General features: G+C 74.1%; 54 protein-coding genes and 1 riboswitch (2 of these 55 cut by a window edge). Of the genes, 42 read left to right on the top strand and 12 right to left on the bottom strand.

The window, feature by feature from the left end:
• Positions 1-968 carry the 3' portion of a WS/DGAT/MGAT family O-acyltransferase gene (locus tag ABD899_RS03590; RefSeq protein WP_345202367.1) on the top strand. 523 nt of this gene lie to the left of the window's left edge, so the window shows 968 of its 1,491 coding nt (coding positions 524-1,491); the start codon falls outside the window, past its left edge; its stop codon occupies positions 966-968.
• Entirely contained in the window at positions 931-2,085 is a 1,155-nt protein-coding gene (locus ABD899_RS03595) for an NAD-dependent epimerase/dehydratase family protein (RefSeq protein ID WP_345202369.1), read from the top strand. The genes ABD899_RS03590 and ABD899_RS03595 overlap by 38 nt, the downstream gene beginning before the upstream one ends.
• Here the strand turns inward: ABD899_RS03595 and ABD899_RS03600 are convergent.
• The gene (locus ABD899_RS03600) at positions 2,066-2,341 is read right to left on the bottom strand and encodes a DUF4235 domain-containing protein (RefSeq protein WP_345202371.1); all 276 of its coding nucleotides are present in this window, start codon (positions 2,339-2,341) and stop codon (positions 2,066-2,068) included. The genes ABD899_RS03595 and ABD899_RS03600 overlap by 20 nt on opposite strands.
• A gap of 84 nt (positions 2,342-2,425) precedes the next feature.
• Positions 2,426-2,528, top strand: a riboswitch (TPP riboswitch).
• 89 nt (positions 2,529-2,617) lie between these two features.
• On the opposite strand from ABD899_RS03600, the gene ABD899_RS03605 reads away from it, so the two are divergent.
• From ABD899_RS03605 to ABD899_RS03620, 4 genes are all read left to right on the top strand, one after another.
• A complete protein-coding gene (locus ABD899_RS03605) occupies positions 2,618-3,331 on the top strand; it encodes an ECF transporter S component (RefSeq protein WP_345202373.1) in 714 nt (237 codons plus the stop codon).
• A gap of 10 nt (positions 3,332-3,341) precedes the next feature.
• Complete coding sequence (locus ABD899_RS03610; RefSeq protein ID WP_345202375.1) at positions 3,342-6,044, top strand: ATP-binding cassette domain-containing protein; 2,703 nt, start codon at positions 3,342-3,344, stop codon at positions 6,042-6,044.
• A 126-nt stretch (positions 6,045-6,170) separates the two neighbouring features.
• Positions 6,171-7,460, top strand: coding sequence for an MFS transporter (locus ABD899_RS03615; protein WP_345202377.1), 1,290 nt, complete (start codon positions 6,171-6,173; stop codon positions 7,458-7,460).
• Positions 7,461-7,518: 58 nt separating this feature from the next.
• On the top strand, positions 7,519-8,301 hold the full coding sequence (locus ABD899_RS03620) for a DUF5701 family protein (RefSeq protein WP_345202379.1): 783 nt from the start codon (positions 7,519-7,521) through the stop codon (positions 8,299-8,301).
• Between the two features lie 27 nt (positions 8,302-8,328).
• On the opposite strand, the gene ABD899_RS03625 is transcribed toward ABD899_RS03620, so the two are convergent.
• The gene (locus tag ABD899_RS03625) at positions 8,329-9,264 is read right to left on the bottom strand and encodes a hypothetical protein (RefSeq protein WP_345202382.1); all 936 of its coding nucleotides are present in this window, start codon (positions 9,262-9,264) and stop codon (positions 8,329-8,331) included.
• 130 nt (positions 9,265-9,394) lie between these two features.
• The gene (locus ABD899_RS03630) at positions 9,395-10,867 is read right to left on the bottom strand and encodes an MFS transporter (RefSeq protein WP_345202385.1); all 1,473 of its coding nucleotides are present in this window, start codon (positions 10,865-10,867) and stop codon (positions 9,395-9,397) included.
• Positions 10,868-11,002: 135 nt separating this feature from the next.
• On the opposite strand from ABD899_RS03630, the gene ABD899_RS03635 reads away from it, so the two are divergent.
• Entirely contained in the window at positions 11,003-12,277 is a 1,275-nt protein-coding gene (locus ABD899_RS03635; RefSeq protein WP_345202387.1) for an ArgE/DapE family deacylase, read from the top strand.
• Between the two features lie 115 nt (positions 12,278-12,392).
• On the top strand, positions 12,393-12,944 hold the full coding sequence (locus ABD899_RS03640; protein WP_345202390.1) for a dihydrofolate reductase family protein: 552 nt from the start codon (positions 12,393-12,395) through the stop codon (positions 12,942-12,944).
• Between the two features lie 67 nt (positions 12,945-13,011).
• Here ABD899_RS03640 and ABD899_RS03645 read toward each other — a convergent pair whose 3' ends face one another.
• Positions 13,012-13,524 carry a DUF6328 family protein gene (locus tag ABD899_RS03645; protein WP_345202392.1) on the bottom strand — a complete coding sequence of 171 codons (513 nt, stop codon included), beginning with the start codon at positions 13,522-13,524 and terminating at the stop codon, positions 13,012-13,014.
• A 57-nt stretch (positions 13,525-13,581) separates the two neighbouring features.
• On the opposite strand from ABD899_RS03645, the gene ABD899_RS03650 reads away from it, so the two are divergent.
• Positions 13,582-14,628, top strand: a complete 1,047-nt coding sequence (locus ABD899_RS03650) for a GNAT family N-acetyltransferase (protein WP_345202395.1) — start codon at positions 13,582-13,584, stop codon at positions 14,626-14,628.
• A gap of 3 nt (positions 14,629-14,631) precedes the next feature.
• Here ABD899_RS03650 and ABD899_RS03655 read toward each other — a convergent pair whose 3' ends face one another.
• Positions 14,632-15,267, bottom strand: coding sequence for an AMIN-like domain-containing (lipo)protein (locus ABD899_RS03655; RefSeq protein WP_345202398.1), 636 nt, complete (start codon positions 15,265-15,267; stop codon positions 14,632-14,634).
• A gap of 123 nt (positions 15,268-15,390) precedes the next feature.
• On the opposite strand from ABD899_RS03655, the gene ABD899_RS03660 reads away from it, so the two are divergent.
• The 5 genes from ABD899_RS03660 (at position 15,391) to ABD899_RS03680 (ending at position 21,441) form a co-directional block, all read left to right on the top strand.
• Positions 15,391-16,404 carry a DUF389 domain-containing protein gene (locus tag ABD899_RS03660; RefSeq protein ID WP_345202400.1) on the top strand — a complete coding sequence of 338 codons (1,014 nt, stop codon included), beginning with the start codon at positions 15,391-15,393 and terminating at the stop codon, positions 16,402-16,404.
• A 172-nt stretch (positions 16,405-16,576) separates the two neighbouring features.
• Positions 16,577-17,356, top strand: a complete 780-nt coding sequence (locus ABD899_RS03665; protein ID WP_345202403.1) for a hypothetical protein — start codon at positions 16,577-16,579, stop codon at positions 17,354-17,356.
• A gap of 65 nt (positions 17,357-17,421) precedes the next feature.
• Positions 17,422-19,374: a sensor histidine kinase gene (locus tag ABD899_RS03670; RefSeq protein WP_345202406.1), complete on the top strand. Its 1,953-nt coding sequence runs from the start codon at positions 17,422-17,424 to the stop codon at positions 19,372-19,374.
• A complete protein-coding gene (locus tag ABD899_RS03675; RefSeq protein WP_345202408.1) occupies positions 19,367-20,014 on the top strand; it encodes a response regulator in 648 nt (215 codons plus the stop codon). Before ABD899_RS03670 ends, ABD899_RS03675 begins: the two co-directional genes overlap by 8 nt.
• A gap of 182 nt (positions 20,015-20,196) precedes the next feature.
• Positions 20,197-21,441 carry a type III PLP-dependent enzyme gene (locus ABD899_RS03680; RefSeq protein WP_345202411.1) on the top strand — a complete coding sequence of 415 codons (1,245 nt, stop codon included), beginning with the start codon at positions 20,197-20,199 and terminating at the stop codon, positions 21,439-21,441.
• 97 nt (positions 21,442-21,538) lie between these two features.
• Here the strand turns inward: ABD899_RS03680 and ABD899_RS03685 are convergent, their stop codons facing one another.
• Positions 21,539-22,843, bottom strand: a complete 1,305-nt coding sequence (locus ABD899_RS03685) for a hemolysin family protein (RefSeq protein ID WP_345202413.1) — start codon at positions 22,841-22,843, stop codon at positions 21,539-21,541.
• 343 nt (positions 22,844-23,186) lie between these two features.
• On the opposite strand from ABD899_RS03685, the gene dnaK reads away from it, so the two are divergent.
• The 4 genes from dnaK to ABD899_RS03705 all read left to right on the top strand — a co-directional run bounded on the left by dnaK (position 23,187) and on the right by ABD899_RS03705 (position 27,378).
• Positions 23,187-25,079 carry a molecular chaperone DnaK gene (gene dnaK / locus ABD899_RS03690; RefSeq protein ID WP_345202415.1) on the top strand — a complete coding sequence of 631 codons (1,893 nt, stop codon included), beginning with the start codon at positions 23,187-23,189 and terminating at the stop codon, positions 25,077-25,079.
• Positions 25,076-25,780 (top strand): nucleotide exchange factor GrpE, encoded by a 705-nt coding sequence (gene grpE, locus ABD899_RS03695; RefSeq protein WP_345202417.1) that lies wholly within the window; start codon positions 25,076-25,078, stop codon positions 25,778-25,780. Before dnaK ends, grpE begins: the two co-directional genes overlap by 4 nt.
• Positions 25,781-25,870: 90 nt before the next feature.
• Positions 25,871-26,908 (top strand): DnaJ C-terminal domain-containing protein, encoded by a 1,038-nt coding sequence (locus ABD899_RS03700; RefSeq protein ID WP_345202419.1) that lies wholly within the window; start codon positions 25,871-25,873, stop codon positions 26,906-26,908.
• An 11-nt stretch (positions 26,909-26,919) separates the two neighbouring features.
• A complete protein-coding gene (locus tag ABD899_RS03705; RefSeq protein ID WP_345202422.1) occupies positions 26,920-27,378 on the top strand; it encodes a heat shock protein transcriptional repressor HspR in 459 nt (152 codons plus the stop codon).
• 195 nt (positions 27,379-27,573) lie between these two features.
• On the opposite strand, the gene ABD899_RS03710 is transcribed toward ABD899_RS03705, so the two are convergent.
• On the bottom strand, positions 27,574-28,371 hold the full coding sequence (locus ABD899_RS03710) for a TspO/MBR family protein (RefSeq protein WP_345202424.1): 798 nt from the start codon (positions 28,369-28,371) through the stop codon (positions 27,574-27,576).
• Between the two features lie 178 nt (positions 28,372-28,549).
• Between ABD899_RS03710 and ABD899_RS03715 the strand changes: the two genes are divergently transcribed.
• From ABD899_RS03715 to ABD899_RS03750, 8 genes are all read left to right on the top strand, one after another.
• Entirely contained in the window at positions 28,550-30,100 is a 1,551-nt protein-coding gene (locus ABD899_RS03715) for an LCP family protein (protein ID WP_345202426.1), read from the top strand.
• Positions 30,101-30,117: 17 nt separating this feature from the next.
• Entirely contained in the window at positions 30,118-30,414 is a 297-nt protein-coding gene (locus ABD899_RS03720; protein WP_345202428.1) for a ribonuclease E inhibitor RraB, read from the top strand.
• A 157-nt stretch (positions 30,415-30,571) separates the two neighbouring features.
• Positions 30,572-31,990 (top strand): GntP family permease, encoded by a 1,419-nt coding sequence (locus ABD899_RS03725; protein ID WP_345202431.1) that lies wholly within the window; start codon positions 30,572-30,574, stop codon positions 31,988-31,990.
• A complete protein-coding gene (locus tag ABD899_RS03730; protein WP_345202433.1) occupies positions 31,987-32,529 on the top strand; it encodes a gluconokinase in 543 nt (180 codons plus the stop codon). Before ABD899_RS03725 ends, ABD899_RS03730 begins: the two co-directional genes overlap by 4 nt.
• Before the next feature lie 126 nt (positions 32,530-32,655).
• Positions 32,656-35,217, top strand: a complete 2,562-nt coding sequence (gene clpB / locus ABD899_RS03735; RefSeq protein ID WP_345202436.1) for an ATP-dependent chaperone ClpB — start codon at positions 32,656-32,658, stop codon at positions 35,215-35,217.
• 177 nt (positions 35,218-35,394) lie between these two features.
• Complete coding sequence (locus tag ABD899_RS03740; RefSeq protein ID WP_345202438.1) at positions 35,395-36,099, top strand: LppX_LprAFG lipoprotein; 705 nt, start codon at positions 35,395-35,397, stop codon at positions 36,097-36,099.
• Entirely contained in the window at positions 36,080-37,741 is a 1,662-nt protein-coding gene (locus ABD899_RS03745) for an MFS transporter (protein WP_345202442.1), read from the top strand. Before ABD899_RS03740 ends, ABD899_RS03745 begins: the two co-directional genes overlap by 20 nt.
• A 156-nt stretch (positions 37,742-37,897) precedes the next feature.
• Positions 37,898-38,407 (top strand): mycothiol transferase, encoded by a 510-nt coding sequence (locus ABD899_RS03750; RefSeq protein WP_345202445.1) that lies wholly within the window; start codon positions 37,898-37,900, stop codon positions 38,405-38,407.
• A gap of 32 nt (positions 38,408-38,439) precedes the next feature.
• Here ABD899_RS03750 and ABD899_RS03755 read toward each other — a convergent pair whose 3' ends face one another.
• Positions 38,440-39,225: an exodeoxyribonuclease III gene (locus ABD899_RS03755; RefSeq protein WP_345202448.1), complete on the bottom strand. Its 786-nt coding sequence runs from the start codon at positions 39,223-39,225 to the stop codon at positions 38,440-38,442.
• A gap of 194 nt (positions 39,226-39,419) precedes the next feature.
• Between ABD899_RS03755 and ABD899_RS03760 the strand changes: the two genes are divergently transcribed.
• The 3 genes from ABD899_RS03760 (at position 39,420) to pyrE (ending at position 41,371) form a co-directional block, all read left to right on the top strand.
• On the top strand, positions 39,420-40,196 hold the full coding sequence (locus tag ABD899_RS03760; RefSeq protein ID WP_345202451.1) for an SDR family NAD(P)-dependent oxidoreductase: 777 nt from the start codon (positions 39,420-39,422) through the stop codon (positions 40,194-40,196).
• Between the two features lie 83 nt (positions 40,197-40,279).
• Positions 40,280-40,774: a hypothetical protein gene (locus ABD899_RS03765; RefSeq protein ID WP_345202453.1), complete on the top strand. Its 495-nt coding sequence runs from the start codon at positions 40,280-40,282 to the stop codon at positions 40,772-40,774.
• A 42-nt stretch (positions 40,775-40,816) separates the two neighbouring features.
• Positions 40,817-41,371, top strand: a complete 555-nt coding sequence (pyrE, locus tag ABD899_RS03770; RefSeq protein WP_345202456.1) for an orotate phosphoribosyltransferase — start codon at positions 40,817-40,819, stop codon at positions 41,369-41,371.
• 30 nt (positions 41,372-41,401) lie between these two features.
• On the opposite strand, the gene ABD899_RS03775 is transcribed toward pyrE, so the two are convergent.
• Together ABD899_RS03775 and ABD899_RS03780 are read right to left on the bottom strand one after the other, a co-directional pair.
• Positions 41,402-42,847 (bottom strand): alanine/glycine:cation symporter family protein, encoded by a 1,446-nt coding sequence (locus ABD899_RS03775; RefSeq protein ID WP_345202459.1) that lies wholly within the window; start codon positions 42,845-42,847, stop codon positions 41,402-41,404.
• Positions 42,847-43,278, bottom strand: a complete 432-nt coding sequence (locus ABD899_RS03780; protein WP_345202461.1) for a universal stress protein — start codon at positions 43,276-43,278, stop codon at positions 42,847-42,849. The genes ABD899_RS03775 and ABD899_RS03780 overlap by 1 nt, the downstream gene beginning before the upstream one ends.
• 120 nt (positions 43,279-43,398) lie before the next feature.
• Here ABD899_RS03780 and ABD899_RS03785 point away from each other — a divergent pair, with 120 nt between their 5' ends.
• From ABD899_RS03785 to ABD899_RS03805, 5 genes are all read left to right on the top strand, one after another.
• Positions 43,399-44,139, top strand: a complete 741-nt coding sequence (locus ABD899_RS03785) for a LemA family protein (protein ID WP_345202464.1) — start codon at positions 43,399-43,401, stop codon at positions 44,137-44,139.
• Between the two features lie 139 nt (positions 44,140-44,278).
• Positions 44,279-45,148 carry an ABC transporter ATP-binding protein gene (locus tag ABD899_RS03790; protein ID WP_345202466.1) on the top strand — a complete coding sequence of 290 codons (870 nt, stop codon included), beginning with the start codon at positions 44,279-44,281 and terminating at the stop codon, positions 45,146-45,148.
• Positions 45,145-45,948, top strand: coding sequence for an ABC transporter permease (locus tag ABD899_RS03795; protein ID WP_345202469.1), 804 nt, complete (start codon positions 45,145-45,147; stop codon positions 45,946-45,948). Before ABD899_RS03790 ends, ABD899_RS03795 begins: the two co-directional genes overlap by 4 nt.
• 48 nt (positions 45,949-45,996) lie before the next feature.
• Complete coding sequence (locus ABD899_RS03800; RefSeq protein ID WP_345202471.1) at positions 45,997-47,214, top strand: sensor histidine kinase; 1,218 nt, start codon at positions 45,997-45,999, stop codon at positions 47,212-47,214.
• A complete protein-coding gene (locus ABD899_RS03805; RefSeq protein ID WP_345202473.1) occupies positions 47,211-47,843 on the top strand; it encodes a response regulator in 633 nt (210 codons plus the stop codon). The genes ABD899_RS03800 and ABD899_RS03805 overlap by 4 nt, the downstream gene beginning before the upstream one ends.
• 34 nt (positions 47,844-47,877) lie before the next feature.
• Here the strand turns inward: ABD899_RS03805 and ABD899_RS03810 are convergent, their stop codons facing one another.
• Complete coding sequence (locus ABD899_RS03810) at positions 47,878-48,552, bottom strand: DedA family protein (RefSeq protein WP_345202712.1); 675 nt, start codon at positions 48,550-48,552, stop codon at positions 47,878-47,880.
• 81 nt (positions 48,553-48,633) lie between these two features.
• Between ABD899_RS03810 and ABD899_RS03815 the strand changes: the two genes are divergently transcribed.
• Positions 48,634-49,275, top strand: coding sequence for a TrmH family RNA methyltransferase (locus ABD899_RS03815; RefSeq protein WP_345202475.1), 642 nt, complete (start codon positions 48,634-48,636; stop codon positions 49,273-49,275).
• A gap of 59 nt (positions 49,276-49,334) precedes the next feature.
• On the opposite strand, the gene ABD899_RS03820 is transcribed toward ABD899_RS03815, so the two are convergent.
• Positions 49,335-50,642, bottom strand: coding sequence for an acyltransferase family protein (locus ABD899_RS03820; protein WP_345202477.1), 1,308 nt, complete (start codon positions 50,640-50,642; stop codon positions 49,335-49,337).
• A gap of 70 nt (positions 50,643-50,712) precedes the next feature.
• Between ABD899_RS03820 and ABD899_RS03825 the strand changes: the two genes are divergently transcribed.
• The 7 genes from ABD899_RS03825 to ABD899_RS03855 form a co-directional block, all read left to right on the top strand.
• Positions 50,713-51,573: a GNAT family N-acetyltransferase gene (locus tag ABD899_RS03825; RefSeq protein ID WP_345202479.1), complete on the top strand. Its 861-nt coding sequence runs from the start codon at positions 50,713-50,715 to the stop codon at positions 51,571-51,573.
• Between the two features lie 102 nt (positions 51,574-51,675).
• On the top strand, positions 51,676-52,707 hold the full coding sequence (fbaA, locus tag ABD899_RS03830) for a class II fructose-bisphosphate aldolase (protein ID WP_345202481.1): 1,032 nt from the start codon (positions 51,676-51,678) through the stop codon (positions 52,705-52,707).
• A gap of 124 nt (positions 52,708-52,831) precedes the next feature.
• Positions 52,832-53,236 carry a DUF3151 domain-containing protein gene (locus ABD899_RS03835; protein ID WP_345202484.1) on the top strand — a complete coding sequence of 135 codons (405 nt, stop codon included), beginning with the start codon at positions 52,832-52,834 and terminating at the stop codon, positions 53,234-53,236.
• Positions 53,237-53,542: 306 nt separating this feature from the next.
• On the top strand, positions 53,543-54,325 hold the full coding sequence (locus ABD899_RS03840) for a DUF6879 family protein (protein WP_345202487.1): 783 nt from the start codon (positions 53,543-53,545) through the stop codon (positions 54,323-54,325).
• A gap of 237 nt (positions 54,326-54,562) precedes the next feature.
• Positions 54,563-55,864: an adenylosuccinate synthase gene (locus ABD899_RS03845; RefSeq protein WP_345202489.1), complete on the top strand. Its 1,302-nt coding sequence runs from the start codon at positions 54,563-54,565 to the stop codon at positions 55,862-55,864.
• Between the two features lie 147 nt (positions 55,865-56,011).
• Positions 56,012-56,341, top strand: a complete 330-nt coding sequence (locus tag ABD899_RS03850; protein WP_345202492.1) for a PadR family transcriptional regulator — start codon at positions 56,012-56,014, stop codon at positions 56,339-56,341.
• 2 nt (positions 56,342-56,343) lie between these two features.
• A protein-coding gene (locus ABD899_RS03855) for a DUF1048 domain-containing protein (RefSeq protein WP_345202494.1) crosses the window boundary here: on the top strand, positions 56,344-56,515 show its 5' end (the start). The gene runs 194 nt beyond the window's last position; 172 of the gene's 366 nt are visible here — the first part of the coding sequence; its start codon is at positions 56,344-56,346; the stop codon falls past the right edge of the window.

The following is a 56,515-nucleotide window of genomic DNA, read 5'->3' on the forward strand; positions in this document are numbered from 1 at the left end:
CCCCACCCGTGTCGCCACCGGCCTGGCGCCCGGAGCCGCCCCCCTCCCGCCTCGAGCTGCTCGCGGCCGCGTCCGCGGACCTCCTCCGCCTGCCCGTCGACGCGGCGCGCGCCGCGCTCCGGGGGGTGGCCGGCATCCGCTCGCCCGGTGGGCTGGTGCGGGCCGGCGCCGTCCGCGCGTCCGGCCTGCTCACCGCCGGACGCACTGCCGCTGCGCCCACGAGCTCGCTCAACGGCCCGCTGGGACCCCACCGGCGGTGGGGGTGGGCGCGGGCCGAGCTGCGCGACATCAGGGGGGTCAAGGCCGCAGCGGGGTGCTCGGTCAACGACGTCGTCCTCGCCGGCGTCGCCGGGGGCTTCCGGGAGTATCTGCTCGCCCGGGGGGAGGACGTGTCCGACACGAGGATCCGTTCGCTCGTCCCCGTCTCGGTCCGCACGGCGCGGCACCGCGGCCGGCTCGGCAACGAGGTGACCGCGATGTTCGCCGAGCTCCCGGTCGACGTCGCCGACCCCCTCGAACGGCTCGCCTCGACGACCCGGCAGATGAACCGCCTCAAGAGCAGCGGTGAGGCCGCCGGCGTGGAGGCGGCGCTGCACGCCGCGAACTTCGTACCCGCCTCCCTCATGACGCTCGGTGCCCACGTCTACGCGTTCACCGGGCAACGCGTCGTCAACACCGTCACGACGAACATCCCGGGGCCGCAGTACCCGCTCCAGCTCCTCGGCCGGCGGATGCTCGAGCTGTTCCCCTACATCCCGGTGGCGGAGGCGGTGCGGATCAGCATCGGCATCGTGTCCTACGACGGTCACCTCACCGTCGGCGCGACCGGTGACTACACGGCGGTGCCCGACCTCGACGTCCTGTGCGCCGCGATCGAGGGCTCGCTCGCCGAGCTCGTGCGCGAGTCCGGGCGCCTGGAAAGGAGGACGAGTGGGCCTCACCGTGGCCGTGACCGGTCCGACCGGTGAGCTGGGCACCTCCGTGGTCGCCGCCCTCGAGCGGGAGCCGCGGGTGGATGCCGTGCTCGGCATGGCGCGCCGGCCCTTCGACCCGGGCTCCCGCGGCTGGGTCAAGACAGCCTACCGGCGCGGCGACGTGCTCGATCGGGCCGCGGTGGACGCTCTCGTCGCCGAGGCCGACGTCGTCGTGCACCTCGCCTACGTCGTGTTCGGGTCGCACTCCGAGAGTGCCCGGGTCAACCTCGAGGGGTGCCGCACCGTCTTCGAGGCGACCGCCGCGGCCACCGGCCCGCGCCGGCTCGTGTTCACCTCGTCGGTGGCGGCCTACGGCTACCACGCCGACACACCCGTGCCGATCGTCGAGACCACCCCGGTACGCGGCTCCACCGAGCACTACTACTCGGCGCAGAAGGCGGCGTGCGAGCAGGTGCTGACCGAGGTCACGGCCGGCACCGGGCTCGACGTCTACGTCCTGCGACCGTGCATCGTCGCCGGGCCGCAGGCCACCCAGATCGTGCGCCTCCTGCCCTGGCGGCTCGCGGCGGCCCGCCTCGACGGACCGTTGGCGGCGGGACGGTCGGCGGTGGGCCGACTCGCCCGGGCCGTGCCGGCATCCGGCAGGTTCGGGCCGCTCGGGGCGCTCAGGGTGCTCCGGTCGCTCGAGGTGCTCGGGGCACGCGGGGCGCTCGGGGCACGCGGGGCGCTCGGGGCGCTCCGGCCGCTCCTGCCCGATCCCGGCGTGACCCTCCAGCTCGTTCACCACGACGACGTGGCCGACGCCGTGGTCGCCGCCGTGCTCGGCGCGGGCCCCCCGGGGGCCTACAACCTTGCCGGACGCGGGACGATCACGTTCGGCGACTACGTGCGGGGCGTCGGCGCGGTCCCCGTGCCGGTTCCGCACGGCGTGCTGGGTCTGGCCTCCGGGCTGCTCGCGGCGACGTCCGCGACCCCGGCGTGGGCGGAGTGGCTGCACACGCTGCGGGTCCCGATGGTCGTGGACGCGACGAAGGCCCACGAGCTGTTGGGCTGGACGCCCCGCCACACGGCAGCCCAGACCCTCGCGGCGACGGTGGCGGCCGCAACCCCCGGGCGGTCGGGAGTAGCGGTCAGACGGGCTCCTCGCTGATGTCCTTCGGCAGGTGGCCCGCGGACTTCTCGTAGAACTTGGCGGCCTTGCGGGTCGTGAGGGTCTTCGCGGTACCGACCGCGAGGCCGGTGATCGCGGCGTAGGCCACGGCCTTGGCAAGGGGTGCGTTGGGGCTCTTGGGGTTGATCTCGTCGTCCGAGGCGCGGGCCCAGATGGCGTCGATGATCTTCGTCGCGATGACCCCCGCGAGGATGGCGCCCCCGGTGCCGAGGAGCTTCCAGGCGAGAGATCCCATGTCGTACCTCCTGTGGTTCGTGGAGCCGCAGGTGGTCCGGCGGCGGTGCGGCCAGCGTAGTCCCGGTGGGCTATCGTGGAGGACGTCCAACGACAGGGGAGCGCTCCGGCGCTGAGAGTGCGGTCCGCCGCAGACCCTCGAACCTGATCCGGTTAGCACCGGCGAAGGGAGTCGGGAATCTCAGGTGCGTCTCCGGCACACCCGCGGCACGGGCTCGCGAGGTGGCGGCGCCACACCCCCTCGAGGTATCCGTCCGGGAACCACGGGAGAACGACGATGACCACACCGACCACCGCACCTCGCGCACCGCACGTCGGCCGCAACGGGTCGATCACCGCGACCCGCCCGCTCCTCGGCTGGCGCACCGTCGACATCATCACGATCGCCTTCCTCGGCGCCGCCCTCGGTGTCGCGTTCTGGGGCTGGGGCGTGTTCTACAACGGGCCGCTCACGGCCCTCAAGATCGGCTACGCACCGCTCATGGGCCTGTTCGCCGGCCCGTGGTTCCTCGCGGGGGTCGTCGGCGGGCTCGTCGTGCGGCGGCCGGGGGCGGCCCTGTTCTGCGAGGTCGTCGCCGCACTCGTGTCGATGCTGCCCGGCACCGAGTGGGGCGCGACGGTGCTCGTGTCCGGCATCCTGCAGGGCCTGGGCGCCGAGCTCGCCTTCGCGATCTTCGGCTACAAGGCGTTCGGGGCCGGGGTCGCCGTGCTCGCCGGGGTGCTGTCGGCACCGCTCGAGTGGGCCTTCGAGGTCGTGAGCTTCCCGGCGTCCTGGGCCGAAGTGCCCGTGCTCTCGGTCCTTGCGAACGGGGGCGGGTGGTACGCGGAGTGGGTGCTGCGCGACAAGCTCGTCTACCTCGGTGCGATGGCCGTGTCGGGGGCCCTGCTCGCGGGGGTCGTCGGCTGGCTGCTCGTGCGGGCGCTGGCCCGCGCCGGGGCGTTGTCGGCGTTCCCGGCGGGCCAGGAGCGCCGTGAGTCGCGCGCCGTCTGAGGCGCTCCCGGTGGTGTCCGCCCGCGGACGGGTCGAGGTCGAGGGCCTGACGTGGAGGCCCTACGGCCGGCGCGACCCCGTGCTGCGCGACGTCACCCTCACCCTGCGGGCCGGCGAGCGGGTGCTGCTCGTGGGCCCGTCGGGGTCGGGCAAGTCGACGCTCCTGCGGGCCCTCGCCGGCCTGCTCGAGACCGTGGACGCCGGCGACCTCGCCGGGTCGGTCGCCGTCGACGGTGCCTCGCCGGGTTCGCGGCCCGGGGCGGTCGGGCTCGTGCTCCAGGAGCCGGGGTCGGGGGTGGTCGCGGCCTCCGTCGGGCGCGACGTCGCGTTCGGGCCAGAGAACGTCGGGATGCCGCGCGCGGCCGTCGCGGGCGTCGTCGCCTCCGCCTTGGCGGCCGTCGGGCTCGGCGACGTCCGGCTCGACACGCCGACCTCGGCGCTCTCGGGTGGGCAGACCCAGCGCCTCGCCCTCGCCGGGGCGCTCGCCCTCGACCCGTCGGTCGTCCTGCTCGACGAGCCGACCGCCATGCTCGACCCCGCCTCGGCGGGTGAGGTGCGCGATGCCGTGGCCGCGCTCGGGTCGCCGGACGGGTGGCCGGATGGGTGCCCGACTCGCCGACCGCCGACGGTCGTCGTCGTCGAGCACGTGCTCGGCCCGTGGGTCGACCTCGTCGAGCGTCTCGTCGTGCTGTCCGACGACGGCCGGGTCGTGGCCGACGGCCCGGTGCGCGAGACGCTGGCCGCCGAGCGCGAACGGCTCCTCGGGATGGGCATCTGGGTGCCGGGCGCGGACCCCCCGTCTCCCGTGCCCGTCGACCCGGAGCTCGTCGCGCCGCGTCACGCCCACGGGACCCCGTCGCCGCGCCTCGACACTGCTGCGCCCCGGCTCAGCACTGTCGAAGGCCATGCGTCGTCGCCGCGCCTCGACACTGCTGCGGATCGGCTCAGCACTGTCGAGGGGAGGGACAGTGCTGCGGCAGAGCGCAGCGGTGTCGGGGGCAGTGGCAGTGCTGCTGCAGCGGAGGGCAGCACTGTCGAGGGGAGGGACAGTGCTGCGGCGGAGGGCAGCAGTGTCGGGGGAAGTGACAGTGCTGCGCCGGAGCGCAGCAGTGTCGAGTCCGCGGACAGTACCGTCGTGAGCGCCTCGCCGTTCGCCACCGTCCTGAGCGCCTCGCCGTTCGCCACCGTCCTGAGCGCCTCCCCGTTCGCCGTCGAGCGCACGACGCGGCTCGTGGACGGCCGCCGACGCACGCGGCGGGCCGCCGAGCTCGCCGACCCCCTCGTGGCGACGCCCGGATCGCTCACCGCTCTCGTCGGCCCGAGCGGTTCCGGCAAGTCGACCATCCTGCACGCCCTCGCCGGCTTCCTCACCCCGACCGACGAGCACGCCGTGGCGGTCCGTGCCCCGCGCGCCGCGCCCCATGCCGAGGGCGTGCCACTCCCGACCGACCCGGATGGCGGGCCTGCCCCCACCCCGCTCATCGCCGCGCCGGACGCACCCGCCGGGCAGCGGCGCGGATCCGTGGCCCCGGGGTCACTCAGTGCTCCTGACCTCGCGCGCACCCTCGCCTGGGTGCCCCAGTGGTCGAGCTCGACCATCGTCGCCCCCACGGTGCTCGACGAGGTCCTCGCCACGGCGCACGCCCTCGGCGAGGACGGGCCGGCGACGACCGACCGGGGTCGCGCCCTCCTCTCGGCCCTCGGCCTCGGCCACCTCGAGGCCGCCGACCCGCGAGAGCTCTCCGGTGGCGAGCAGCGGCGGCTCGCCGTCGCGGCCGCCCTGCACCACGGGCCGCCGGTGCTGCTCGCCGACGAGCCGACGGTCGGGCAGGACCGTCGCACCTGGGCGGCCCTCGTCGGACTCGTCGCCGCCTACCGGCGCGCCGGGGGAGCCGTCGTCGCCGCGACCCACGACGTGGCCGTCGTCGACCGCGCCACGACGGTGCACCGGCTCGCCGCGCCGGCGGCACCGCCCGAGGTGCCCGTGACCGGCATCCCCCTCGTCGCCCGCTGCGGGCCGCTCGCCCTCCTCGTGGGGGCCCTGCTCGCCATCCCGGCCGGGGTCCTGTCGCCGCACTGGTCGACGAGCCTCGCCGTCCTCGCGACCCAGCTCGTGCTGGCCGTCGTCGGCCTCTGGGCTCCCGGCGGCACGCGCGCGGCCCGGGACCGCGCCGGCCGGGTCGGGCTGCGGGTCGTGCCCGGCCTCGTCGCCGCGCTGTCGGTGGGCTGGTCGACGTGGTTCCTCGCCGGTCACGACCTGGATGCCGCCCTGACGGTGGCCCTGCGGGTGCTCGTCATTGTCGTGCCGTCCGCGGTGCTGGTGCCGTGGATCGACCCCGACGCGCTCGGCGACCACCTCGCCCAGCGGCTGCGCCTCCCGGACCGCCCGGTCGTCGCCACGGCGGCGGCGCTCCAGCGGGTGCACTCGTTCGGCGCCATCTGGTCCGAGCTCTCCCGGGCGCGGCGGGTCCGGGGGCTCGGTGTGTCGTGGCGTCGGCCACGGACCCTCGTCGCGCACCTCGGCGCCCTGACGATGGGTCTGCTCGTGCGCACCCTGCGGGCCGCGGCCGACCTCGCCGTCGCGATGGACGCCCGTGGCTTCGCGACCGCCCAGTCCCGCTCGTGGTGGATGCCGGCTCCCTGGCTGCGCCGGGACACCGCTCTCGTCCTGCTCGCGAGCCTCCCGCTCGTCGTGGCGGTCCTCGCCCGCTGACCCGCCCCTCCCGCCGGACCAGAGCCCGCGACACGCTGTTCTGCCACGACGGACGTCAGCGCGTCGCGCGCCCTCGACGGGCCGGTGGCGCGGGGGCGTCCCGGGCGCGCGGCATACTGGTGGATCGTGTCCGCCTCCCCCCTGAGCGAGCCGACGACGACGGCCCGGATCCCCCGCGAGATCTGGGTCCTCATCGCCTCGGCGTTCGTCATCGCGCTCGGGTTCGGCCTCATCCTGCCCGTGCTCCCCCAGTTCGCGCAGAGCTTCGGGGTGGGGGCGACCGCGAGCTCGATCGTCGTCAGCGCGTTCGCGTTCTTCCGGCTCCTCTTCGCCCCGGTGGGTGGGCGGCTCATCGCGCGGATGGGAGAACGGCCGATCTACCTCGCGGGCCTGCTCATCGTCGCGGTGTCGACCGGAGCCACCGCCTTCGCCCAGACGTACTGGCAGCTCCTCGTCTTCCGGGGGCTCGGCGGGATCGGTTCGGTCATGTTCACGGTGTCGGCGGTCGCCCTCATCGTGCGCCTCGCGCCGCCGACGATCCGCGCGCGCGTCTCGTCGGTCTACGCCTCGGCCTTCCTGTTCGGAGGCATCCTCGGCCCGGTCGTCGGTGGCCTGCTCGGGAACCTCGGGCTGCGAGTGCCCTTCCTCGTGTATGCCGTCGCCCTCGTCCTCGCGGCCGCACTCGTCGGGGTCTTCCTCAGCGGCGCCTCGCTGCGCCCCGCCGAGGGCCATCGGGAGATGCCGGTCATGACGGTGCGCGAGGGCTGGCGGGACAGCGCGTACCGGGCCTCCATCGGGTCGGCGTTCGCGAACGGGTGGGCCAACTTCGGGGTGCGCAACGCGATCCTGCCCCTGTTCGCCGCCGTCGTCATCGGCAAGCAGCCGTGGGTCGCCGGAACGGCCCTCGCGGTCTTCGCGGCGGGCAACGCGGTGGGGCTCACCGTCGCCGGGCGGATGTCCGACCGGGTGGGCCGGCGCCCGTTCATCATCGGCGGCCTGCTCGTCAGCGGGGTGGCGACCGCCGTCACCGGGTTCGCGACGGACCTCACGACGCTCGTCGTGCTCTCGGTCGTCGCCGGGGTCGGGGCCGGCACGCTCAACCCCGCCCAGCAGGCGTCCCTGGCCGACGTCGTCGGCCGCGACCGCAATGGCGGGCCGGCGCTCGCGGCGTTCCAGATGTCGTCCGACACCGGCGCGATCATCGGCCCGGTGCTCGCCGGCCTGCTCATCGACAACGGCAGCTACCCGCTGGCCTTCGGCGTGACCGGCCTCATCACCCTCCTCGCGGTCATCCCGTGGCTGCGGGCCCGCGAGACCCACGACGTGCGGCACGGCGCCCGGTTCGACGCGGCGAAGCGCCCGGCAGACCCGACGGAGTCCGAGAGCACCGTGGCCGAGGGCACCCGGGAGGCCTGAGCCCTTGCCGGGCTCCACCGACCGGCGGTCGAGGTGCTGTCGCTCGGAAACGCGTGCGGTGTCACCTCGACCCCGCGGAACCGCAGGCGGGGAACCCCTGAGGGCCGGGCCGCGTTGCCCATGGGCCGACCACGCCGGTCGGCGAGCACCCCAGCCGGAGGTCGTCATCACCCCAGCCACCGCCATCGTCGCCGCCACCACCGTCCTCGACCGCCAGGTCGACACCCTCCTCGACCTCGGCTACCCGGCCCTGGCCGGCGTGGCTCCCGCGGAGCTCGCCGAGCGGCTGGCGCCATTGCGCGCGGTCGCCGCCACGTTGCCCGACGTGCCGGAGACCGACCCGCCCGGCCGGGCCAGCCTCGTCCTCGTCGTCACCCGTGACCTCGTCGACCCCGAGCGCACCGTCCCGCTCCTGCGCCTCGCCCCTCGCGGCACGCGCCCCGGCATCGTCGACCGCAACCACGGCGACGAGGGCCTCGCGCCGTACCGTCCGACCGAGCACGTGCGGCTGCCCGACGCCGGGGCCTACCTCCTCCTCGACGTCGACCGGGGCGAGGAGTTCCGCGGCGTCGCGCCCGAGGCGGCCCTCCCGGCCATCCTCGAGCGCGGTCGCACCCCGCTGACGATCGAGGAGGGCGTCGCCGTCGTGACGCACGCACCCCACCTGCTCGAGCGCAACCGCTGCTTCATGCTCGCGGGGTCTCGACGCGGCGACCGGCGAGTGCCGGCCCTGTGGATCTCCGAGCGGGCGCCGAAGCTCGGGTGGTGCTGGGACGGCAACCCGCACGACTGGCTCGGCGTCGCCTCAGCGGGTGGGCGCCTGGGGGCGTCCACCCGCTGATCCGGCGCCCGGGGTCCGGTGCGGGGCTCAGGCCCGGGCGGGTGTCGGGTGCCTCGGCGCGACGGCCGGGTCCGCGTGGGGGTGCACGAGCAGCGCCAGGGTGGCGAGGAGGCAGGCGAGCACGGAGCCGACCGCGACGGGCGACAGCCACGTCTTGCCGGGGATGCCGGCATCCGCCTGGAACCCGCCGACCGCCCACAGCACGGCGAGGTAGGCCGCGCCGCTCGCGTTGACCGCGACGGCGAGCACCGCTCCCCACGGCGTCCGGCGCCACAGCAGGACGCCGGACAGGATGAAGGCGGGGGCGAGCACTCCCAGGTCGAGGGCGTAGACGAGGTGGACCGCCGACGGCGGCATGACGTCCTCGGGCAGCGCGCCTTTCAGCGCGAAGCGCACCGACAGGGTGCCCCACGCCCCGAGCAGGGCCAGCCCGACGAGGGTCGTGAAGACGGCGACGACGCGCGCCCGGGTGCCCCCGACGACGCCGCGCGCCGCCTCGACGGGGTCGATGCTCGAGCCGAGGAGGACGAGCCCGGCCGCCGACGCGGAGAACGCGAGCACGTGGAGGAGGAAGACGTCGTTGAACGTCGTGCCGAAGGCGTAGTACGCGTAGTTGTACGTGCCGTAGAAGAGCATGCCGAGCCAGAGGAGCACCGACGCGCTCGTCGGCCTCCGACGGCTCGTCGCGAGGGCGACGGCGAGCACGGGCGCGACGACGACGAGGGTCACGAGGTCGTTGCCGCGCAGGGCCGCGACCGCCCACGGTTGCTCCGGGTAGAGGTCGTCGACGACGAGCCCCAGGGCCGAGGCGACGACCATGACCGCCAGCACCGCCCCCGACAGCACCCACGCGGCGCGCAGCCGCGGCCCGGCGCGCAGGAGGGGGGTGGTGTGAGGTCGGTCGGCCGCCATCGTGCTCCTCGGGACGAGCGCAGCACCGCCGGACGGCAGCGCCGTCGTCACGTCCACGGTAGCGCCGGGCGGCAGCGGCCGGCGGGGGCTTGTCCGCACCGTCACAGCGACCTCGTGCGACCTTCGCGCGGTTTCCAGCGCCCTGGTCGCCGAGAACCGCGCAAAGGTCGCACGAGGTCGGTCAGGGGGGGTCGGCGACCTCGTCGACCCGCGCCGGCATGAGGGCCGCGGCCACGACGAGCAGCACCGCGACCCCGACGGACACGACGAAGACGGCGTGGATCGCGGGCTCGAGCACCCCGGGCGGGAGCGAGTCGAGGTCGGTCGGCTGCGACCCGAGCCGGGAGCGCACGACGGCGTTGGCGACCGCCCCGAAGGCCGCCACCCCGACCGCGCTGCCGACCGAGCGCGCGAAGAGGGTGGCGCTCGTGGCGACCCCGCGTCGCTGCCAGCCGACGGACGACTGGGCCGCGACGATCGACGGGCTCGCGGCGTACCCGAACCCCAGGCCCATGACGAAGTTGGGAGCCGCGAGGTGCAGCACCGAGCTCGAGCCGTCGACGGTGAGCAGCAGGGCCGCCCCCGCGAGCGCGATGACCGACCCGAGGAGGGTCGTCGCACGGAACCCGAAGCGAAGGTAGAGCCGGCCCGAGGTCGCGGCCGCGAGGGGCCACCCGATGGTCATGGCCGCGAGCGCGAACCCGGCGGCGATCGCGCCGGTGCCGAGCACACCCTGGGCGAAGAGGGGCACGTACGACGTGAGGCCGAGCAGCAGCACGCCGACGACGAGGGAGGTGGCCATCGCGGCGCCGACGACCCGGTGCCGGAACACCCACAGCGGCAGCACCGGCTCGGCGGCCCGGCGCTCGACGAGCACGAAGGCCGCGAGCACGACGCCCGACCCGACGAGCAGCGCCACGCTGACCGGCGAGGACCACGCCCACAGCACCCCACCCTCGAGCAGGGCCACGAGCAGGGCGACCGTGCCGACGAGGAGCAGGAGGGTGCCGAGCACGTCGAGCCGGGCCCGGGGGGCGGCCGGGTCGCGTTCGGTGCGCGTCTCGTCGAACCGGCGCCACAGCATCCACGCCGCGACCGCACCGAGCGGCAGGTTGACGAAGAAGATCCAGCGCCACGTGAGGTGGTCGGCGAAGATGCCGCCGAGCGTCGGACCCACGAGCGCGGAGACGGCCCACACGGCGGCGAGGTACCCCTGCACCGTGGCGCGCTCGGCGACCGAGTAGATGTCGCCGACGATCGTCATCCCGATCGGTTGCACGGCGCCGGCGCCGAGACCCTGCACGAGCCGGAACGCCACGAGGCTCCCCATCGACCAGGCGAGGCCGCACAGCAGGGAGCCGAGCACGAACAGCCCCACGCCGAGGAGCATGACCGGCTTGCGGCCGACGAGGTCGGCGACCTTGCCGTAGATCGGCACCGAGACGGCCTGGGCCAGGAGGTAGACCGAGAACAGCCACGGGAACTGGCTCAGCCCACCGACGTCGCGCACGATGGCGGGGACGGCCGCGGCGAGGATCGTGGCGTCGATGGCGACGAGCCCCGTGCTCACCATGACCGCGAGCAGCACGGGCCCCCGCTCGCTGCGCAGCCCGACGCCGGCACGGCTCACGGGCGCGTCGGGCGGGGCGGTCACGGTCGGGCCAACCGGGCCGGGTGACGTGGCATTCCGCCGGGGGGTGGGGACACCGGATGCCGTGCCGGCTCGCGTCCCGGTGCCGTCCCGTGGCCGGCAGCCGCCACGGCGGGCTCACGGCATACAGTGCCGGGCATGTCCGGCACGACGACGACCGCCGAACGCCGGGTGCTCGACGCGCTCGACGAGGCACAGCTCGTCGACACCCTCGTCGAGCTCGTCCGGGTCCCGAGCGTCACCGGGACCGACGCGGAGGCGGACCTGCAGCACACCGTGGCCCGGTGGTTCGAGGAGACCGGGCTCGAGGTCGACCTGTGGGAGCTCGACCTCGACGACCTGCGGGCCGACCCCGACTTCCCGGGCACCGAGGCTCCGAGGCTGGAGGGCCACGGCCTCGTCGGCACCGCCCCCGGTACGGGCGAGCCGGGTCTCGTGCTCCAGGGGCACGTCGACGTCGTGCCGGTCGGCGACCTCGCCCGCTGGCCCGGTGGCGACCCGTTCTCGGCACGCATCGACGGTGGGGTGCTCCACGGACGCGGGGCGTGCGACATGAAGGCCGGCCTGGCCGTCAACCTCGCCGTCGCGCGCGCCCTCCACCGCTCGGGGGTGCGCACCGAGCGCCGGCTCGCGCTCCACAGCGTCGTCAGCGAGGAGGACGGCGGGCTCGGCGCGTTCGCGACCCTGCGGCGCGGCCACCGGGGCGAGGTCGCCGTCATCACCGAGCCCACGAGTAGCCGGCTCGTCACGGCCAACGCCGGCGCGCTCACCTTCCGGGTCGAGGTGCCCGGCCGGGCGGCGCACGGCAGCACCCGGCACGAGGGGGTGTCGGCCGTCGAGGCGTTCTGGCCGGTGCACCTCGCGCTGCGCGCGCTCGAGGCCCGGCGCAACACCGACCTTCACCCGCTCTTCGGGGACAACCCGCTGCCCTACGGCATCTCGGTCGGCACCGTCCAGGCCGGCGACTGGGCGAGCTCGGTGCCCGACCTCCTCGTCGCGCAGGGGCGGATGGGCGTCCGGCTCGGCGAGGACCCCGTCCGGGCGCGGCTCGCGCTCGAGGAGGCGGTGGCGGATGCCGCGGCGGCCGACCCCTGGCTGCGGGACCACCCGCCTCGGGTCACCTGGCCGGGCGGGCAGTTCGCCTCCGGCCGGCTCGCGGAGGGTCACCCGCTCGTCGGCGAGGTGGCGGGGGCAGTCGAGGCGGTCACCGGCACCCGGCCGGCCGAGGCGGCCGCCCCCTACGGCTCGGACCTGCGGCTCTACACCGGGGTCGGCGGCATCCCGACGCTGCACTACGGCCCGGGCGACGTCCGCCTCGCCCACGCGCCTCGGGAGTCGGTGCCCGTCGCCGAGGTCGTCGAGGTGGCCCGGGCGCTCGCACTCGTCGCGGCCCGCCGGCTCGGGGCGCACTGACCGGGTCCCGCGACGCCCCGGCTGCCGATCGTCGGCACGGTGTGGTGGGTCGTGGTCGCCGTGAGCAGAGTGTCGGCCGGTGGCCGGAACCGGCCGGGGTGGGCACAATGCCGGGATGGCCCGCCTGCGCTACACCGCGATCACCTCCCTCGACGGCTACGTCAACGACGCCGACGGGGGGTTCGACTGGGCCGCGCCCTCCGACGAGCTGCACGGCATCATCAACGAGCAGGAGCGGGAGGTGGGCACGCAGCTCCTCGGGCGGCGCACCTACGACGTCATGCGCTACTGGGAGACCGCGCCCGGCGACGTGCCCGGACCGATGGGGGAGTTCGCGCGGATCTGGCGGGCCTGCGACAAGGTCGTGTACTCGCGGACCCTCGAGGACGTCACGGCGGCGCGCACCCGGCTCGAACCCGAGTTCGACCCGGTGGCGGTCGAGGCGCTCAAGGTCTCCAGCGTGCTCGACCTCGGCATCGGGGGGCCCACCCTGGCCGCCGAGGCCTTCCGGGCCGGGCTCGTCGACGACGTGTACCTGTTCGTGCACCCCGTGCTCGTCGGCGGGGGCACGCGGGCCCTGCCGGACGGCATCCGGCTCGACCTCGAGCTCGTCGCGCTCGACCGCGTCGGGGAGGTCGTGCAGGTCCACCACCGGGTGCGCGCCTGAGCCACTGATGGCACATCACCCACGTCCGGGTGCCCCTGACAGCCCTCTCGAGGTGGGTGACGTGCAATCAGTCGGGCTCGTCCTCGGGGGAGGGCGGCGGGTTGCGCGGCGCGTCGTCGAGGCGGTCGGCGACCAGCGGCAGCACCCCCCACAGGCCGGTGAGCACCAGCAGCGCGACGCCCCCGGCCACCCAGCCCTGGGTGCGGCCCACGACGATGTCGACGACGAGCAGCACGACGCCGGCGAGCGTGCCCGCGAGGGTGGCCAGCCCGGCCATCGCGAACCGGTTGGCCGACTCGACGAGCAGCTCGCGCCTCCGCTGCCGGAACAGCATGCGGTGGAACGCGACCGGGGCGACGACGAGCCCCGTCGTCAGCACCGACCCGGCGAGGACGGCGAGGTAGACCGCGCGCTGGAACGTCGTGAGCTCGTCGAACCGGCTCGAGAAGGGCACGGTGAGCAGGAAGCCGGTGAGGATCTGCACGCCCGTCTGGGTGACCCTGATCTCCTGGAGCAGCTCGTCCCAGTTGCGGGTCAGCGTCGCCTGCGAGGGCTGCTGCCCGTCGTCACTCGTGGCCATCGGTCCTCCGCTCTCCGGCGAGCAGTCTAGGAACCGGGGGAGTGGAAGAGTGGGCGAGTGACCGACGCACACCTGACGATCGACGGGCTCCCGCCCGAGCTCACCGCCCGGGCGCCCCTCGCCCCGGACGTCCCCGAGGTCGTGGCCCTGCTCGCGGCCCACGAGCGCGTGGCCAAGGGCTCGCCCGGGGTCGACCCGCAGGCCGTGCTCGCCCAGGTCGCCGGCGTCGGCTCCTGGACGCGACGGCAGGCCCTCGTGCACGACGCCGCCGGGCGCCTCGTGGCCTGGCTGTCCGTGCACGACCGGGCCGCCGGTCGCACCCTCGTCGAGGTCACGGTCAGCCCCGACCTGCCCCGCGACCGGGCCGACGAGCTCGCGGCGGCCCTCTTCGCCGCGGCCGAGCGCCATGCCGCCGACATCACGAGGATGCGTGGCCTGCCGGCCACGCTCATCGACTCCGGTGCCTACGCGGGCGACGCGCGCCAGCAGGCGTGGCTCGCGGCGGCCGGCTTCGGGCACACCCGCACGTGGCTGCAGATGACGAGGCCGGTCACCCCGGACGAGGCGACGGGGCTGCCCGGCCCGCGCGAGGGTGTCACGGTCCGGCCGGTCGAGCGCCACGCGGACGGCCTGCCCGTGGCCAGGGACCTGCAGGAGGTCCACCGCGTGCTCGAGGAGTCGTTCCAGGACCACTTCAGCGCCTACCGCGAGAGCTTCCCCGAGTTCGTCATGCGGCTGCGCGAGGACCCCGGCCACCGCTGGGACCACTGGTGGATCGCCTCGGTCGACACCGACGAGGGCGTCCTGCCCGCCGGCGCACTCGTCTGCTCGGTGCTGCGGCCCGACGCGTCCGGGGTCGAGGGCAGCTACGTCGACTACATCGGCGTGCACCGGCGAGCCAGGGGGCGTGGCGTCGCGAAGTCGCTGTTGCACACGGTGATCTCGGATGCCGCCCGCCGTGGCCGACGCCGGGTGGGTCTCGAGGTCGACGCCGACTCCCCCACCGGGGCCGACGGCCTCTACACGGCGATGGGCTGGGTCACCGACTACCGGACGCAGTCGTGGCACCGGGAGCTCGACCTGCGCGAGAGCCCCAGCGCGTGACGGTCAGCCCGAGGCGATGTCGACGACGAGCCGGGTCGGGTCGGTGAGCACCGTGACCCTGAACGGCCGCTCGCGGTCGTGGACCCCGATGAACGACTGCCCGTAGCCCTCGAACCCGCCGTAGATCGCGTTCGCCTCGGCGACGACCGTGCCCGCGAGCGTCGACGCGGACGCGTCGGGCGGCCGGCTGGAACCCGCGTCGGGGATGGAGACGGTCGTGACGAGCACCTCGAGGAAGGCGTCACCGCGCACCGCGACGACGTCGCCGCTGCCGTCGGCGGTCGGCTCGTCGACGTACCGCACCCGGTAGGTCGGGCGGCCGTCGCCCTCGAACTCCCACACGACACGGTCGTACCCGGAGTGCCGACCGACCCGCACGATCCCGACGCCCCCGAGGTCGTCACCGAGGTCCGGGAAGGTGGGCGAGGCGGCGTCGTCGAGCGTGAAACCGGCCGGAACGGATGCCGGGGAGCCGGGGGTGGCCGTCGCCGGCGGGGTGCTCGGGGCGGGCGTGCTCGACGGGGGCGCCGACGCGCTCGACGCGGACGGGGTGGGGGTCGGTCGCTGCCCGTCGGTCGTGCACCCGACGAGGGCGAGCACCCCGAGCGACACGGCCACGACTCGCCGACTGCACCCCATGACGACCTCCTGCGTCGACGGTACCCCCGGGCGGTGACACGCACCCCGACGCGTCACCGTGACGCGGCGCGTCGTCCTCCGGAACCGCCCCCGGCCGAGGGGAACGGTCGCGATACTCACGGCATGATCAACCGGCTGCGGGTCGCCGTGCTGCCCGAGAACCAGCGCCGCACCCTCGACGAGCTCACCGACGACCTCGACCTGCGACACGGCGACGCCCGCGCGAAGCAGTCGGCGTTCTGGACGATGCTCGTGCTGTCCGCCACGATCGCCACCGCCGGCGTGCTCGCCGACTCGACGGCCACCGTCATCGGGGCGATGATCATCGCCCCCCTGTCGACGCCGATCATGGGGATCGCCCTCGGCATCGTGAAGCGGGAACGGATGCGCGCCGGGCGGTTCGTCGTCGCGGGCGGCGTCGTCGTCGTGCTCCTCGGGGCCCTGGCCGCCCTCGTCGTGCCGGGCGGCATCGACCTGCTGGCCAACTCCCAGATCACCGGGCGCACGTCGCCGACGGTCCTCGACCTCGTCGCCGCGATCGCGACCGGCTTCGCCGGGGCCGTCGCGCTCTCCCGCCGTGACGTCGCGGCGGTGCTGCCCGGGGTCGCCATCGCGATCTCGCTCGTGCCCCCGCTCGCGGTCGTCGGCGTCTGCCTCGGCGAGGGTGCGGTGGGCTTGGCCCTCGGGGCCCTGCTGCTCTTCGTCTCCAACCTCGTGGCGCTCGTGCTCGCCGGGACGGTCCTGTTCGCCGCGCTCGGCTACTCCGCCGAGGCCGACCGGGCACGCCGGCGGGTCGGTGCCGCCCGCCGCACCTCCCTGACGATCGGGGTGGTGCTCGTCGCCGTCCTCGTGCCGCTCGCGGCGAACACGGCCGGGGTCATCCTCCTCCACTCGTGGTCCGCCCAGGTGCACACCGCCGCCGAGGACTGGGTGGCCGGGGTACCCGGCAGCGAGGTCACCTCCGTGGGCTTCGGGTCCGGCACCTTCCGCATCGACGTGCGCACGCCGGCCGACCTCCCCCCGACGCAGAGCCTCCTCGTCGCCCTCGACGACGCGCTCCCCGCCGGGTTCGGGGTCGTCGTCGACACGACGTACGGCGAGGAGGTCGAGGTCGGCACCACGGGGGCAGGGCGTTAGCCCACCGGGCGACCGGCTCCCACGGCCCGCCCGCTCCGGACCTCCCGGCCACGAACGGGCCCGGCCGTCCTGGCGGAACCTCCCGGGAGGACGGGACACCGGGCCCTGTCGCCCGGGACGCCGTGCCCGACAGCGTTGGCGGCATCACCCACCGACGCAAGGACACACCGCCATGAGCACCACGAGCACCACCCAGGACCTCACCGAGGACCGTCACGGGGCCCGGCCGGCCGCGACGCCGACGACCTCGACGTCCGGCACACCCACCGGCATCCGCGCCGGCATCCCCCCCGCCGACACCCCGACCTCGACCCGGCGCGGCTGGGCCTGGTCGGGCGTCGCCGCCGGGGTCGCCGGCATCGTGTCGATCGCGGCCTCGATGCGCGTCGACGCGGTCTATGCCGAGAACGTGTCCGGGGACCCGGATGCCGTCGTCGCCCGGCTCGCGGAGCAGACCGCCGCGATCCTCACCTTCCACACGGCGACGCTCGTGAGCCTGGCCCTCCTCGTCGTCTTCGCGGCGGGACTGCGGCGACGGCTCGCCGGCCAGCTGCCCTCGCGCAGCCTGCTCCCCGACGTCGCGGCGGCAGGCCTGGGCCTGGTCACCGTGGCCCAGCTGCTCGGCTCGGGCCTGACGACGGAGTTCGTGTTCGGGGTCGCCGACCACGCGGCCGACCTCGTCCCCGAGGCCGCCGTGTTCTTCGGGCACTGGGTCGGCACGATCCCGTGGCTGTGGGTCGGGGCCGGGATCGCCGGTGTCGCCGTCTCCGTCGCCGCGCTGCGCCACGGTGCCGCCGCCCGCTGGGTCGGTGTGGTCGGGGCGGTCCTCGGCGGCCTGACGCTCGTGCTCGGGATCTCGCCGCTGCAGTACCTGGCGGGCATGGTCGGGCCGGTCTGGCTGCTCGTCACCGCGCTGGGCCTCGCCCTCGGCGACCGAGCGCGACGCGGCTGACCCCGGCCGCTGAGCCCACGACACCCGGGCGGACCGTCGTGACGCACCTCTATGCTCCCGTGACCATGGACGATCGGGACGCACCGGGCACGGAGGGGATGCCCCGGGCCGCCACGGCCATCGCCGTGGTGGCCTGGGGCACTGCCGTGCTCGCGGTCGTCCTGAGCGTCGTGGCCCGCCCACCGCTCGACGAGGGCCTGTGGTTCCTCCTCGTCGACGTCACGGTCGCCTGCGTCTACGGCACGGTGGCCGCGGTCATCCTCTCCCGGCGGCGGCACCCCGTGCCCTGGCTGCTCGCGCTCGCGGCGGTCGGGGGCGGTCTCGCGGCGCTCGGGTTCGGCTACCGGGCCCTCGCCGCCGCCCGTCCGGGGCTCCCGCCCCTCGAGGCGCTCGGGGCCCTGCAGGGCCTCGCGTGGGTGCCGGGCACGCTCGCCCTCTTCCTCGTCGTGCCGTGGCTCGTGCGCGACCACCCGCTCGGCCGCGCGGTCTGGGGCGTCGTCGCCGGGTCCGCGCTCATCACCCTCTTCCTCCTCGCCCAGGTCATGGTCGCCGAGTGGGCCTTCTCGGCGCTCGTCGCCGCGATCGTCGTGCTGGGGCTCGTCACCGCGGGCGCCGTCGAGGTGCGGCACCGTCGCGGCCCCGTCGCCGAGCGCAACGGGCTGGGGTGGCTCGCGCTCGGCACCGCCGTGCTCGCCCTGTCGTTCCTGCCCCTCGCGCTCCCGTGGGGGCTGGTGGCGATCCCGGTCTGGTTCACCCCCGTCCTCCACCTCGCGTCCCAGGCCGTCTACCCGGCGGCGGTCCTCGTGGCCGTGCTCCGCGGCCGGATGTGGGGGCTCCAGCTCGCCGTGAGCCGCACCGTGCTCGCGGGCCTCATGACCGTCGCCCTGACGACCACCTACGTCGTCGTGACCTGGCTGGTCACGCTCGTCGTCCCGGGGGCCGGGTTCGGCCAGCTCGTCGGCGCCGCCGTCGTCGCGGTGGCCGTCCAGCCGGCCCGGATCGCGCTCGAGCGCCGCGTCCACCGCCTCGTCCACGGTGCCGCGGCCACCCCTGAGCACGTCGTCCGGCGGCTCGGCAGCCACCTCAGCGTCGAGGGTTCCGCCGACAGCCTGCTCAACGGCCTCGCCGCCGACGTCGGCACGGCGATGCGGCTCGAGTCGGTGACCCTGCGCACCCCCGGCGTGGACCACGTGCTGTGGGGGATGCCGTCCGGCGCCCCCACCGTCGTGCCCCTGCGGCACCGCGGCGAGGAGGTCGGCACGATGGAGGTCACCCTGCCCGGCGGGGAGTCCCTCGGTGCCACCGGTGAACGCACCCTCGCCGACCTCGGCAACGTCGTCGCCACCGCGGTGGCCGTGACCCGCGCGGCGCGCGAGGTCGAGGACGCGCGCCAGCGCCTCGCCCGCGCGCGACTCGAGGAGCGCCGCGTCATCCGCCGCGAGATCCACGACGGGCTCGGCCCCTCGCTCGCCGGCCTGCGGCTCGGGCTGCGCGGGGCGCGGAACCTGCTCGACACCGACCCGGCCGCGGCCGCCGAGCTGCTCGGCACCCTCCAGGACGAGCTCGACCAGCGGGTCGACGACGTCCGCACCCTCTCGCACAGCCTCCTCCCCCCGGTCCTCGACGAGCTGGGCCTGGGCGCGGCGCTCGAGGAGCTCGCCGCCCGCCACGCCGAGGACGGCCTCACGGTGCGGCTGCACCTCGACCACGGCGAGGTGGCCGACCCGATGCTCGCCGCCGCGGCCTACGGCATCGTCGGCGAGGCCCTCGTCAACGTGAGCCGGCACAGCGGGGCGAGTGAGTGCACCGTGCGCACCGACTCCTCGTCGGGCTCGCTCGTCGTCACGGTGTCGGACCCCGGTCGCGGCATCGGCGCGGACGCCCGCGCCGGGGTCGGCAGTCGCGCGATGCGCGAGCGCGCCGAGGAGCAGGGCGGGCGGCTCGACATCCGGTCGGCACCGGGCGCCGGCACGGTCGTCGAGGCGGTCCTCCCGGTAGGGGTGCCCAGCCGTGCGTGATCCGATCCGGGTCGCCATCGTCGACGACCACCCCGTCTTCCGGCTGGGGATGGCCGGCCTGCTCGGGTCGCTCGAGGGCGTCACCGTCGTCGCGCAGGCCGCGGACGCGGCGCAGGCCCTCGCCATCGACCCGGGGTCGGTCGACGTCGTGCTCATGGACCTCCACCTCGGCGACGACTCCGGCATCGAGACGACGAGGGAGCTGCTGCGCCGTGACCCGGGTGCGCGCGTGCTCGTCGTCACGATGCGCGAGGACGACGAGTCGGTCGTGGCCTGCATGCGGGTCGGGGCGCGCGGCTACCTGCTCAAGGGCGCCGCACCCGACGAGGTGGAGCGCGCCGTGCGCGCCGTCGCCAACGGCGAGGTCATCCTCGGCCCGGCCGTCGCGGCGCGAGCCGTCGCCGTCCTCACGTCCGGGCGCACCGCGGCGCGGGTGCCCTTCCCCGAGCTCACCGACCGCGAGCGGGAGGTGCTCGACCTCGTCGCCCGCGGCTTCGACAACCTCACGATCGCCCGCCGGATGGTGCTCAGCCCCAAGACGGTGCGCAACCACGTGTCCAACGTGCTCACCAAGCTCGGGGTCCCCGACCGCTCGGCCGCCATCGTGCGGGCGAGGGAGGGCGGCCTCGGCGCGGACTGACCGCGCCGGCCGGTCGCGCGGGGGCGTCGCGTGCGGGGGCGTCGCGCGGGGGCGTCGCGCGGGGGCGTCGCGCGGGGGCGTCGTGCGGGGGCGTCGTGCGGGGGCGTCGCGCGGGGCGTCGCGTATCTGGAAGGCCGTCGCCCGCTCCTCTCCCTCAGGACCACCACCCGAGGAGGAACGCCATGACGGTGACCTACGAGAGGACCCGCGAGGCCGTCGACGCCGCGCCACCGGCGCCGGTCGCCGCGGTCCGGGCGCCACGGCTCGCGACGGCCGCCGCCCCGGCCCCCGTCCGGGCGCTGGCCGCGGTCCATGCGGAGGCCGCACCCGCCGGGCCGGACGTCACGCCGCGGCTCGAGCTGAGCATCGGCACCGCGGTCTCGCGCTTCCTCCGCCTCGCGTCGGCGCTGCCCGGCACGGCGGTCCACTACGCCGTCAAGGCCAACCCCCACCCCGTGCTGCTGCGCGCCCTCGCCCAGGCGGGGTGCCGGTTCGACGTCGCGAGCCCCGGGGAGGTGCGGGCCGCGCTGGCAGCCGGCGCACCGGCATCCCACCTCGTGCACTCCAACCCGGTCGCGCGCCGCGACCACCTGGCGCAGGCGTACGCCCTCGGTGTGCGGCTCTTCGTCGTCGACTCGGCGGGTGAGGTGGCCAAGGTCGCCGACGCCGCGCCCGGGTCGTCGGTGCTCGTGCGGATCGTCACGTCCGGGTCGGGCTCGGACTGGCCGCTGTCGCGCAAGTACGGCTGCCCGGTCGACGACGCCGTGGGCCTGCTCGTGGATGCCGGGCGCCTCGGGCTCGACCCCGCCGGCGTGTCGTTCCACGTCGGCTCACAGCAGCGCGACCCGCAGGCGTGGGGGCCGCCGATCCGCTCGGCGGCGCGCGTCTTCGAGGCCGTGCGGGCGCGCGGCTTCGGGCCGTGGCTGCTCGACCTCGGCGGCGGGTTCCCGGCGGTGCTCGAGGGCGGCGACGTGCCGCCGGTCCGCGACTACGGGCGGGCCATCGACGGGCACCTTCGTGCGGCCTTCGGGGACGACCGGCCGCAGACGCTCGTCGAGCCCGGCCGTGGGGTCGTCGGGGATGCCGGCACGGTCGTGACGAGCGTCGTCGGCGTCGTCGACCGCGGTGGTGTGCGGTGGGTCTTCGTCGACGCCGGGGTCTTCACCGGCCTCGTCGAGACCCTCGACGAGGCGATCCGCTACCGCCTGGAGACCCCTGGCGTCCACGGCCCGACCGGACCGTGCGTGCTCGCCGGCCCGACGTGCGACAGCGCGGACGTGCTGTACGAGACGACGCCGGTCTCGCTCCCGCTCGCGCTCGCCGAGGGCGACGAGCTGCGCATCCACGCGGCCGGGGCGTACTCCGCGTGCTACTCGACGGTGGGCTTCAACGGGTTCTCGCCCCTGCCGACCGTCATCACGCGCTGAGCGGCGCCGCCGGGGTGCGGCAGGACGCGCACGATCGGGTCCCACGCGGGCCGTGCGGCGTGCGGGGGAGCCCCGCGTCGTCCCGTGGCGCCCCCAGTCACCCGCCCGGCGCGGTGGGCGGGTGACCGGCATCCGGCGTGGGGCGGAACGCGACGCGCGTCGGGGCGTGGCGGGCGACGGCGAGGACCTCGACCGTCCACCCCTCGAGGTGCACGACCTCGCCCGGGCCCCGGGGCACCCGGCCGAGCTCGGCCATGACGAGGCCGGAGACGGTCGTGTAGTCCCCCCCGACCCGCTCCGGGAGCTCGATGCCGAGGTCCGGCAGGTCGTGGAGCGGGAAGGTGCCGGGCACGACGACGCCGCCGCCGTCGAGGGGGGCCACGGTGGCCAGGTCGCGGTCGGTCTCGTCGTAGATCTCGCCGACGACCTCCTCCAGGAGGTCCTCGAGGGTGACGATCCCGTCGGCCTCGCCGTACTCGTCGAGGACGACCGCGAGCTGCTGGCGCTCGGTCTTGAAGCGGTGGAGGGCGTCGGCGACCCGCATCGTGTCGGGGACGTAGAGCGCCGGGGTCGCGACCGAGGAGACGGGCTCGTCGCCACCGCGGTGGACGTTCGACCAGTGGACCACCCCGACGACGTGGTCGAGGTGGTGGCGCCGGGTGACCGGGGCCCTCGAGTACCCGGCCTCGGCGAGCGCCTCGAGCGCCTGGGAGGCCGACAGGTCGGCGTCGAGGGTGAAGACCGAGCCGCGGGGCACCATGACCTGCCGCAGCAGCCGGGTGTCGATCTCGAGCGCCCCGGTGAGGATCTCGCGCTGCTCGGCGTGGAGCATGCCGTGGCTCACGACGAGGTCGCGCAGCTCCTCGCGGGTCATCGCCGGCCCCGACGCGCCCGGGGTGATCCCGAAGAGGCGCACGACGGCGTTGCTCGCCGCGCCGAGGAGCGCGACGACCGGTCGTGACAGGCGCGAGACGAGGTCGATCGGGCCGGCCGCCACGAGTGCCCACGGCAGGGCGCGCTGCATCGCGACCCGCTTCGGGGCGAGCTCACCGAGGACGAGCGTGACGAAGGTGAGCACGAGGGTCACGCCCGCGACCGCGACCGCCTCCGCGGCCCCCCCGAGGGGGGACAGGTACGGCACGAGGGGTTCGGCGAGCGAGACGGCGGCCGCCGCCGAGGCGAGGAAGCCGGCGAGCGTGATCCCGATCTGGATCGTCGCGAGGAAGCGGTTGGGGTCGCGCGCGAGGCGCACCAGGCGCAGGGTCCGGGGCGTCCCCTCGCGCTCGAGCTGCGCCAGCTGCCCCTCCCGGAGCGAGACGAGGGCCATCTCGCTGCCGGCGAAGGCCGCGTTGAGAAGCACGAGCAGGCCGACGAGCGCGAGGTTCGTCCAGTAACCGTCCACGGCCCCTCCCCGTCGTCAGGCTGCGACGAGGGGACGCGTGCGCCCCTGCTCTTCGGGCGACGAGGTCGTCGTCGGGTCGCCGCCCGTCGGGCGTCGGTGGGTGAGGAGGTGCACGGGATGGCCGTCGGGGTCCATGGCTCTCTCGGGTCGGGGATGGTCGGGGGGGAACGCACGACCGCACGGGACGGTTCCGACCGCGGATGCCGGGAACACCAGGGCCGCCGCCTAAGTTGAGTCAGGTGAACGCAAGTTTCGGGCGGCCGGTTTGCTCAGGACACCTCGCCCGGCCTACCGTGAGTCCCGAGCACTCAACCACAGGACGAGAACCCAAGGAGCAACCCCCATGGCCCGTGCAGTCGGCATCGACCTCGGCACCACCAACAGCGCCGTCGCCGTCCTCGAGGGCGGCGAGCCCACCATCATCGCGAACGCCGAGGGCGGGCGGACCACCCCGTCGGTCGTCGCCTTCTCCAAGGGCGGCGAGGTGCTCGTCGGGGAGATCGCGAAGCGCCAGGCCGTGACGAACGCCGAGCGCACGCTGCGCTCGGTCAAGCGCCACATGGGCACCGACTGGCGCTCCGACGACATCGACGGCAAGAAGTACAACGCCCAGGAGATCAGCGCGCGGATCCTCCAGAAGCTCAAGCGCGACGCGGAGTCCTACCTCGGCGAGACCGTGACCGACGCCGTCATCACCGTCCCCGCCTACTTCGACGACCACGAGCGCCAGGCCACGAAGGAGGCCGGCGAGATCGCGGGGCTCAACGTCCTGCGCATCGTCAACGAGCCCACCGCGGCCGCGCTCGCCTACGGCCTGGACAAGGGCAGGGAGGACGAGCTCATCCTCGTCTTCGACCTCGGCGGTGGCACCTTCGACGTCTCGCTCCTCGAGGTCGGCAAGGACCCGGAGGACGGCTTCTCGACGATCCAGGTCAAGGCGACCTCGGGCGACAACAAGCTCGGCGGCGACGACTGGGACGAGCGGGTCGTCGGCCACCTGCTCACCGTGGTGAAGAACTCCTCGGGCGTCGACCTCGCCAAGGACAAGATCGCGATGCAGCGCCTGCGCGACGCCGCCGAGCAGGCGAAGAAGGAGCTGTCGTCGGCCTCGAGCACGAACATCTCCCTCCAGTACCTCTCGATGTCCGAGAACGGCCCGATCCACCTCGACGAGACGCTCACCCGCGCCCAGTTCGAGCAGATGACCAAGGACCTCCTCGACCGCACGAAGCAGCCCTTCCAGAACGTCATCAAGGACGCCGGCATCTCGCTGTCCGACATCGACCACGTCGTGCTCGTCGGCGGCTCCACCCGGATGCCGGCCGTGAGCGCCGTCGTCAAGGAGCTCACCGGCGGCAAGGAGCCGAACAAGGGCGTCAACCCCGACGAGGTCGTCGCGCTCGGCGCGTCGCTGCAGGCCGGTGTCCTCAAGGGCGAGCGCAAGGACGTCCTGCTCATCGACGTCACCCCGCTCTCGCTCGGCATCGAGACCAAGGGCGGCCTGTTCACCAAGCTCATCGAGCGCAACACGGCCATCCCGACCAAGCGCAGCGAGGTCTTCTCGACGGCCGAGGACAACCAGCCCTCGGTGCTCATCCAGGTCTTCCAGGGCGAGCGCGAGATCGCGCAGCAGAACAAGCCGCTCGGCACCTTCGAGCTCTCGGGCATCGCCCCGGCACCCCGCGGCGTGCCGCAGATCGAGGTGACCTTCGACATCGACGCGAACGGCATCGTCCACGTCACGGCGAAGGACCGGGGCACCGGCAAGGAGCAGAAGATCACCATCTCCGGCGGGTCGGCCCTGTCGAAGGAGGAGATCGAGCGGATGGTCAAGGACGCCGAGGCGCACGCCGAGGAGGACCGCGTCCGCCGCGAGGAGACCGAGACCCGCAACATGGGCGAGTCGCTCGTCTTCTCCACGGAGAAGTTCCTCGCCGAGTCGGGCGACAAGGTGAGCCCCGAGCTGCGCACGCCCGTCGACGAGGCCCTGACGGCCCTCAAGGACGCGGTCAAGCCGGACTCGGGCGCCTCCAAGGACGACATCCAGGCCAAGATCGACACGCTCAACGCGAAGTCCCAGGACATGGGTGCGGCGATGTACGCCGCGGCGGCCGAGCAGGGCGAGTCCGGCGACGTCCCCGGCGCCGAGTCGACCGACTCCCAGCCGGCGCCCGACGCGGGTGACGACGACGTCGTCGACGCCGAGGTGGTCGAGGACGACGAGGACAAGAAGTGACCGAGCCCCACGACCCCGGGATGCCGCGCGGCGGCACCGGGTCCGAGGACCCCGTCGTCCCGGACCCGACCCCCGACGACGCGATCAACACCGAGTCGGTCAACGACGGCGAGGAGGTGGCTCCGGCCCAGTCCGGGGCCACCCCCGCCGGGGCCGCCCCCGCCGGGGCCGCCCCCGCCGGGGCGGCCGGCGACGAGAGCCCGGGCGCCGACACGGCATCCGAGCACATCGCAGCGGATGCCGGTGCGCCCCACCCGGACTCGGTGCTCGCGGCCGAGCGGCTCGGTGACCTCCAGCGGCTCCAGGCCGAGTACGTCAACTACAAGCGGCGGGTCGACCGCGACCGCGCGCTCATGCAGGAGCGGGCCGTGCGCGACGTCCTCGAGTCGGTGCTGCCGGTGCTCGACGACATCCAGGCCGCCCGAGATCACGGCGACCTCGTCGACGGGCCGTTCGCGGCCATCGCCGACAAGCTCGAGGCGACCCTCGGCAAGTACGGCCTCGAGCGCTTCGGCGGCCGGGGCGAGGCGTTCGACCCCATGCAGCACGAGGCCCTCATGCACACGCCGTGGCCGGAGGGCGACGACGACCTCCCGACCGACGCGGCATCCACGACCATCGTCACGGTGCTCCAGCCCGGCTACCGTGCGGGGGAGCAGGTGCTGCGCCCCGCCCGCGTCGCGGTCGCCGACCCGGCCTGAGACGGGCGACCAGCACCGCACGACCGCACGACGACCCGCACCGCACGACCGCACGACGACCCGCACCGAGGCACCGAGAGGAGGGGCCCGATGGCCAGCCAGGACTGGTTCGAGAAGGACTTCTACGCGATCCTCGGGGTCCCCCAGGACGCCGACCAGGCCGCGATCAAGAAGGCCTACCGGCGCCTCGCCCGCAAGCACCACCCCGACCAGAACGCCGGCGACACCGCGGCCGAGCAGCGCTTCAAGGACGTCGGTGAGGCCCACGCGGTGCTGTCCGACCCGAAGCAGCGCGAGGAGTACGACGCGATCCGGCAGATGGCGCACGGCGGCGCCCGCTTCCGGGCGGGCGGTCCCGGCGCCGGTGGCTTCGAGGACGTCTTCTCCGCGTTCGGGGGAGGCGGCGGCCAGCGGGTGCGCTTCTCGACCGGTGGCCCGGGTGGTGCGGGCGCCGGCCAGCCCGACCTCGACGACCTGCTCGCCCAGATGTTCGGCGGTGGCGCGGGCGCGACCGGAGGGCCCCGTGCGGCCCGCGGCGGCGACCCCTTCTCCGGGTTCGGGGCCCCCCGCGGCCCGCGACCCGGAGCCGACGTCCAGGCCCGCACGACCCTGAGCTTCCGCGACGCCGTCGAGGGGGCGACGGTCACCCTGACGACGGCCGAGGGGCGCCGGATCACGACTAAGATCCCGGCCGGGGTCAAGGACGGGCAGCGGATCCGGCTGCGCGGCAAGGGCGCTGAGGGAGATCCCGGGGCGCCCAAGGGCGACCTCATCCTCACGGTCACCGTCGACAAGCACCCGGTCTTCGGCCGCGACGGCGACAACCTCACCGTCGACCTGCCCGTCACCTTCGCCGAGGCCGTCCTCGGGGCGACGGTGTCGGTCCCGACGCTCGACGGCACCCCGGTGCGCGTCAAGGTGGCCCCGGGCACTCCGAGCGGGCGGGTGCTGCGGGTCAAGGGCCGGGGGGTCGCAGGACGCCACGGCGCGGGTGACCTCCTCGCGAAGGTCACCGTCATCGTGCCGCAGCGCCTCACCGACGCCGGCCGCGAGGCCGTCGAGGTCCTCCAGGCGGAGGAAGCAGGCGTCGACCCGCGGGCCGGGCTGTTCGAGCAGGCCACGAGCTGAGGCCATCGGCCATGACGTCGATCCACTACGCGGCCTTCAGCCCCGACGACGACACCCCGGTGTTCGTCATCTCCGTCGCCGCCGAGCTCGCCGGCATGCACGCGCAGACGCTGCGGCAGTACGACCGGCTCGGCCTCGTCACCCCGTCACGCACCCGCGGCGGGGGGCGGCGGTACTCCCAGCGCGACGTCGCCCTCCTCCGCGAGGTGCAGCGGCTCTCGCAGGAGGAGGGCATCTCGCTGCCGGGCATCGCGCGCATCCTCGACCTCGAGAACGAGGTCTCGGCGCTGCGTTCGCGGGTGTCCGAGCTCACCGCCGAGCTCGAGGCCCTGCGCGCGTCCTCGGGCCGCACGGCCCGCGTGTTCTCGGTCTCCCCGAGCGGTGACGTCTACGCCGCGCGGCTCGGTGAGCGCCCGCGGCACGGGCGCTCGCAGGCCCTCGTCATCTGGAGCCCGGGCCGCCGGGACTGAGCCCCGTCCGGCCGGGCCTGAACCGGATGCCGTTCACGCTCACCGCGCGGTCGACGCATCGGCATCGGGCCGCGCCACCGGAACCGCCGGCGCGCACCGTGGGAGGGCGACGGCATCCGGCGGAGGCACCGACCCGTTGCACATCACCCACACGACCCACGCGCGGGACCGCCCCCGCGCGTGGGTGGAGTGCCATCAGTCGGGGAGGCGGGCGTGGGTGCGCCCCGCGGCGCCGAGCACGACGACGGCGGCGGCGACCGCGGCGACCCCGACGAGCAGCGAGCGTGGCTCGTCGGTGACCCGGCCCCAGGCGATCCAGCCCAGTCCCCAGGCCATCGCGCCGGCGACGGCCCACCGACCGCCGAGTCGGCGCGCGAGGAGCACGCCGACCCCGGCCGCGACGGCGACGACGGCGACCGCCACGAGCTGCGCGGCGTACCCGCCGGGGTCGACCCCGCTCGAGACGAACGCCGCGGTGACGTTGGCGCAGGCGGCGACGGCGACCCACCCGAGGTAGAGCCCGAACGTGCCGTCGACGACGACGGTCTCGACGTGCCCGTAGGACGGCACCTCCTCGAGCCGGCGCACGAGCACCCCGAGGGTCGCGACGAGCCCCGCCATGACGAGCACGCTGACCCAGATCCAGCCCTGCTGCGTCACGAGCAGCCATGCGGCGTTGAGCACCATGGATGCCGCGACGAGCCACCCGATCGCCCGGTGCCGCCGGTCCGTGGCCTGCTCGGGGAGCCACTGCCACACCGTGTACGCGGCGAGGCCGAGGTAGATCGGGGTCCAGATCGTGAAGGCCGGTCCGGCGGGGGCGAGGAGCGTCGCGTCCGCGGCGAGGGCCCCTCCCGAGGACTCCTCGACCCGGGTACCGATCACCCCGACACCGACGAGCGTGCCGACGACGCAGAGGAGCTCGGCGAGGGTCACGCCGACCTGCCGCAACCGGTCCGAGGGCTGCACGGCCGGCCTCGTCAGCGTGCTCATGCCGCCATTGGACCACGCGGCGGACGGATCCGGCCGGGGCCGTTTCGTGCCGTCGAGCAACCGGCGCGCGGCGGGCCTAGCACACGGGGTACAGGTTCTGGGGTTATCGTGCCGGGGTCACGGTGTGCGTCCCGAGGGACGGACCCGAGCCGTGACCTGCCGAGAAAGAGACGTGAGGATGTCCGACGAGGAGCCGCTGCGCTCGTCCGGGCGGCCGGGGACGCCCCCGCCGCCGGCGAGCCGTGCCGAGCTGCGCAGCCCCCCGGGCACCTACTACCGCCGGGTCGCTCTCGGGACGATCCTCCCGGGGGCCGGCCTCATCGGCACCCGCTGGCGGGTCCTCGGCTGGGTGCTCGTCGTCCTCGCGCTCGTCACGGGTCTGCTCCTCCTCGCCCGGGCCTGGCGCGGCGGCCTCGTCCGCTCGGTGCTCGACGTCGCCGTGCGGCCCGAGGTGCTCCAGTGGATCGGTGTCGCAGTCATGGTCGCCGCCGTCGTGTGGATCGGCTCGATCGTCCTCACCGCCGAGCAGTCGTGGCCCCGGCGGCGGCGCGCCGGGCGCTGGTGGCGGGTGGCGTTCGCGGCCGGCGCGTGCCTCGTCATCGCCGCACCGGCAGCCATGGCCGTGCGCTACCTCGACGTGCAGTCCACCCTCATCGACGAGGTGTTCGTCGCCGACGGCTTCGGCGAGGGGCGCGACGTCGCCCTCGCCGACGTGGCTGCGGCCGACCCGTGGGCCGACGTGCCCCGGGTCAACACCCTCCTCATCGGGTCGGACGCCGGCAAGGACCGGTGGGGGGTGCGCACCGACTCGCTCATGCTCGTGAGCACGGACACGAAGACCGGCGACACCCTGCTCATCGGCATCCCGCGCAACCTGGAGCGGGTGCCCTTCCCCGACGACAACCCCCTCTCGGCGGTCTACCCGAACGGCTACGACTGCGGCGACGAGTGCCTCATGAACGGCATCTGGACCCTCGCCGAGAGCCGCCCCGACCTCTTCGAGGGGGTCGACGAGCCGGGCCGCCAGTCCACGGTCGACGTCGTCGGCGAGATCACCGGCCTGGAGGTCGACCAGTCCGTCGTCGTCAACCTGCGCGGCTTCCGGGCTCTCGTCGACGCCATGGGCGGGGTGGACGTCAACGTCCGGGAGCGGGTGTGCGTCGAGTGCCACCAGACCCCGAGCGGGCGCATCGAGTTCACCGGCGAGAAGGAGGAGTGGATCGAGCCGGGCCTGCAGCACCTCGACGGCCGGCTCGCCCTCTGGTACTCGCGGTCGCGGGCGGGCAGCGACGACTTCAGCCGGATGCGCCGTCAGCGGTGCGTCGCCGGAGCCCTGCTCGACCAGGCCGACCCGGTCTCGCTCCTGCGCAGCTACCCCCAGCTCGCCAAGGTGCTCAAGAGCAACGTCAGCGCCGACATCCCGGCGGGCGAGCTGTCCGCCTGGGTCGACCTCGTGCTCCGCATCCAGGAGGGCGGCTCGATCCGCTCGCTGCCGCTGACGAGCAAGGTCGTCGAGCCGGGCTACCCCGACTTCGCCAAGATCCGCCGCCTCGTCGACAAGGCCATCGAGCCGCCGGCGGCCACCTCGACCGCCTCCCCCTCGACGACCGGCTCGCCCGCGCCGAGCGGCTCCACCACGCCGAGCGGCTCCACCTCGCCGACGGCGCCGCCGAGCCCGACGGTCACCCCGGACGACGCCGACGCGGCGGACCTCTCCGCCACCTGCTGACCGGCATACTCGGGCGGGTGAGCGAGCACCTCCTGGTCTTCCCCGACCGCGCCACCGCCGACGAGGTCGCGGCGGAGCTGTCCGACGAGGGCTTCACCGAGGTCCGGGTGGTCCGGGAGTCCCTCGCGGGCGAGGACGACGCCGAGGACCACGAGTGGGCCGTCTACGTCCGTGAGGACATGGTCGTCGACGAGTCGCGCCCGGTGGAGCACGGGCTGCGCGACCGGTTCGAGGCCCTCGTGCAGGAGCGCGGCGGCTGGTACGACCCGCACCCCGGCCCCGGTTCTGGCGCCGGGGGGACCGCTCGCGGCTGAGCGCCCGCGTCGCCACCCCTCCGGTGCCCCGGGTCGAGGTTGACACCGCTCGGGATGCCGGGCGGCTGCGAGTTCGCCTGCTGCTGTGCCCCACTGGGGGTGCGCCCGTCGCTAGGGTGGGCCCGCTGCGTGGAGCCGACACACGAGGGGGCAGGACATGACGACGACGGTGCACACCCAGTTCGCGACGGTCGAGGCAGTGGAGCCGGCCTACTCCGCCGGCGTCCTGCTCCTCATCGCCGTGGCCGCCGTCGTGCTCCTGCTCTTCCTCATCATGACGCTGAAGATGCACGCCTTCGTGGCGCTCGTGCTCGTCAGCTTCCTCACCGCGATCGTCACGAAGATCCCCTTCCCCGACGTCGTGCCCACGATGCTCTCGGGCTTCGGGGCCACGCTGGCCACCGTCGCCCTGCTCGTCGGTCTGGGTGCCATGATCGGCCGCCTGCTCGAGGTCACCGGCGGCGCCCAGGTGCTCGCCGACACCCTCATCAACCGCTTCGGCGAGCACCGCGCCCCCCTGGCACTCGGTGTCGCCTCGCTCCTCTTCGGGTTCCCGATCTTCTTCGACGCCGGGCTCGTCGTCATGCTGCCCATCATCTTCAGCGTGGCCCGGCGCTTCGGCGGCTCGGTGCTCACCTACGGGCTGCCCGCCGCGGGCGCGTTCGCCGTCATGCACGCGTTCGTGCCGCCGCACCCCGGCCCGGTCGCCGCGGGTGAGCTGCTCGGCGCCGACATCGGCCTCCTCGTCGTCTTCGGCCTGCTCATCGGCCTCCCGACGTGGTACCTCGCGTCGTACCTCTTCGGCACGTGGACCGGCCGGCGGATGTACATCCCCGTGCCGGAGCTGCTCGTCGGGGGCGTGAGCGAGCCGGAGGGCTCCGAGGACCGCCCCCCGCCCGCCTTCGGCACCGTGCTGTTCGTCCTCCTCCTGCCGCTGCTGCTCATCTTCCTCAACACCGGGCTCAACACCCTGGGCGCGGCCGGCGTCGTCGACCCGGACGCCACGTGGGTCGGGCTGCTGCGGATGATCGGGCAGACGCCGATCGCGCTGCTCATCACCGTCATCGTCGCCACCGTCGTCCTGAGCGGGGGGCGCTCGAAGGCCGACGTCGAGCAGATCGTCAACAGCGCGCTCGGGCCGGTCTGCGCGATCATCCTCATCACCGGTGCCGGTGGCATGTTCGGTGGGGTCCTGCGTGCGAGCGGCATCGGCGAGGCGCTCGCCGACTCGCTGGAGTCGACCGGGCTGCCGGTCATCGTGGCGGCCTTCGTCGTCGCGACCGCGCTGCGCGTCGCCCAGGGCTCGGCGACCGTCGCCCTGACGACGACCGCCGGCCTGCTGGCCCCGACGGTCGCGGCGACCTCCGGCCTGACGAGCATCGACCTCGTGTGCATCGTCATCGCCATCGCCTGCGGCTCGACCGTGCTCTCCCACGTCAACGACTCCGGGTTCTGGCTCGTCGGCAGGTTCTTCGGCATGGACGAGAAGACGACCCTGAAGACCTGGACGGTCATGGAGACGCTCATCGGCACGGTCGGGTTCGTGTTCGCCCTCGGCGTGAGCCTCGCCCTGTGACCGGGGGAGCGGCACCTGGCGCCCGAGGGCACGGCCGCACGCGGCACATCGTCGTCATGGGTGTCTCGGGCAGCGGCAAGTCCACCGTGGCCGAGGGCATCTCGACGGCCATGGGGCTGCCGTTCGCCGAGGCCGACCGGTTCCACCCGGAGGCCAACATCGCGAAGATGAGCGCCGGCATCCCGCTCACGGATGCCGACCGGTGGCCCTGGCTGTCCGACCTCGCCGCGTGGATGGCGACCCAGGCGAGAGAGGGGCAGTCGACGGTCATGGCCTGCTCGGCGCTGCGCCGCGCCTACCGCGACGTGCTGCGGTCCGGCCCCCCGGAGGTGCAGTTCGTCCACCTCGACGGGCCGGTCGAGCTCATCGCCGCCCGGATGTCGGCCCGGCCCGACCACTTCATGCCGGCCTCGCTCCTCGCGTCGCAGGTGCGGACCCTCGAGCCACTCGGGGCGGACGAGGACGGCGTCGTGCTCGACCTGCGGCACGACCCGCAGACCCTCGTGGAGCAGGCGGTGGAGTGGCTCGCCCACCGGTGAGACGCAACGGCCGTCGGACGGGTCGCACCTCGCTCCCAGCACGGACTTGAGCGGAATAGACTCAACTTTCGCGAGGTTGCACGAGGCGATCCCCCACCACGTCCCACCGCGTCCAGGAGTAGTCCCATGGAGCTCAAGCCCACCGCCAAGGTGGCCGAGGCGCTCGCCCTCGCCCAGCGGGCGGCCCAGGCCGCCGGCCACGCCGAGATCACGCCCGACCACCTGGCGAGCGCCGCCGTCCAGCTCGACACCGCACTCGCCGACGCCCTCCTCGGCGCGGCCGGCACGGGGGCCGGGCACGTCCTCGGCCAGGCCGACGCCCGCCTGCGCGCGCTGCCGACGACGAGCGGTCCGACCGCCCAGCCGCCGGCCCTCGGCCGGGAGGCGCTGGCGGTGCTCCAGCAGGCCGACACCCTGATGCGCGCCAAGGGCGACGCGTTCCTCGCCCTCGACCTGCTCCTCCTCGCCCTCGCCGAGACCGGCCACCTCGCCGCCGTCGAGAAGCGCGGCGCCGCCGACATGGAGCAGAGGATCGCCGAGCTGCGCGGGGGCCGCCAGGTCACCTCCGAGACCCCCACCGAGGCGGGCGAGGCGCTCGCGCAGTACGGCACCGACCTCACCGAGGCCGCGCGCGAGGGCCGGCTCGACCCGGTCATCGGCCGCGACGACGAGATCCGACGCGTCGTCCAGGTGTTGAGCCGGCGCACGAAGAACAACCCCGTGCTCATCGGTGAGCCCGGCGTCGGGAAGACCGCCGTCGTCGAGGGTCTCGCCCAGCGGATCGTCGACGGCGACGTCCCGGAGTCGCTGCGGGACAAGCGCCTCATCGCCCTCGACCTCGGCGCCATGGTCGCCGGGGCCAAGTACCGCGGTGAGTTCGAGGAGCGGCTCAAGGCCGTCCTCGAGGAGATCAAGTCCTCCGACGGGCAGGTCGTCACCTTCATCGACGAGCTGCACACGGTCGTCGGGGCCGGTGCCACCGGCGAGTCGGCCATGGACGCGAGCAACATGCTCAAGCCGATGCTCGCCCGGGGCGAGCTGCGCCTCGTCGGTGCGACGACGCTCGACGAGTTCCGCGAGCACGTCGAGAAGGATCCTGCGCTCGAGCGCCGCTTCCAGCAGGTCTTCGTCGGGGAGCCGAGCGTCGAGGACACCATCGCGATCCTGCGCGGGCTCAAGGAGCGCTACGAGGCCCACCACAAGGTCGAGATCGAGGACAGTGCCCTCGTCGCCGCGGCATCCCTGTCCGACCGCTACATCTCGGGGCGCCAGCTGCCCGACAAGGCCATCGACCTCGTCGACGAGGCGGCCTCGCGCCTGCGGATGGAGATCGACTCCAGCCCGGTCGAGATCGACGTCCTGCGCCGTGCCGTCGACCGGCTGCGGATGGAGGAGCTGCACCTCGCGAAGGAGACCGACGAGGCGTCGGCCGAGCGGCTCGAGCGGCTGCGCGCCGACCTCGCCGAGAAGACCGAGGAGCTGTCGACCCTCACCGCCCGCTGGGAGTCGGAGAAGTCCGGCCTCAACCGGCTCGGCGACCTCAAGGCGCGGCTCGACGACCTGCGCACCCAGGCCGACCGGATGCAGCGCGATGGCGACTACGAGGGCGCGTCCCGCGTGCTCTACGGTGAGATCCCCGCACTGGAGAAGCAGCTCGACGAGGCCCAGCAGGCCGAGACGGCCACGGCATCCGACCTCATGGTCAAGGAGCGGGTGGGCGCCGACGACATCGCCGAGGTCATCTCGGCGTGGACCGGCATCCCGGCCGGTCGCCTGCTGCAGGGCGAGACCGAGAAGCTGCTCAGCATGGAGTCGATCATCGGCTCGCGCCTCATCGGGCAGGCCGAGGCGGTGCGCGCGGTGTCGGATGCCGTGCGTCGCTCGCGCGCCGGCCTCGCCGACCCCGACCGGCCGACCGGGTCGTTCCTGTTCCTCGGCCCCACCGGTGTCGGCAAGACCGAGCTCGCGAAGTCGCTCGCCGACTTCCTCTTCGACGACGAGCGGGCGATGGTCCGCATCGACATGTCGGAGTACTCCGAGCGGCACGCGGTGGCCCGCCTCATCGGCGCGCCCCCGGGGTACGTCGGCTACGAGGAGGGCGGCCAGCTCACCGAGGCGGTGCGGCGCCGGCCCTACTCCGTCGTCCTCCTCGACGAGGTCGAGAAGGCGCACCCGGAGACCTTCGACATCCTCCTCCAGGTGCTCGACGACGGCCGGCTGACCGACGGCCAGGGGCGCACGGTCGACTTCCGCAACGTCATCCTCGTCATGACCTCCAACCTCGGGTCGCAGTACCTCGTCGACCCCCTGCTCGACCCGGGCGAGAAGCGCGAGGCCGTCATGGCAGCCGTGCGCCAGGCGTTCAAGCCCGAGTTCCTCAACCGGCTCGACGAGGTCGTCGTGTTCGACGCCCTCTCGCGCGACGAGCTCGCCCGGATCGTGCACCTCCAGGTGCGCGCGCTCGCGACCCGGCTGCGCGAGCGGCGGATCACCCTCGACGTCACCGAGGCCGCGACGACGTGGCTGGCCGAGCAGGGTTACGACCCGGCGTACGGCGCCCGGCCGCTGCGTCGCCTCGTCCAGCGCGAGATCGGCGACCGGCTCGCGACGGCGCTGCTCGCGGGGGACGTGCGCGACGGCGACACCGTCACCGTCGACCGCGGCGAGGACGGCCTCACCCTCCGCTGACGGGATCGGGTGCGTGCCGGCACCCGCCGCCGGCCCGCACCCGCCGCCGGCCGGCACCCGCCGCCCCGAGGACGACCCCGACTCCTTGCACATCACCCACCCGCGGAAGCCCGGTCCGCGGGCCGTGAGGTGGGTGATGTGCAAGGAGTGCCGGACCTGCGGGCTACTGTTGCGGCCATGCGCCGCCTCCCGGGCACCCTCGCCGCTGCCCTCGCCACCGCCGGCCTCGTCGTCGCGCTCGCCGGTTGCTCGGGCGAGGAGGAGGCCGTCGCCGAGGTGGCGCCCGCCGAGCGGCTCACCGCCGCCAAGGCCGAGTTCGACGCCGCGGAGACGGTCGCCCTCGACCTGTCGAGCCGCGACGTCCCGAGTGTCGAGAACGGGGTGACCGCGGCGGAGGGCAACGGGGTCATCAGCGCGAGCGAGCCGAAGTTCCAGGGCACCATCACCGGCACCGTCGGTGGCGTCGCGGGGACGATCGACACCATCGCGATCGGTGACACCGCCTACCTCAAGCTCTTCACCCCGGAGTACGAGGAGACCGACCTCTCCACGATCAACGCCCCCAACCCGGCGTTCTTCTTCGACCCCGCCGTCGGCATCTCCTCGCTGCTCACCCAGACCGGTGACCCGCGGGCCAACGGCCGCACCCGGTCGGGAGACGAGGTGCTCGACCGGATCGACGGCACGCTGCCCGGGCAGCGCATCGACGAGCTGTTCCACCTCGGCGACGGCACCGGCACCTACGACGTGAGCTACGGCCTCACCGACGACGACGAGCTGCGCACCGCCACCCTCACCGGCCCGTTCTTCCCGGGGGTCGAGGCCACCTACGTCCTGGAGCTCACGGACTACGGGGCGCCCGTTGAGATCACCCGCCCCTAGGGCACTGCTCACGACGGCCGCGGTCGCCGTCTCCCTCGCCGCCGCCGACACCTACGTCGTCGTGCTCGCGCTCACCGACATGATGCGCGGCGTCGGTGTCGGCATCGACTCCCTGCAGCGGGCCACCCCGATCATCTCGGGGTTCCTCCTCGGCTACGTCGCCGTGCTCCCCCTCGTCGGACGGGTCGCCGACCTCGTCGACCGGCAGCGGGTGCTGCTCGCCTGCCTCGTCGTCTTCGTCGTCGGCTCGGCGGTCACGGCACTGGCCGCCGAGCTGCCCGTGCTCGTCGCGGGGAGGGTCGTGCAGGGAGCCGGCGGCGGCGGCCTCGTGCCGGCGACCCTCGCGATCGTCGCCGAGCTGTGGCCCGCCGACCGGCGCGGCGTGCCACTCGGGGTCGTCGGCGCCGTGCAGGAGCTCGGCTCCGTGCTCGGTCCGGTGCTCGGGGCGCTCGTCCTCGTCGTGGCCGACTGGCGGGCGATCTTCTGGGTCAACGCCGCGCTCGGCGCCGTCCTCGCCGGGGCGGTGGTCGTGACCGGGGGCGGTGCCGTGCCGCGGCCCCGTCCGGCCGTGGCCGCGCTGTCGGCCGCGGCCGCCGCGACAGGGGTCCTCGCCCTCGCCGCCCCCGCCGCCCTCGTCACGAGCGTCTCGCTCGGACTGCCCTTCGTTCCCCTCGGCGACACGTCGTCGCGCCTGGCCACCCCCATCGGCGTCGCCGGCGCCGTCCTGCTGTTCGCCGCCCTCGCCGTCGGCGGGCGCGGCGCCTGGGACCTGCTGCGCCGCGCCGACCTCCTCGGGGCGCTGCTGCTCGGCGGGGCGCTCGGCTGCGTCGTGCTCACCTTCGCCGCGGCCGAGCCGGAGACCGAAATCGTCGGCCCGCTCGGCCTGGCGCTCCTCCCGCTCGCGGTCCTGCTCGCCGTCGCGTACGCCGTGCACCACCGCCGCGCCGCCGCCCCGCTCGTGCCCCGTGGGCTCGTCCGCGGCCGGCTTGTGTGGGCGCTCGTCGTCTCGCTCCTCGTCGGGGTCGCGCTCGTCGCCGTCGTCGTCGACGTCCCCCTCCTCGCCCGGCTCGTGCACACCTCGGACCAGACCGAGGCGGCGCTCGTCCTCGTCCGGTTCCTCGTCGCCGTCCCGATCGGCGCGCTCGCCGGGGGCTGGGCCCTGCGGCTGCTCGGCAACGGGGTGGTCGCGGCCACCGGGCTGGCGGCGACCGCCGTCGGCCTCGCGGTGATGTCGACGTGGGGGCGCGGTTCCCTCGACGAGGCGTCGTCGACCGCCGTCCTCGCCCTCACCGGCCTCGGCATCGGGCTGGCGCTGGCCCCCGTCAACGACGCCGCCCTGGCCGGCGCCGCGCACGACGCGCACGGCACGGCGTCCGCGCTCGTCGTCGTGTCCCGGATGGTGGGGATGGTCGTCGGGGTCGCCCTCCTCACGGCGATCGGGCTGCACCAGTACTACATTGCCGTCGCCGCGCTGCCGGACCCCACCGACGTCGAGGCCCTGCAGGATGCCGCCGTGCTCCAGGTCGCGTGGGTGTTCCGGGGTGCCGCCGTCGCCGCCGGGCTCGGGGCGCTCGCGTCGCTGGCGCTCGGGGTGCGGCGCCGCCCGGGGGTCGCGCACCCGGCCACGACCTTCGGCCTCTGAGGCGGGTTCCTGGGAAGCCCGAGCGCGGTCCGGGACGGCGGTGCGCAGGGCCTGTCGGCGCGGCCGTCCCCGGAGCACCTTCCGGCCAGAGCGCGGTTCGGGACGGCGGCGCGCAGGGCCTGTCGGCGCGGCCGTCCCCGGAGTACCGTCCGCACCATGGCGACGACCTCCGACCTCCTCCTTGACACCCTCTCCCGGGTGCGCGAGGGCGTCCACGCGGTGCTCGACTCGACCCCCGACGACCGCCTCGCCGAACCCCCGGCGCCGGGCACGAACACGGTCGCCTGGCTCGTGTGGCACCTCGCCCGCGTGCTCGACGAGCAGGTCGCGGAGGTGTTCGGCTACCCGGCCGTGTGGGAGGCCGAGGGATGGCGCGAGCGGCTGGCCCTCCCGCTGCCACCGGACGCCCACGGCTACGGCATGAGCGTCGAGGACATGTTGCTCGTCCGGGCGCCGGGGGCCGACCTGCGCGGCTACCTCGACGCCGCGGCGGACGCCGCCGAGAAGGCCCTGCGCACGGTCACCGACGCCGACCTCGACCGGGTCGTCGACGAGCGCTGGGACCCCCCGGTCACCGCGGCCGTCCGGCTCGTGAGCGTCCTCGACGACTGCACCCAGCACGTCGGCCAGGCCGCCTACGCGAGCGGCATCCTCAGCCGTTCGTGACGCGGTCCGCCAGGGCGCGGCCGCAGCACCCGTCAGTCCGTGAGCTCGACGACGACGGGCGCGTGGTCGCTGGCACCCGCCCCCTTGCGCTCCTCGCGGTCGATGGCGGCCCCGGCGACGCGGGCCGCGAACGACGGGGAGCCGAGCACGAAGTCGATCCGCATGCCCCGGCGCTTCTGGAAGGCGAGGCGCTGGTAGTCCCAGTAGGTGTAGACGCCCGGGCCCGGAGCGTGCGGCCGCACGACGTCGACGAACCCGGCATCCAGGAAGGCGTTGAAGGCGGCCCGCTCGGGAGGTGACACGTGGCTCTTGTCGAGGTAGTACTCCATCGACCAGACGTCGTCGTCCTGGGGCGCGATGTTCCAGTCGCCGCACAGGGCGACCGGCGTGCCGTCGGCCGCCCAGGCGCTCGCCTGCTCACGCAACCGGGCGAGCCAGTCGAGCTTGTAGGCCATGTGCGGGTCTCCGATCGCCCTGCCGTTGGGCACGTAGACCGACCACATCCGGATGCCGCCGCACGTGGCCCCGATGGACCTCGCCTCCGCGGCCAGCGGCTCGCCCCACCCCGGGTCGCCGTCGAACCCCACCCGGACGTCGTCGAGGCCGACCCGAGAGAGGATCGCGACCCCGTTCCACTGGTTGAGGCCGTGGTGGGCCACCTCGTAGCCCAGGTCGTGGAGGCGGGCATAGGGGAACTGCGCGTCCCGGGCCTTGGTCTCCTGCATGGCGAGGACGTCGACGTCGGAGCGGGCGAGCCAGGCCTCGACGCGGTCGATGCGGGAGCGGATCGAGTTGACGTTCCAGGTGGCGATGCGCACGTCGATCACCCTACCCACGGGTAGGCCGGGGACTCGGCCCGCGTCACACCCCGGGGGCCGGCGACGGCTGCGTCCACCAACAGGCAGTAGGCGGGGCAGAGCCAGCGGCTGAGCACGGCACGAGCAGCCCGCGGCGGGTACTGCCTGTCCTGCGGTGCGGCCGCGGGGGAGCGACTGCGGCATACAGTCCCCGCATGACCACCGCACTCGTCACCGGCGCCTCGGCCGGCATCGGCCTGGCCTTCGCCGAACGCCTTGCGCGCGAGGGGAGCGACCTCGTGCTCGTCGCCCGTGACCGGGCCCGGCTCGAGCGGATCGCCCGCGACCTCCGGACGGCCCACGGGGTCGAGGTCGAGGTGCTCGTCGCCGACCTGTCCGACCGCGCCGCGACGGGCGAGGTGTGCTCCCGGCTCGCCGACCCGGCACGGCCGGTCGACCTCCTCGTGAACAACGCCGGGTTCGGGCTGCGCGCCCGCTTCCTCGACAACGACCTGGCCGCCGAGGAGGCCGGCCTCGACGTCATGGTCCGCGCCGTCATGCTGACCTGCCACGCCGCGGGGCGGGCGATGCGGGCGCGGGGCCACGGCACCATCGTCAACGTCTCGTCGGTGGCGTCGTTCATCGCCAACGGCACCTACTCGGCCGAGAAGGCCTTCGTGACGGTCTTCTCCGAGGGCCTCGCGAGCGAGCTCGCCGGCACCGGGGTCACGGTGACGGCGCTGTGCCCGGGGTTCACCCGCACCGAGTTCCACGACCGGGCCCGGATGCGGGTGTCGGCTCTGCCGGACGCCCTGTGGCTCGACGCGGACACGGTCGTGCAGCAGGCCCTCGCGGACGCCGCGGGCGGCAAGGTCGTCTCCGTGCCCGGGGCGCAGTGGAAGGTGCTCACGGCGATGGTGCGCGTGCTGCCCCGCCCGCTCGTGCGCGGCGGGGCGATGCGTACGCTCGACCGCTTCCGCCGGCGGTCCTGAGCCGGCGGCCCGCGGGGCGGCATGGTCGTCTCGACCGGGGCCGGGGGCTCCTCCACGGGGGTCCGCGGGCCTACCATCGTGGGATGGCCCAGGGCGCCGAGCCGCAGGTGCTTCGCGAGTACCGGCACCTTCTGCGCACCGCCTCCGCCGACTGGCAGGAGACGGCGCACCGGCACGCCCTGTGGAGGCTCGGCCCGCGGGCGAGGGGGCGCCTGCTCACCGAGCTCCAGCGCCTGCTCCTCGCCGGCACCCGGCTCGGGCCCGACGACGTCCACGCCGTGGCCCGCCTCGTCGTCCTCGCGGAGCGGCGCCGCCCACGCCTGCTCCTCGACGGGTTGCCGGCGGACCTGCGCGACGACCTGGCCACCGCGGTCGTCACCAGCCCGACCGGCCGGATGCTCGCGGCCGGACTCGACGTCTGGGACGGCACCGACCCCCCGACCCGGCCCGAGCCGCCGCCGGAGCCCGACCACCACCAGCGCTGGCACGAGCAGCGGGCCACCCCCGGGGAGGCCGGCGAGCTGTCGGTGCTCGCGCAGCCGCAGCCGCACCCGCCCCCGCGGCCGCCGCACCGCTGAACGGCTGCGGCACCTGCCCGGCGCACGGCATACGGTGGACCCGTGACCGACATCGCCGCCGACCGGGCCCGGCTCCTCGAGATCGTCCGCGACAAGGCGATCGTCCACGGCAGGGTCACCCTGTCCTCGGGGCGCGAGGCCGACTACTACGTCGACCTGCGCCGCATCACGCTCGACGGTGAGGCGGCCCCGCTCGTCGGCCGGGTCATGCTCGACCTGACCCGCGACCTCGAGTTCGACGCCGTCGGCGGGCTGACCCTCGGCGCCGACCCGGTCGCGACCGCGATGCTCCACGCGAGTGCTGCGCAGGGCGGGCGGCTCGACGCGTTCGTCGTGCGCAAGGCCGGCAAGGCGCACGGGCTGCAGCAGCGCATCGAGGGGCCGTCGGTCGCCGGGCGCCGCGTGCTCGTCGTCGAGGACACCTCGACGACCGGCTCCTCCCCGCTCGAGGCGGCCCGCGCGGCGCAGGAGGCCGGGGCCAGCGTCGTCGCCGTGGCGACCATCGCCGACCGCGCCACCGGCGCGGCGGAGCGCTTCGCGGATGCCGGGTTCGAGTACCGCTCCGTGTTCGGGCTCGAGGAGCTGGGGCTCGCCTGACACCGTCGCCACGGCGAGCCCCGGCCCGTCTCAGCGGTGCGCCACCTGCTTGACCTCGCCGCTCTCGACCCGCTCGTAGTAGCCGAGGACCGTCGAGCGGATCACCTTGGCCAGCAGGTACAGGCCGATGATGTTCCAGATGCCCATGAGGAAGATCATCGAGTCGGAGAAGTTGATGACCGGCCCGAGGGCGGCAGCCGACCCGATGACGGTGAAGACGAGGAACAGCCCCTTGAACACGTTCTCGGCGAGGACGCTGTCGCCGAAGAGGTAGCCGGTCGCCTTCATCCCGTAGTACGACCAGCTGATCATCGTCGAGAAGGCGAAGAGCACGACGGCCACGGCGAGCACGACGGGGAACCACGGGAGCACCGTCTCGAACGAGCGCGACGTCAGGTCGACGCCCCCGAGCTCGGAGGCGTCGGGGTCGTTCCAGGTGCCGGTGATGACGATCGTGAGGGCGGTCATCGTGCAGATGACGACGGTGTCGATGAACGGCTCGAGCATCGCGACGAAGCCCTCGGTGGCGGGCTCCTTCGTCTTGACGGCCGAGTGCGCGACCGAGGCCGAGCCGAGACCCGCCTCGTTCGAGAACGCCGCGCGCTGGAAGCCGACGATGAGGGCACCGATGGCGCCACCCGCGACGCCCTCGGGGCTGAACGCGCCGGTGAGGATGTCGCCGAACGCACCGGGCACCGACCCGAGGTTGGCCAGGATGACGATGACGCAGGCCGACAGGTAGAGCACGGCCATGAAGGGCACGACCTTCTCGGTGACCCTCGCGATGCTCTTGATGCCGCCGATGATGACCGCGCCCGCGACGGCCGCGAAGACGAGCCCGATGATCCACGGCCGGTCGGCGAAGAAGCTGTCCTCGCCACCGGTGACGGCGACGATCTGGGCGGTCGCCTGGTTGGACTGGAACATGTTGCCGCCGCCGAGCGCACCCCCGACCATGCAGATGGCGAAGAGCACCGCGAGGACCTTGCCGAGCCCGGCCCTGCCCTGCTCGGCGAGGCCGTCGCGCAGGTAGTACATCGGTCCGCCGGACACCGAGCCGTCGGCGTGCTCCCGGCGGTACTTCACCCCGAGGGTGCACTCGGCCATCTTGGTCGCCATGCCGAGCAGGCCCGCGACGATCATCCAGAAGGTCGCCCCCGGGCCGCCGAGGGAGATGGCCACGGCGACGCCCGCGATGTTGCCGAGGCCGACCGTGCCGGAGACCGCTGTGGCCAGGGCCTGGAAGTGCGACACCTCGCCGGCGTCGTCGGGGTCGGAGTAGCGGCCGCGCACGAGGTCGAGCGACAGCTTCGGGCCGCGCACCTGCATGAACCCGAGCCAGACCGTGAAGAACGCCCCCGCGACGACGAGCCAGGCGACGATGAGTGGCACCTCGGTGCCGAAGATGGGAACGGCGTAGAAGACCTTCGAGGTGATCCAGTCGGAGGCCGCGGTGAACCAGTCGACGACGTCCATCAGGGCACCACCGTCACCGGGACGTCGGCGTGCTGGGCGAGCCGGTTCGCGACGCTGCCGAACACGGCCTCGCGCAGACCGGAGTCACCCGTGCGGCCGACGATGACGTGCACGGCCCCCACCTCGGCGCAGATGTCGAGCACGGTGTCCGACGGCTTGCCGTGGCGGACGACCTCGGTGTGCGGCACTCCACCCCGCTCGGCGATCTCGGCCATCGGCGCCAGCACCTGCTCGGTGGCCGCCTTGATCTCCCGTTGCTTCTCGCGGTGCCGGTGCTCGTTCTCCGACGGTGTCTGGAAGGAGAACGGCGACCAGGGGATGACGTGGACGAGGACGATCTTCCAGTGGTTCCGCTGAGCGCGGTCGACCGCGAACTCCACCGCACGGGTGGAGGCTGCGCTGTTGTCGACGCCGACGACGATGGTGTCCATGGGGGCCTCGATCTGTCGGGGAGCGTGCTGATGGGCACAGCACCCTAGTGGCGAAGTGACCTGGACCACACTCGAAGAGACCCTAGGATTCGACAACGCCTGCGTCCCCGAGGAGGTCGCGTGACCACCACCGTCATCGTCGTCGTCATCGTCGTGCTGCTCGTCGCCGTCGTCGGCTGGGCCGTCGCGACGTACAACGGGCTCATCAAGCTGCGCAACCTCGTTCAGGAGGCGTGGCGGCAGATCGACGTCGAGCTGACCCGTCGGCACGACCTCATCGGCAACCTCGTCGAGACCGTCAAGGGGTATGCCGCGCACGAGCGGGGCACCCTCGAGGACGTCGTCAGGGCACGCTCGGCGGCGATGGCCCCCGGGCAGTCACCCGCCCAGCAGGCCGAGAGCGAGAACATGCTCAGCCAGGCCCTCGGCCGGCTCCTCGCGATCGTCGAGGCGTACCCCGACCTGAAGGCCAACGAGAACTTCCTGGCGCTGCAGGGCGAGCTCACCTCGACCGAGGACCGCATCGCCTCGGCCCGCCGCTACCACAACGCGACGGTCCGCCACCTCAACACCAAGGTCGAGACGGTGCCGAGCAACATCGTGGCCGGGCTCTTCTCCATCTCGCGGGCCGAGTACTTCGAGGCCGTCGGGGAGCAGCGCGAGGCCCCGCGGGTCGACTTCGGCCAGCGCGACGCCGTCATCCCGCCGCCGAGCGGGTATGCCGCTGGGGCGCCCGCTGCCCGCTCGGCGCCGCCGGCATCCACCGCGCCGCCGGCATCCACGGCGCCGCCGGCATCCACGGCGTCCCCCGAGGGCACGGGCGGCACCCCGCCGCCACCCCCCGCGCCGCCGGCCGCCTGAGCGCGCCACCAGCCGGTCGGATGCCGGGTGCCGGCCCGGGCGCGGACACCGCCACGAGCGGCGGGTCCACCGCCCGGTGGACGCAGCGTCCACCGCGCGGACGTCCCGCGGGGTGCAGCCCACGGGCCACGCTGGACGCATGGACGCGATCACGATCAGGGGCCTGACGAAGGCCTACGGACCCCGGCCCGCCGTCGACGGACTCGACCTCGACATCCGCACCGGGGAGGTGTTCGCCCTCCTCGGGCCCAACGGCGCCGGCAAGACGACGACCGTCGAGATCGCCGAGGGGTTCCGGCACCGGGACGCCGGCGAGGTGCGGGTGCTCGGCACCGACCCGCAGGGGGCAGGGCTCGCCTGGCGCAACCGGATCGGCATCGTCCTCCAGTCGTCCGGAGGGCTGGACCTGCTCACCCCCCGGGAGGTGCTGGCGAGCACCGCGAAGGTCTTCACCCGCCCGCGCCCGGTCGAGGAGGTGCTCGCTGAGGTCGGGCTCGACGACCGCGCGGACACCCGCGTCGTGGGGCTGAGCGGCGGTCAGCGCCGGCGCCTCGACGTGGCGCTCGGCATCATCGGCCGCCCCGAGCTGCTCTTCCTCGACGAGCCGACGACCGGATTCGACCCGCAGGCGCGTCGCGACTTCTGGGAGCTCATCCGCACGCTCGCGGCGCAGGGCACGACGATCCTGCTCACGACCCACTACCTCGACGAGGCCGAGGCCCTGGCCGACCGGGTCGGCGTCATCGCCGCCGGTCGGCTGCTCGCCCTCGACACCCCGGACGCGCTCGGTGGCCGCAGCGCGCAGGAGGCCACGCTCGCATGGGAGGAGGACGGCATCCGGCGCAGCCTGCGCACGGCCTCGCCGACCGCCGACATCTCGCGGCTGTCCGCGAGGTTCGCCGGGGGCGAGGTCCCCGGCCTCACGGTGAGCCGGCCCTCGCTCGAGGACACCTACCTCGGGCTCATCGCCCCCCACCTCGTCGACGACCGCTCGGAGGTCCCCGCATGACTGCCGTCGCCCTCGGCCTCGACCGCACCGCCCTCGAGCTGCGGATGTACTCGCGGGAGAAGGAGGCCGTCTTCTTCTCGTTCCTCTTCCCGATCCTGCTCCTCGCCCTGTTCTCCGTCATCTTCTCCGGCCAGTTCGAGGAGTCCGCGGCCCGGGGCGGCATGACCGCCGGGCAGTTCTTCCTGCCGGGCATGCTCTCGGCCGGCGTGCTGCTCACGAGCTTCCAGACGATGGCGCTGTCGGTCGCGACCGAGCGCGACGACGGCTCGCTGAAGCGGCTGCGCGCCACGCCGATGCCGTCGGTCGCGTACTTCCTCGGCAAGGTCGGCCTCGTGGGCGTGACGTCGGTGCTCCAGACGGTGCTCCTGCTCCTCGTGGCTCGGTTCGCGTTCGGGGTCGACCTGCCGACCGACCCCGAGCGGTGGGTGGTGTTCGTCGTCGTCTTCGTGCTCGGCGTGTTCTCGGGCACCGTGCTCGGCATCGCCTACTCGTCGCTCGCGACGGCCCGGTCGATCGGTGCCGTCGTCATCGGGCCGATGATCGTCCTGCAGTTCATCTCGGGCGTCTACATCGCCTTCGACCAGATCCCGGGGTGGCTGCAGCAGGTCGCGGCGCTGTTCCCGCTCAAGTGGATCGCCCAGGGCATGCGCTCGGTGTTCTACCCGGCGGAGATGGCCGCGGCGGAGATGGCCGGCTCGTGGGAGACCGGTCGCACCGTGGCCGTCCTGCTCGCGTGGGGGATCGGCGGGCTCGTCCTGTGCGTCACGACGTTCCGCTGGTTCAAGCGTGGCACGACCTGAGCCGTGGAACCCGCGACCTCCGGCCCGGGACCCGCGATGATGTCCGGCGTGACCCACGACCCGTCGCCGCCCGGGGGCTCCTCGCAGGAGGAGTTCTCCGCGATGTGGCGACGCCAGCAGCCGTTCTGGCACGCGGTGTACGCGGTCGTCTGGCTCGCCGCGGTCGTCGTCACCCTCGTCGACGAACCGGGACGCTCGGGCCGCGCGCCGTCGCTCGTGCTCCTCGGCGTCATGGCCCTGGCGTACGCCGTGCTCGGCCGGCGGGCGATGACCCACGCCGACCTGCGGTGGGCCGTCGCGTACCACCTCGTGTCGTGGTCGGCGCTGCTCGTCGTGCAGTGGCTCGACCCGGGAACGCAGTCGTGGCTGCTCTTCTTCGCGCTCTTCCCGCAGCTGTGGGCGATGCTCCCCTCGCGCTGGGCGGCCGTGGCGACGGTCGTCGTCGTGGGGGCGTTCTCGTTCGTGCGGTGGGCCACCCTCGAGTTCGCCGCCGACAGCCTGAGCGACATCGTCATCTCGGGCACGATCTCGATGGGCCTCTCGCTTGCGCTCGGCCTCTTCATCAACCGGATCGTCGGCGAGGCGGAGAGCCGGGCCGAGACCATCGACGAGCTGCGCGCGGCCCAGCGCAGGCTCGCCGCCGCCGAGCGCGACCGCGGCATCCACGAGGAGCGCGAGCGGCTCTCGCGCGAGATCCACGACACCCTCGCCCAAGGGTTCACCTCGGTCGTCGCCCTGTCCCGGGCGGCCGAGGCCGCGCTCGCCCGGGGTGACGTCAGCGCGGCCCGGGACCGCCTCGCGCTCATCGAGCGCACGGCATCCGACAACCTCGACGAGGCCCGGCTCATCGTCGCCGAGCTGACGCCGGGGCACCTGCAGTCGCGCACCCTCGGCCAGGCGCTCGAACGCCTCGGCGAGGCGGTGAGCAGCGAGAACGGGCTGCGCGCCGACGTGCGGGTCGCCGGCGAGCCGGCGCCGCTGGGCGGCTCGGCCGAGGTCGTCATCCTGCGCACCGCCCAGGAGGCGCTGTCGAACGTGCGGCGTCACGCCGGGGCGGGTCGCGCCGACCTCACACTGACCTACGAGGACCCCGAGCGGGTCGTCCTCGAGGTGCGTGACGACGGCTGCGGGTTCGACCCCACGGCCGAGCGCACCGGTTTCGGGCTCGACGGGGTCCTCGCCCGCGCGGCGGAGGTCGGCGGATCGGTGCGCGTGACGAGCGAGCCCGGGGCCGGGACGACCCTGCGCCTGGAGGTACCGCGGTGATCCGCCTGCTCGTCGTCGACGACCACCCGGTCGTGCGCGCGGGGATGGTCGCGGTGCTCGGGGAGGAGGGCGACTTCGAGGTCGTCGGCGAGGCCGCGAACGGCGCCGAGGCGCTCGCGCTCGTGCCCCGGCTCGGCCCGGACGTCGTGCTCATGGACCTGCGGATGCCGGTCATGGACGGCGCGGAGGCGACCGCCCGCATCGTCGCGCAGCCCGGTGCGCCGCACGTGCTCGTCCTCACGACGTACGACACGGACGCCGACATCGTGCGGGCCGTCGAGGCGGGCGCGCGCGGCTACCTGCTCAAGGACGCCCCGACGGCGGTGCTCGCCGACGCGATCCGCCGGGCCGCGCGCGGTGAGACGGTGCTCGCGCCGCCGGTGGCGGCCCGGCTCGCGGACCGGCTGCGGGCCCCGGCCCGTCCCGAGCTCACCGCGCGCGAGCTCGAGGTGCTGCGGCTCGTCGCGACGGGCCGGTCGAACGCCGACATCGGGCGCGAGCTGTTCATCGGCGAGGCGACGGTCAAGACCCACCTCATCCGCGCCTTCGCCAAGCTCGGGGTGACCGACCGCACGGCGGCGGTGACCGCGGCCTACGGCCTGGGGCTCATCGACCTGCCGCGCCCCTGACCGGCACGCACCGCGGGGGCGGGGCGTGGGGAGGTCAGAGGGTGCCGTCGCGCAGGTCGTCGACGACCTCGTCGATCTCCTCGATGGCGGTCTTCGTCGCCGAGCGGTGCTTGACGAACTCGTAGACCATCGGCAGCACCGAGACGGCGACGATGAGCAGGATCGCCGCCTCGAGGTTGTCGTGGACGACGTCGATGCCGCCCAGGAAGTAGCCGAGCAGGGTGATGCCGGTGGCCCACAGCACCGCGCCGACGCCGCTCCACACGAAGAAGTGCCGGCGGTCCATCCGGCTCACCCCGGCGACGACCGTGATGAACGTGCGCACGATCGGCACGAACCGGCCGATGACGAGGGCCTTGGCGCCGTGCTTCTCGAAGAACTCGTGGGTCTGGTCGAAGTACTTCTTCTTGATGAAGCGCCCGTCGCGCTCGTAGAGCGGCGCCCCGATCGCCCGGCCGATCTCGTAGCCGGTGACGTTGCCGAGGAACGCCGCCGCGCTGAGGATGACGCACGCCACGACGATGTTGACGTCGATGTCGCCACGGGCGATGAACAGGCCGACCGAGAAGAGCAGCGAGTCACCCGGCAGGATCGGGAACAGCAGTCCGCACTCGATGAACACGATGGCCACGCTGACCCAGAAGAACTGCTCCCCGAAGTTGTCGAGGAGCCACTGGGGGTCCATCCAGTCGGGGCCGAGGGAGGGCATCACGGGGTCAAGGGTATGCCGGGCGGCGCGGGCTCCCGACCAGCGTCACCGGCGCGGGGGCCGTGGGCTTACCCTCGGCGCGTGGACGAGCGGCCGGAGCAGGTGGGGGTCGGGCCGTGGCAGGGGCCCTGGCCGCCCGGTGACGAGTACGATCCGGACCTGCTGCGCGAGGGCGACCGCCGCAACGTCGTCGACCGCTACCGCTACTGGCGCATGGATGCCGTCGTCGCCGACCTCGACGCACGTCGCCACCCGTTCCACGTCGCCATCGAGAACTGGGCCCACGACCTCAACATCGGCTCGGTCGTGCGCACGGCGAACGCGTTCAACGCGGCCGCGTTCCACGTCGTCGGGCGCCGGCGCTGGAACCGGCGGGGAGCGATGGTCACCGACCGCTACCAGCACGAGCACCACCACCCGAGCGTCGCCGACCTCCTCGCGTGGGCGGGGTCGGCGGGAACGGGTGGCGCCGGCATCCCCCTCGTCGGCATCGACAACGTGCCCGGGTCGGTGCCGCTCGAGACGTACGACCTGCCACGTGAGTGCGTGCTCGCCTTCGGCCAGGAGGGACCCGGCCTGACACCGCAGCTGCAGGAGGCGTGCGACGTCGTGCTCCACGTCGAGCAGTTCGGGTCGACCCGGTCGATCAACGCCGGCGCGGCCGCGGCGATCGCGATGCACGCCTGGGTGCGCCGGCACGTGTTCGGCCAGCGCCCCCACTGATGGCACGTCACCCACGCCCGCGGGGCCGCTTCCGGTCCACACGCGTGGGGGAGGTGCCATCAGTCGGGGGAGGGGGTGGTGGTGGCGGAGCGGTGGACCCGGAGGAGGGACACGGCCGCCACGGTGAGCACCGGCCACCACCAGTGGACGCCGTCGGCCGCGACGATGCCCTGCCCGGCCATGAAGCCCAGCCCGCCGCACGCGAGCACCGTGACGAGCACCGGCATCCACGTCGGCGGGGCGGGGGAGTCGTCGCGCCGGGGTGTCTCGAACCTCCCGAGCCCGGCGACGAACCCGAGCGTGACGGCCGCGAGCACCGCCCACCACACGACCCGGGTCGCCCACCACAGCGGCGTCATCGGCTCGACGCCGAGGCCCGGCCCGCCGAGCAGGAGCGAGACCCCGATGACGAGCACCATCGCGGTGAGGTGCCACAGGTACAGGGTCATGATGCGGGTGTTGAGCAGCACGGTCACGGTCCAGGCACGGGGGCGGCGCATCCACCGGGCGAGCAGCGGTTCGAGCGCGAGCACGAGGCCGGCCTGCAGCATCCCGAGGAAGAGCATCGTCACCCGGGTCGGGTACGAGTTGTTGACCGCGGCTCCGTCGAGGCCGACCATCGACACCGGGTACGGCCCGGCCCACACGAGCCCCACGACCCCCACGGCACCGACGGCCGCGAGGAGCAGCCGCCGCCCGGTGCCGGCGAGCCGCCCGTCGAGCCAGGCGTAGCCGAGCTGCGACACCGTGGCCCACACGACGACGTAGTTGGCGAACCCGACGACGAGGGTGTCGGCGCCGATGCTCACGAGGTCGACGAGGCACCCGAGCGCGGCCCCGGCGACGACCGACGCCCAGCCGAACCGCTCCCACAGCCACAGGGTGGCGGGGGCGAGCGCACACACGACGACGTAGGCGGCGAGGAACCACGTCGGCACGAGCGCGACCTGGGATGCCGTGCGCAGCGTCACGGCCGGCACGCCCGCCGCCGACGCGATGGTCGTCGCGAGCAGCCAGGCGAGGAGCAGCGGCACGACGGGGACCAGGAGGCGACGCAGGCGCGACCGCAACCACGCCGCGTACGGGAGGTTCCGGACCCGCGCCGAGCGCCACGACAGGCCGTTGGCGAAGCCGCCGACGAGGAAGAACACGGGCATGACCTGGAAGACCCAGGTGAGTGGGTGGGTCCACGACGCGAGGGCGAGCAGGTGGCCGATGACGAGCTCGCCGTCGCGCACCGTCACGGCGGCCATGAGCCAGTGCCCGAGCACGACGACGACGATCGCGGCGGCGCGCAGCAGGTCGACGACCCGGTTGCGGGTGGCCGGCGTGGACGCGGCGAGCTCGCGGACGGTGGACAGGTCCATGGCGACAGCGTGCCGCGTCGGCGGCCGGTCGCGCCTGAGTACCGCGCACCAGTGCAGGACGGTCCGCCCGATGGAGGCTGGCACCCCCGACCTGCCGGCGGCACGCGGACGGATGCAGTGGAATGGGGTCATGACCCCGGACGAGCTGCTCGCGTTGTTCCACTCCGAGGTGCGCCTGGCCGACCGCGATGCCGCCCCGGGCTTCGTCGTCGAGCGGGACGGCCCGGTCCACCGCAGCTACCCACCCGACCCCGCCGCGCTCGGCGCGATGGTCGAGTGCCCGGAAGGGCTCGGCGACGACCCCGACCGATGGGTCGCCCGCCAGGCCGAGTTCTTCGCGGGGCGCGGTCAGCGGGTCGAGTGGAAGACGTACGGCTACGACGAGCCGGCGGACCTGCCCGTGCGGCTCGAGCGCTTCGGCTTCGTGGCCGAGGACCCCGAGATGGTGCTGCTCGGCCGGTGCGCCGACCTGGTCCACGACGTCCCACTCCCCGGCGAGGTGCGCCTCCACGAGCCGAGAGGGGACGAGGACTGGCACCGGGTGCGCGAGCTGCTCACGCAGGTCTGGGGCGCGAGCGGGGTGCACATCGGTGACAGCCTGCGGTCCGAGCAACAGACTCGCCCCGACCTCATGACGACGACCGTCGTCGAGGAGGTCGCGACCGGCGCGGCCGTGTCGTATGCCGTGCTGCGCCTCACCGAGGGAACGCCCTTCTGCGGGTTGTGGGGTGGCTCGACCCTGCCGAGCTGGCGCCGGCGGGGCCTCTACCGCGCGCTCGTCAGCCACCGGGCCCGAACCGCGATCGAGCGCGGTCACCCCTACGCCCGCGTCGACACCTCGCCGGACTCGCGGCCCATCCTCGTCCGGCTCGGCCTGCACCCGGTCGCGGACACGCGCCCCTACGTCCTCGACCCGACGGGCCAGGGCTAGTCGGGGTGACTACTGCCGGGTACGGACATCACGGTGTGGGCCGCGGCCATCCGTGGAAGGATCGCGGTGTACCGGCACCCACAACCTCACGAGGAGATCGCCGTGCCCATCGCAACCCCCGAGGTCTACGCGGACATGCTCGACCGAGCCAAGAACGGCTCGTTCGCGTACCCCGCCATCAACATCACGTCGAGCCAGACGGTGACCGCGGCCATCCGCGGCTTCGCGGAGGCCGGGTCCGACGGCATCATCCAGGTCTCCACGGGCGGTGCGGAGTACGCCTCCGGGTCGACGGTCAAGAACATGGTCACCGGGTCCCTCGCCCTCGCGGCGTACGCCGAGGAGGTCGCTAAGCACTACCCGGTCAACATCGCCCTGCACACCGACCACTGCCCCAAGGACAAGCTCGACGGCTTCGTCCGCCCGCTCATCGCGGCGTCGACCGAGCGGGTCAAGGCCGGCGGCCTGCCGATCTTCCAGAGCCACATGTGGGACGGCTCCGCCGTGCCGCTCGAGGAGAACCTCCAGATCGCCCAGGAGCTCCTCGCCCTCGCGGCGGCGGCGCACATCATCCTCGAGGTCGAGATCGGCGTCGTCGGTGGCGAGGAGGACGGGGTCGCCAACGAGATCAACGAGCAGCTGTACACGACGCCCGAGGACGCCCTGAAGACCGTCGAGGCGCTCGGCCTCGGCGAGAAGGGCCGCTACATGGCCGCCCTGACCTTCGGCAACGTGCACGGTGTCTACAAGCCGGGCAACGTCAAGCTGCGGCCCGAGATCCTCAAGGAGTGCCAGGACGCGATCGTCTCCGCCCACGGCGACGCCGCCGGTGCCAAGCCGCTCGACCTCGTCTTCCACGGTGGCTCCGGCTCGCTGCCCGAAGAGATCGCCGCGGCCGTCGACTACGGCGTCGTCAAGATGAACGTCGACACCGACACCCAGTACGCCTTCACCCGCCCGGTCGCCGACTGGATGCTCAAGAACTACACCGGCGTCCTCAAGGTCGACGGCGAGGTCGGGAACAAGAAGCAGTACGACCCGCGCGCGTGGGGCAAGGAGGCCGAGGGCGGCATGGCGGCGCGCGTCGTCGAGGCCTGCGAGAACCTGCGCTCGGCGGGCACCCACCAGGGCTGAGCCACCCGTCGACCCACCGGTCGAGAGTAGAGAACACGCCGTGCGAGGTTCGCCTCGCGCGGCGTGTTCTCTACTCTCGACGGGGACGACCGTCCCGCCGGACCACCACCTGAGAGGCACGCCCGTGAGCTCGGACCTGCTCGGCATCCCCCCGACGCACCTGCCCGACGACCCGGCATCCCCGCTGCTCGAGAGCGGGAGGGCCGCCGACTCCGTCGCCGCCGCCCACCCCACCTCGTCGCTCGCCTGGGCCGTGCTCGCGGAGGACGCGCTCGCCGACGACCGGCCGGTCGAGGCGTACGCGTACGCCCGCACCGGCTACCACCGGGGCCTCGATGCGCTCCGGCGCAACGGGTGGCGCGGCCAGGGCCCGGTACCGTGGGAGCACGAGCCGAACCGTGGCTTCCTGCGCGCCCTGGCGGCCCTGTCGCGGGCCGCGGGCGCCATCGGCGAGGAGGAGGAACGGCACCGCTGTGCCGAGTTCCTGCGCGCCTCGAGCGCGACCGGGGCCCGCGAGCTGGGCCTCTGACCCGAGGGGCCGCGAGCTGGGTCTTAGAGCCCGAGGGGCCCTCGAGCTGGGTCCGACGCGACCGGCCCGTCGGGCGAGGAGAGGGCGGGACGAAGGGCCCGGGCGCAGCCGCCTGGACCCTTCGCCGACAGCCCGGTCGTGACCGCCGTGTGGCGCTGCGCTTCCCTCTCGCCAAGAAGCGCCCGCCGGCGACCCGGCACCGGGGCTGTGCCCGTCCATCGTGCCTCCGCCGACCGCACCCGGTGCGACACTAGGGTGCCACTGGCAGCGATCGGCCACCCGCACCCCGGGCAGGAGGTGGGCCGCATGGACGACCCGTCGACGTACGACGGCGGGGTGCTCCTCGTGCTCGAGGAGCAGCTGCGACGTGAGCTGGGCCGCATCGAGGAGCGGCGCCGCGACCTCGAGGCCTCGCGCGAGCTGCTGTCGCGGGTCACGAGCCTGGCCCTCGGCGCGCACGAGCCGATCACCGAGCCCATCTCGGACGCCATCGCGCCGTCGGTCGTCAACCGGCTGCTCACCGAGACGACGGGCCTGCTGCGCAACTTCGTGCTCACCGTCTCCGAGGGTCCGGCCCTCGACGAGAGCACGATGCGCGCCAACGAGGAGCGGATCCGGCGCGGTGAGCGCCAGCGAGCCGTCTACCCCGCGAGCGCGCTGTCCTCCCCGCAGGGCCAGCGGTGGCTGGCGGGGTGGTCGGAGGTGGGGGAGGACCAGCGCGTCCTGCCGACGACCGAGACCGAGTTCGCCGTCTTCGGCGAGGCCGCCGTCGTCGCGCTCGCCGCTTGGCACGACGCGTCGGAAGGGTACGTCGTCATCCGTGACCCGCTCGTCGTGCGGCTCTACACGGCCTACTTCGACCTCGCGTGGAAGCACGCCGTGCCGGCGCCGGTCGTGGGCGGGCGCGACGGCAGCGGCGACCCCAGGCTCGTCGAGCTGCTCGAGCTCGGGCTCAAGGACGAGGCCATCGCCCGCCACCTCGGGGTCAGCCTGCGCACGGTGCGGCGCCGGGTGGCCCACCTCATGGCCGTCAACGGCGTCGACACCCGCTTCCAGCTCGGGTGGGCCCTGGCCCGGCGCCGGCGCTGAGCGTGGCCCCTCGCGGGCGCTGAGCTGGGCGCGTCGCCGGCGCTGAGCGGGGCCCCTCGTGGGCGCTGAGCTGGGCGCGTCGCCGGCGCCGAGCTGGGCGCGTCGCCGGCGCCGAGCGCACCGGAAGGCGCACGGCATCCCGCGCTATGGTGGGGTGTACGAGGCCCCGGCGTACCCGCGAGGGGCCTTCGGCGCGTCGGGGCACCTGGCCCCGGCGCACGTGCGGAAGGAGCCGGGATGCCGGCGATCGTGCTGGTCGGGGCCCAGTGGGGCGACGAGGGCAAGGGCAAGGCGACCGACCTCATGGGCGGTGACGTCGACTACGTCGTCAAGTTCAACGGGGGCAACAACGCGGGCCACACCGTCGTCATCGAGGGTGAGGACGGCACCCGCGAGAAGTACGCGCTGCACCTGCTGCCGTCCGGCATCCTGACGCCCACCGTGACCCCGGTCATCGGCAACGGCGTCGTCGTCGACCTCGAGGTGCTCTTCGAGGAGCTCGACGGGCTGCAGGCCCGGGGGGTCGACACCTCGCGCCTCGTCGTGTCCGCGAACGCGCACGTCATCGCGCCCTACAACCGCACCCTCGACAAGGTCACCGAGCGCTTCCTCGGCGCCCGCCGGATCGGCACGACCGGGCGCGGCATCGGCCCCACGTACGCCGACAAGATGAACCGGGTCGGCATACGCATCCAGGATCTCTTCGACGAGGGCATCCTGCGGCAGAAGGTCGAGGCCGCACTCGCGCTCAAGAACCAGGTGCTCGTCAAGATCTACAACACCCGTGCGGCAGAGGCGGACCGGGTCGTCGACGAGCTGCTCGGGTACGCGGAGCGGCTGCGCCCGATGGTCGCCGACACCTCACTCGTGCTGGAGCAGGCGCTGGATGCCGGGGCGAACGTCCTCCTCGAGGCGGGCCAGGCGACCCTGCTCGACGTCGACCACGGCACCTACCCGTTCGTGACGTCGTCGTCCGCGACGGCCGGTGGCGCCTGCACCGGGTCCGGGATCCCGCCGACCCGGGTGTCGCGGGTCATCGCCATCCTCAAGGCGTACACGACGCGTGTCGGCGAGGGCCCGTTCCCCACCGAGCTGTTCGACGACGACGGCGAGACGCTGCGTTCGGTCGGCGCCGAGTACGGCACGACGACGGGGCGCCCGCGCCGTTGTGGCTGGATGGACACCGTCATCGGGCGCTACGCGAACCGGGTCAACGGGGTCACCGACTTCGTCATCACCAAGCTCGACGTGCTCACCGGGTTCGAGAAGGTGCCCGTGTGCGTGGCCTACGAGGTCGACGGCGTCCGGCACGACGAGATGCCGGTCAACCAGACCGACTTCCACCACGCGAGGCCGGTCTACGAGCAGCTCGACGGCTGGTCGGAGGACATCTCCGGGTGCCGCACCTTCGACGAGCTGCCCGCCGCGGCGCAGTCCTACGTGCTGCGCGTCGAGGAGCTCATCGGGGCACGCGTCTCGGCGATCGGCGTCGGCCCGGGCCGCCACGAGATCATCCAGCGCCACCCCCTCCTCGACTGACGCGCGTCCCGGGGATGCCGGGGCGCGGCTCGCCCGGGCCTCTTGCGGTTCCGCTATTCAGCGTTACTATGTACCAGTAGTCAGTGTCGCTGAGTAGCCGGCGGCCTGAGGAGCAGGATCGGTGAGCAGCCGGACGGAGGTGCGGCCATGGGCAGGCAGGCGACGGAGATGCTCAAGGGCATCCTCGAGGGCATCGTGCTCGCGCTCCTGTCCGGCCGGTCGGCCTACGGCTACGAGATCACCGCCTGGCTGCGGGACAGGGGCTTCGCCGAGATCGCCGAGGGCACCGTCTACGCCCTCCTCATCAGGATCGAGCACCGCGGCCTCGTCGACGTCGAGAAGGTGCCGTCGGAGAAGGGGCCACCGCGCAAGGTGTACTCCCTCAACGACCGCGGCCGGGCGCACCTCGACGAGTTCTGGGAGACGTGGAGCTTCCTGTCGGGACGGATCGACGAGCTCCGCGAGGAAGGCAGGTAGCAATGCTCATCAGGTGGATCGAGCAGAAGCGGCACTACCGCCGGTACAAGGCGCGGATCGAGAAGCTGCCCCCGAGCTACCGCACCGCGGTCGCCGGGATGGAGCGCTACACCTACCACCTCGGCGGCATCGGCGACGCCACGAGCATCCTCACGCTCCTCGACGACCTCGCCG

It is taken from the genome of Fodinibacter luteus (assembly GCF_039541575.1).
Classification (GTDB): Bacteria; Actinomycetota; Actinomycetes; order Actinomycetales; family Dermatophilaceae; genus Fodinibacter; species Fodinibacter luteus.

What these genes read in the sequence shown, in the direction of transcription:
- ABD899_RS03600 (WP_345202371.1), bottom strand. Translation starts at nt 2,341, where the DNA reads ATGGGATCTCTCGCCTGGAAGCTCCTCGGCACCGGGGGCGCCATCCTC.
- ABD899_RS03605 (WP_345202373.1), top strand. Translation starts at nt 2,618, where the DNA reads ATGACCACACCGACCACCGCACCTCGCGCACCGCACGTCGGCCGCAAC.
- ABD899_RS03635 (WP_345202387.1), top strand. Translation starts at nt 11,003, where the DNA reads ATGTCCGGCACGACGACGACCGCCGAACGCCGGGTGCTCGACGCGCTC.
- ABD899_RS03640 (WP_345202390.1), top strand. Translation starts at nt 12,393, where the DNA reads ATGGCCCGCCTGCGCTACACCGCGATCACCTCCCTCGACGGCTACGTC.
- ABD899_RS03645 (WP_345202392.1), bottom strand. Translation starts at nt 13,524, where the DNA reads ATGGCCACGAGTGACGACGGGCAGCAGCCCTCGCAGGCGACGCTGACC.
- ABD899_RS03655 (WP_345202398.1), bottom strand. Translation starts at nt 15,267, where the DNA reads ATGGGGTGCAGTCGGCGAGTCGTGGCCGTGTCGCTCGGGGTGCTCGCC.
- ABD899_RS03660 (WP_345202400.1), top strand. Translation starts at nt 15,391, where the DNA reads ATGATCAACCGGCTGCGGGTCGCCGTGCTGCCCGAGAACCAGCGCCGC.
- ABD899_RS03665 (WP_345202403.1), top strand. Translation starts at nt 16,577, where the DNA reads ATGAGCACCACGAGCACCACCCAGGACCTCACCGAGGACCGTCACGGG.
- ABD899_RS03670 (WP_345202406.1), top strand. Translation starts at nt 17,422, where the DNA reads ATGGACGATCGGGACGCACCGGGCACGGAGGGGATGCCCCGGGCCGCC.
- ABD899_RS03680 (WP_345202411.1), top strand. Translation starts at nt 20,197, where the DNA reads ATGACGGTGACCTACGAGAGGACCCGCGAGGCCGTCGACGCCGCGCCA.
- dnaK (WP_345202415.1), top strand. Translation starts at nt 23,187, where the DNA reads ATGGCCCGTGCAGTCGGCATCGACCTCGGCACCACCAACAGCGCCGTC.
- ABD899_RS03700 (WP_345202419.1), top strand. Translation starts at nt 25,871, where the DNA reads ATGGCCAGCCAGGACTGGTTCGAGAAGGACTTCTACGCGATCCTCGGG.
- ABD899_RS03705 (WP_345202422.1), top strand. Translation starts at nt 26,920, where the DNA reads ATGACGTCGATCCACTACGCGGCCTTCAGCCCCGACGACGACACCCCG.
- ABD899_RS03710 (WP_345202424.1), bottom strand. Translation starts at nt 28,371, where the DNA reads ATGAGCACGCTGACGAGGCCGGCCGTGCAGCCCTCGGACCGGTTGCGG.
- ABD899_RS03715 (WP_345202426.1), top strand. Translation starts at nt 28,550, where the DNA reads ATGTCCGACGAGGAGCCGCTGCGCTCGTCCGGGCGGCCGGGGACGCCC.
- ABD899_RS03725 (WP_345202431.1), top strand. Translation starts at nt 30,572, where the DNA reads ATGACGACGACGGTGCACACCCAGTTCGCGACGGTCGAGGCAGTGGAG.
- clpB (WP_345202436.1), top strand. Translation starts at nt 32,656, where the DNA reads ATGGAGCTCAAGCCCACCGCCAAGGTGGCCGAGGCGCTCGCCCTCGCC.
- ABD899_RS03740 (WP_345202438.1), top strand. Translation starts at nt 35,395, where the DNA reads ATGCGCCGCCTCCCGGGCACCCTCGCCGCTGCCCTCGCCACCGCCGGC.
- ABD899_RS03750 (WP_345202445.1), top strand. Translation starts at nt 37,898, where the DNA reads ATGGCGACGACCTCCGACCTCCTCCTTGACACCCTCTCCCGGGTGCGC.
- ABD899_RS03760 (WP_345202451.1), top strand. Translation starts at nt 39,420, where the DNA reads ATGACCACCGCACTCGTCACCGGCGCCTCGGCCGGCATCGGCCTGGCC.
- ABD899_RS03765 (WP_345202453.1), top strand. Translation starts at nt 40,280, where the DNA reads ATGGCCCAGGGCGCCGAGCCGCAGGTGCTTCGCGAGTACCGGCACCTT.
- ABD899_RS03775 (WP_345202459.1), bottom strand. Translation starts at nt 42,847, where the DNA reads ATGGACGTCGTCGACTGGTTCACCGCGGCCTCCGACTGGATCACCTCG.
- ABD899_RS03780 (WP_345202461.1), bottom strand. Translation starts at nt 43,278, where the DNA reads ATGGACACCATCGTCGTCGGCGTCGACAACAGCGCAGCCTCCACCCGT.
- ABD899_RS03790 (WP_345202466.1), top strand. Translation starts at nt 44,279, where the DNA reads ATGGACGCGATCACGATCAGGGGCCTGACGAAGGCCTACGGACCCCGG.
- ABD899_RS03795 (WP_345202469.1), top strand. Translation starts at nt 45,145, where the DNA reads ATGACTGCCGTCGCCCTCGGCCTCGACCGCACCGCCCTCGAGCTGCGG.
- ABD899_RS03810 (WP_345202712.1), bottom strand. Translation starts at nt 48,552, where the DNA reads ATGCCCTCCCTCGGCCCCGACTGGATGGACCCCCAGTGGCTCCTCGAC.
- ABD899_RS03820 (WP_345202477.1), bottom strand. Translation starts at nt 50,642, where the DNA reads ATGGACCTGTCCACCGTCCGCGAGCTCGCCGCGTCCACGCCGGCCACC.
- ABD899_RS03825 (WP_345202479.1), top strand. Translation starts at nt 50,713, where the DNA reads ATGGAGGCTGGCACCCCCGACCTGCCGGCGGCACGCGGACGGATGCAG.
- ABD899_RS03840 (WP_345202487.1), top strand. Translation starts at nt 53,543, where the DNA reads ATGGACGACCCGTCGACGTACGACGGCGGGGTGCTCCTCGTGCTCGAG.
- ABD899_RS03845 (WP_345202489.1), top strand. Translation starts at nt 54,563, where the DNA reads ATGCCGGCGATCGTGCTGGTCGGGGCCCAGTGGGGCGACGAGGGCAAG.
- ABD899_RS03850 (WP_345202492.1), top strand. Translation starts at nt 56,012, where the DNA reads ATGGGCAGGCAGGCGACGGAGATGCTCAAGGGCATCCTCGAGGGCATC.